Origin of the sequence: Serratia bockelmannii (genome assembly GCF_008011855.1) — a bacterium.
Classification (GTDB): domain Bacteria; phylum Pseudomonadota; class Gammaproteobacteria; order Enterobacterales; family Enterobacteriaceae; genus Serratia; species Serratia bockelmannii.
This window is the reverse complement of sequence record NZ_VOUX01000033.1, coordinates 737,062-792,462: the sequence shown is the minus strand read 5'-3', so window position 1 is coordinate 792,462 and position 55,401 is coordinate 737,062. Positions and strand designations below refer to the sequence as shown.

At 59.9% G+C, this 55,401-nt stretch carries 61 protein-coding genes (2 of these 61 cut by a window edge); 29 read left to right on the top strand and 32 right to left on the bottom strand.

Annotated elements, in window-relative coordinates:
- The 13 genes from tssM to FOT55_RS20260 form a co-directional block, all read right to left on the bottom strand.
- Window positions 1-981: the 5' portion of a type VI secretion system membrane subunit TssM gene (gene tssM, locus FOT55_RS20320; RefSeq protein WP_025303289.1), read on the bottom strand. 2,655 nt of this gene lie to the left of the window's left edge; only the first 981 of its 3,636 coding nucleotides appear in the window; its start codon is at window positions 979-981; its stop codon lies off the left edge, out of view.
- Entirely contained in the window at window positions 981-2,183 is a 1,203-nt protein-coding gene (locus FOT55_RS20315; protein WP_049272050.1) for a DotU family type VI secretion system protein, read from the bottom strand. The genes tssM and FOT55_RS20315 overlap by 1 nt, the downstream gene beginning before the upstream one ends.
- 21 nt (window positions 2,184-2,204) lie before the next feature.
- Window positions 2,205-3,551, bottom strand: coding sequence for a type VI secretion system baseplate subunit TssK (tssK, locus tag FOT55_RS20310; RefSeq protein WP_025303287.1), 1,347 nt, complete (start codon window positions 3,549-3,551; stop codon window positions 2,205-2,207).
- Window positions 3,552-3,591: 40 nt separating this feature from the next.
- Complete coding sequence (gene tssJ, locus FOT55_RS20305; protein ID WP_049206024.1) at window positions 3,592-4,122, bottom strand: type VI secretion system lipoprotein TssJ; 531 nt, start codon at window positions 4,120-4,122, stop codon at window positions 3,592-3,594.
- A gap of 29 nt (window positions 4,123-4,151) precedes the next feature.
- Window positions 4,152-4,652 carry a type VI secretion system accessory protein TagV gene (gene tagV, locus FOT55_RS20300; protein WP_025303285.1) on the bottom strand — a complete coding sequence of 167 codons (501 nt, stop codon included), beginning with the start codon at window positions 4,650-4,652 and terminating at the stop codon, window positions 4,152-4,154.
- A gap of 48 nt (window positions 4,653-4,700) precedes the next feature.
- Window positions 4,701-5,093, bottom strand: a complete 393-nt coding sequence (locus tag FOT55_RS20295; protein WP_004934933.1) for a DUF4150 domain-containing protein — start codon at window positions 5,091-5,093, stop codon at window positions 4,701-4,703.
- 16 nt (window positions 5,094-5,109) lie between these two features.
- Window positions 5,110-5,745 carry a DUF3540 domain-containing protein gene (locus tag FOT55_RS20290; protein ID WP_025303284.1) on the bottom strand — a complete coding sequence of 212 codons (636 nt, stop codon included), beginning with the start codon at window positions 5,743-5,745 and terminating at the stop codon, window positions 5,110-5,112.
- Window positions 5,746-5,775: 30 nt separating this feature from the next.
- Entirely contained in the window at window positions 5,776-6,843 is a 1,068-nt protein-coding gene (locus FOT55_RS20285; RefSeq protein ID WP_043138675.1) for a pentapeptide repeat-containing protein, read from the bottom strand.
- Entirely contained in the window at window positions 6,840-9,392 is a 2,553-nt protein-coding gene (locus FOT55_RS20280; protein WP_060433391.1) for a DUF2169 family type VI secretion system accessory protein, read from the bottom strand. Before FOT55_RS20280 ends, FOT55_RS20285 begins: the two co-directional genes overlap by 4 nt.
- Window positions 9,393-9,563: 171 nt before the next feature.
- Window positions 9,564-10,064, bottom strand: coding sequence for a hypothetical protein (locus tag FOT55_RS20275; RefSeq protein WP_147823932.1), 501 nt, complete (start codon window positions 10,062-10,064; stop codon window positions 9,564-9,566).
- A gap of 101 nt (window positions 10,065-10,165) precedes the next feature.
- On the bottom strand, window positions 10,166-10,555 hold the full coding sequence (locus FOT55_RS20270; protein ID WP_025303280.1) for a DUF3592 domain-containing protein: 390 nt from the start codon (window positions 10,553-10,555) through the stop codon (window positions 10,166-10,168).
- A 10-nt stretch (window positions 10,556-10,565) separates the two neighbouring features.
- The gene (locus FOT55_RS20265) at window positions 10,566-12,905 is read right to left on the bottom strand and encodes a type VI secretion system Vgr family protein (protein ID WP_147823931.1); all 2,340 of its coding nucleotides are present in this window, start codon (window positions 12,903-12,905) and stop codon (window positions 10,566-10,568) included.
- Between the two features lie 512 nt (window positions 12,906-13,417).
- Window positions 13,418-14,350: a LysR family transcriptional regulator gene (locus FOT55_RS20260; protein ID WP_025303278.1), complete on the bottom strand. Its 933-nt coding sequence runs from the start codon at window positions 14,348-14,350 to the stop codon at window positions 13,418-13,420.
- A 97-nt stretch (window positions 14,351-14,447) separates the two neighbouring features.
- On the opposite strand from FOT55_RS20260, the gene pcp reads away from it, so the two are divergent.
- Complete coding sequence (pcp, locus tag FOT55_RS20255; RefSeq protein WP_025303277.1) at window positions 14,448-15,095, top strand: pyroglutamyl-peptidase I; 648 nt, start codon at window positions 14,448-14,450, stop codon at window positions 15,093-15,095.
- Window positions 15,096-15,129: 34 nt separating this feature from the next.
- Here pcp and FOT55_RS20250 read toward each other — a convergent pair whose 3' ends face one another.
- From FOT55_RS20250 to ydgT, 3 genes are all read right to left on the bottom strand, one after another.
- A complete protein-coding gene (locus tag FOT55_RS20250) occupies window positions 15,130-16,161 on the bottom strand; it encodes an NADP-dependent oxidoreductase (protein WP_025303276.1) in 1,032 nt (343 codons plus the stop codon).
- Between the two features lie 85 nt (window positions 16,162-16,246).
- Window positions 16,247-16,666 carry a universal stress protein UspC gene (uspC, locus tag FOT55_RS20245; protein ID WP_147823930.1) on the bottom strand — a complete coding sequence of 140 codons (420 nt, stop codon included), beginning with the start codon at window positions 16,664-16,666 and terminating at the stop codon, window positions 16,247-16,249.
- Between the two features lie 197 nt (window positions 16,667-16,863).
- Window positions 16,864-17,079: a transcription modulator YdgT gene (ydgT, locus tag FOT55_RS20240; protein WP_025303274.1), complete on the bottom strand. Its 216-nt coding sequence runs from the start codon at window positions 17,077-17,079 to the stop codon at window positions 16,864-16,866.
- 1,337 nt (window positions 17,080-18,416) lie between these two features.
- Here ydgT and flhD point away from each other — a divergent pair.
- The 17 genes from flhD to FOT55_RS20155 all read left to right on the top strand — a co-directional run bounded on the left by flhD (window position 18,417) and on the right by FOT55_RS20155 (window position 35,186).
- Window positions 18,417-18,767, top strand: coding sequence for a flagellar transcriptional regulator FlhD (flhD, locus tag FOT55_RS20235; RefSeq protein ID WP_004934891.1), 351 nt, complete (start codon window positions 18,417-18,419; stop codon window positions 18,765-18,767).
- Window positions 18,767-19,351, top strand: coding sequence for a flagellar transcriptional regulator FlhC (gene flhC / locus FOT55_RS20230; protein ID WP_016927281.1), 585 nt, complete (start codon window positions 18,767-18,769; stop codon window positions 19,349-19,351). The genes flhD and flhC overlap by 1 nt, the downstream gene beginning before the upstream one ends.
- Window positions 19,352-19,496: 145 nt before the next feature.
- A complete protein-coding gene (gene motA / locus FOT55_RS20225) occupies window positions 19,497-20,387 on the top strand; it encodes a flagellar motor stator protein MotA (protein WP_015378266.1) in 891 nt (296 codons plus the stop codon).
- The gene (motB, locus tag FOT55_RS20220) at window positions 20,384-21,460 is read left to right on the top strand and encodes a flagellar motor protein MotB (RefSeq protein WP_043138656.1); all 1,077 of its coding nucleotides are present in this window, start codon (window positions 20,384-20,386) and stop codon (window positions 21,458-21,460) included. The genes motA and motB overlap by 4 nt, the downstream gene beginning before the upstream one ends.
- The gene (gene cheA / locus FOT55_RS20215) at window positions 21,457-23,478 is read left to right on the top strand and encodes a chemotaxis protein CheA (protein ID WP_049206033.1); all 2,022 of its coding nucleotides are present in this window, start codon (window positions 21,457-21,459) and stop codon (window positions 23,476-23,478) included. The genes motB and cheA overlap by 4 nt, the downstream gene beginning before the upstream one ends.
- A 32-nt stretch (window positions 23,479-23,510) precedes the next feature.
- Window positions 23,511-24,011: a chemotaxis protein CheW gene (gene cheW, locus FOT55_RS20210; RefSeq protein ID WP_025303271.1), complete on the top strand. Its 501-nt coding sequence runs from the start codon at window positions 23,511-23,513 to the stop codon at window positions 24,009-24,011.
- Window positions 24,012-24,206: 195 nt separating this feature from the next.
- Complete coding sequence (gene tsr, locus FOT55_RS20205) at window positions 24,207-25,877, top strand: methyl-accepting chemotaxis protein (protein WP_025303270.1); 1,671 nt, start codon at window positions 24,207-24,209, stop codon at window positions 25,875-25,877.
- 76 nt (window positions 25,878-25,953) lie between these two features.
- Window positions 25,954-27,570 (top strand): methyl-accepting chemotaxis protein, encoded by a 1,617-nt coding sequence (locus FOT55_RS20200; protein ID WP_038629515.1) that lies wholly within the window; start codon window positions 25,954-25,956, stop codon window positions 27,568-27,570.
- 37 nt (window positions 27,571-27,607) lie between these two features.
- On the top strand, window positions 27,608-28,480 hold the full coding sequence (cheR, locus tag FOT55_RS20195) for a protein-glutamate O-methyltransferase CheR (RefSeq protein ID WP_147823929.1): 873 nt from the start codon (window positions 27,608-27,610) through the stop codon (window positions 28,478-28,480).
- Window positions 28,480-29,529 carry a protein-glutamate methylesterase/protein-glutamine glutaminase gene (locus tag FOT55_RS20190; protein ID WP_025303269.1) on the top strand — a complete coding sequence of 350 codons (1,050 nt, stop codon included), beginning with the start codon at window positions 28,480-28,482 and terminating at the stop codon, window positions 29,527-29,529. The genes cheR and FOT55_RS20190 overlap by 1 nt, the downstream gene beginning before the upstream one ends.
- Window positions 29,530-29,631: 102 nt before the next feature.
- Window positions 29,632-30,021, top strand: coding sequence for a chemotaxis response regulator CheY (gene cheY / locus FOT55_RS20185; protein WP_004934862.1), 390 nt, complete (start codon window positions 29,632-29,634; stop codon window positions 30,019-30,021).
- 10 nt (window positions 30,022-30,031) lie between these two features.
- On the top strand, window positions 30,032-30,676 hold the full coding sequence (gene cheZ, locus FOT55_RS20180; RefSeq protein WP_004934858.1) for a protein phosphatase CheZ: 645 nt from the start codon (window positions 30,032-30,034) through the stop codon (window positions 30,674-30,676).
- A gap of 125 nt (window positions 30,677-30,801) precedes the next feature.
- Window positions 30,802-31,035: a type II toxin-antitoxin system VapB family antitoxin gene (gene vapB / locus FOT55_RS20175; RefSeq protein WP_060433377.1), complete on the top strand. Its 234-nt coding sequence runs from the start codon at window positions 30,802-30,804 to the stop codon at window positions 31,033-31,035.
- Entirely contained in the window at window positions 31,035-31,433 is a 399-nt protein-coding gene (gene vapC / locus FOT55_RS20170) for a type II toxin-antitoxin system tRNA(fMet)-specific endonuclease VapC (RefSeq protein WP_033640020.1), read from the top strand. Before vapB ends, vapC begins: the two co-directional genes overlap by 1 nt.
- Window positions 31,434-31,559: 126 nt before the next feature.
- Complete coding sequence (gene flhB, locus FOT55_RS20165) at window positions 31,560-32,711, top strand: flagellar biosynthesis protein FlhB (protein ID WP_043138644.1); 1,152 nt, start codon at window positions 31,560-31,562, stop codon at window positions 32,709-32,711.
- Window positions 32,704-34,782 carry a flagellar biosynthesis protein FlhA gene (gene flhA / locus FOT55_RS20160; RefSeq protein WP_147823928.1) on the top strand — a complete coding sequence of 693 codons (2,079 nt, stop codon included), beginning with the start codon at window positions 32,704-32,706 and terminating at the stop codon, window positions 34,780-34,782. The genes flhB and flhA overlap by 8 nt, the downstream gene beginning before the upstream one ends.
- Entirely contained in the window at window positions 34,782-35,186 is a 405-nt protein-coding gene (locus FOT55_RS20155) for a flagellar protein FlhE (protein WP_038629510.1), read from the top strand. Before flhA ends, FOT55_RS20155 begins: the two co-directional genes overlap by 1 nt.
- Window positions 35,187-35,188: 2 nt before the next feature.
- Here the strand turns inward: FOT55_RS20155 and FOT55_RS20150 are convergent, their stop codons facing one another.
- The 5 genes from FOT55_RS20150 to flgA all read right to left on the bottom strand — a co-directional run bounded on the left by FOT55_RS20150 (window position 35,189) and on the right by flgA (window position 37,659).
- Complete coding sequence (locus FOT55_RS20150; protein ID WP_033632742.1) at window positions 35,189-35,491, bottom strand: helix-turn-helix domain-containing protein; 303 nt, start codon at window positions 35,489-35,491, stop codon at window positions 35,189-35,191.
- Window positions 35,488-35,859, bottom strand: coding sequence for a type II toxin-antitoxin system RelE/ParE family toxin (locus FOT55_RS20145; RefSeq protein ID WP_147823927.1), 372 nt, complete (start codon window positions 35,857-35,859; stop codon window positions 35,488-35,490). Before FOT55_RS20145 ends, FOT55_RS20150 begins: the two co-directional genes overlap by 4 nt.
- Before the next feature lie 230 nt (window positions 35,860-36,089).
- Window positions 36,090-36,524, bottom strand: a complete 435-nt coding sequence (locus FOT55_RS20140) for a flagella synthesis protein FlgN (RefSeq protein ID WP_025303265.1) — start codon at window positions 36,522-36,524, stop codon at window positions 36,090-36,092.
- Window positions 36,525-36,564: 40 nt separating this feature from the next.
- Entirely contained in the window at window positions 36,565-36,876 is a 312-nt protein-coding gene (flgM, locus tag FOT55_RS20135; RefSeq protein WP_147823926.1) for a flagellar biosynthesis anti-sigma factor FlgM, read from the bottom strand.
- A 129-nt stretch (window positions 36,877-37,005) separates the two neighbouring features.
- Complete coding sequence (gene flgA, locus FOT55_RS20130; RefSeq protein ID WP_025303264.1) at window positions 37,006-37,659, bottom strand: flagellar basal body P-ring formation chaperone FlgA; 654 nt, start codon at window positions 37,657-37,659, stop codon at window positions 37,006-37,008.
- 160 nt (window positions 37,660-37,819) lie between these two features.
- On the opposite strand from flgA, the gene flgB reads away from it, so the two are divergent.
- The 11 genes from flgB to flgL all read left to right on the top strand — a co-directional run bounded on the left by flgB (window position 37,820) and on the right by flgL (window position 47,974).
- A complete protein-coding gene (gene flgB, locus FOT55_RS20125; RefSeq protein WP_025303263.1) occupies window positions 37,820-38,233 on the top strand; it encodes a flagellar basal body rod protein FlgB in 414 nt (137 codons plus the stop codon).
- Between the two features lie 5 nt (window positions 38,234-38,238).
- Window positions 38,239-38,643, top strand: a complete 405-nt coding sequence (gene flgC, locus FOT55_RS20120) for a flagellar basal body rod protein FlgC (RefSeq protein ID WP_004934826.1) — start codon at window positions 38,239-38,241, stop codon at window positions 38,641-38,643.
- Window positions 38,644-38,655: 12 nt separating this feature from the next.
- Window positions 38,656-39,333 carry a flagellar hook assembly protein FlgD gene (gene flgD, locus FOT55_RS20115; RefSeq protein ID WP_016927297.1) on the top strand — a complete coding sequence of 226 codons (678 nt, stop codon included), beginning with the start codon at window positions 38,656-38,658 and terminating at the stop codon, window positions 39,331-39,333.
- 54 nt (window positions 39,334-39,387) lie between these two features.
- Entirely contained in the window at window positions 39,388-40,611 is a 1,224-nt protein-coding gene (gene flgE, locus FOT55_RS20110; RefSeq protein ID WP_147823925.1) for a flagellar hook protein FlgE, read from the top strand.
- 12 nt (window positions 40,612-40,623) lie between these two features.
- Window positions 40,624-41,379 carry a flagellar basal body rod protein FlgF gene (locus FOT55_RS20105; protein ID WP_147823924.1) on the top strand — a complete coding sequence of 252 codons (756 nt, stop codon included), beginning with the start codon at window positions 40,624-40,626 and terminating at the stop codon, window positions 41,377-41,379.
- Between the two features lie 18 nt (window positions 41,380-41,397).
- Entirely contained in the window at window positions 41,398-42,180 is a 783-nt protein-coding gene (gene flgG / locus FOT55_RS20100; protein ID WP_004934819.1) for a flagellar basal-body rod protein FlgG, read from the top strand.
- A gap of 83 nt (window positions 42,181-42,263) precedes the next feature.
- Entirely contained in the window at window positions 42,264-42,965 is a 702-nt protein-coding gene (gene flgH, locus FOT55_RS20095; RefSeq protein ID WP_004934817.1) for a flagellar basal body L-ring protein FlgH, read from the top strand.
- 10 nt (window positions 42,966-42,975) lie between these two features.
- The gene (locus FOT55_RS20090; protein WP_004934816.1) at window positions 42,976-44,076 is read left to right on the top strand and encodes a flagellar basal body P-ring protein FlgI; all 1,101 of its coding nucleotides are present in this window, start codon (window positions 42,976-42,978) and stop codon (window positions 44,074-44,076) included.
- Window positions 44,076-45,020, top strand: a complete 945-nt coding sequence (flgJ, locus tag FOT55_RS20085; RefSeq protein WP_004934815.1) for a flagellar assembly peptidoglycan hydrolase FlgJ — start codon at window positions 44,076-44,078, stop codon at window positions 45,018-45,020. The genes FOT55_RS20090 and flgJ overlap by 1 nt, the downstream gene beginning before the upstream one ends.
- A 285-nt stretch (window positions 45,021-45,305) precedes the next feature.
- Window positions 45,306-46,955 carry a flagellar hook-associated protein FlgK gene (gene flgK, locus FOT55_RS20080; RefSeq protein ID WP_033643519.1) on the top strand — a complete coding sequence of 550 codons (1,650 nt, stop codon included), beginning with the start codon at window positions 45,306-45,308 and terminating at the stop codon, window positions 46,953-46,955.
- Window positions 46,956-47,014: 59 nt separating this feature from the next.
- The gene (flgL, locus tag FOT55_RS20075) at window positions 47,015-47,974 is read left to right on the top strand and encodes a flagellar hook-associated protein FlgL (protein ID WP_016927302.1); all 960 of its coding nucleotides are present in this window, start codon (window positions 47,015-47,017) and stop codon (window positions 47,972-47,974) included.
- A gap of 272 nt (window positions 47,975-48,246) precedes the next feature.
- Here the strand turns inward: flgL and sra are convergent, their stop codons facing one another.
- From sra to fliI, 11 genes are all read right to left on the bottom strand, one after another.
- Complete coding sequence (gene sra / locus FOT55_RS25485; protein ID WP_087763075.1) at window positions 48,247-48,381, bottom strand: stationary-phase-induced ribosome-associated protein; 135 nt, start codon at window positions 48,379-48,381, stop codon at window positions 48,247-48,249.
- Between the two features lie 356 nt (window positions 48,382-48,737).
- Window positions 48,738-49,520, bottom strand: coding sequence for a flagellar biosynthetic protein FliR (fliR, locus tag FOT55_RS20070; RefSeq protein WP_043138626.1), 783 nt, complete (start codon window positions 49,518-49,520; stop codon window positions 48,738-48,740).
- A 2-nt stretch (window positions 49,521-49,522) separates the two neighbouring features.
- Window positions 49,523-49,792, bottom strand: coding sequence for a flagellar biosynthesis protein FliQ (fliQ, locus tag FOT55_RS20065; RefSeq protein WP_004934803.1), 270 nt, complete (start codon window positions 49,790-49,792; stop codon window positions 49,523-49,525).
- A gap of 21 nt (window positions 49,793-49,813) precedes the next feature.
- Window positions 49,814-50,575, bottom strand: a complete 762-nt coding sequence (gene fliP / locus FOT55_RS20060; RefSeq protein WP_025303257.1) for a flagellar type III secretion system pore protein FliP — start codon at window positions 50,573-50,575, stop codon at window positions 49,814-49,816.
- On the bottom strand, window positions 50,572-50,976 hold the full coding sequence (fliO, locus tag FOT55_RS20055; protein ID WP_025303256.1) for a flagellar biosynthetic protein FliO: 405 nt from the start codon (window positions 50,974-50,976) through the stop codon (window positions 50,572-50,574). The genes fliP and fliO overlap by 4 nt, the downstream gene beginning before the upstream one ends.
- Complete coding sequence (gene fliN, locus FOT55_RS20050; protein WP_038876868.1) at window positions 50,976-51,392, bottom strand: flagellar motor switch protein FliN; 417 nt, start codon at window positions 51,390-51,392, stop codon at window positions 50,976-50,978. Before fliN ends, fliO begins: the two co-directional genes overlap by 1 nt.
- Window positions 51,385-52,389 carry a flagellar motor switch protein FliM gene (fliM, locus tag FOT55_RS20045; protein WP_025303254.1) on the bottom strand — a complete coding sequence of 335 codons (1,005 nt, stop codon included), beginning with the start codon at window positions 52,387-52,389 and terminating at the stop codon, window positions 51,385-51,387. The genes fliN and fliM overlap by 8 nt, the downstream gene beginning before the upstream one ends.
- 5 nt (window positions 52,390-52,394) lie before the next feature.
- Window positions 52,395-52,880: a flagellar basal body-associated protein FliL gene (gene fliL, locus FOT55_RS20040; RefSeq protein WP_025303253.1), complete on the bottom strand. Its 486-nt coding sequence runs from the start codon at window positions 52,878-52,880 to the stop codon at window positions 52,395-52,397.
- Between the two features lie 165 nt (window positions 52,881-53,045).
- Window positions 53,046-54,275: a flagellar hook-length control protein FliK gene (locus FOT55_RS20035; RefSeq protein ID WP_147823923.1), complete on the bottom strand. Its 1,230-nt coding sequence runs from the start codon at window positions 54,273-54,275 to the stop codon at window positions 53,046-53,048.
- Window positions 54,272-54,718, bottom strand: a complete 447-nt coding sequence (gene fliJ, locus FOT55_RS20030; protein ID WP_043138615.1) for a flagellar export protein FliJ — start codon at window positions 54,716-54,718, stop codon at window positions 54,272-54,274. The genes FOT55_RS20035 and fliJ overlap by 4 nt, the downstream gene beginning before the upstream one ends.
- Window positions 54,719-54,739: 21 nt before the next feature.
- Window positions 54,740-55,401: the end of a flagellar protein export ATPase FliI gene (gene fliI, locus FOT55_RS20025; protein WP_004934781.1), read on the bottom strand. The gene runs 700 nt beyond the window's last position; only the last 662 of its 1,362 coding nucleotides appear in the window; its start codon lies off the right edge, out of view — the gene reads right to left on this strand; the stop codon is at window positions 54,740-54,742.

Genomic DNA, 55,401 nt, shown 5'->3' with positions numbered 1-55,401 from the left:
TTGTTCGAAGGCGGCGTTCAGGTTGAAGTCCGGCTGCCGTGAGCGCTCGTAAGGGAAGGTGAATCCCCAGATCTGGTCGCGCTGCGCTTTATCGAAGCTGCCGAAGTAGGCCATAAAGCCGTTGAGCAGGTCGGTTTTGGTCACCAGCACATAGACCGGGAAGTGAATGCCCAACTGTTCGTGCAGTTCAATCAGGCGTTTGCGCAGTGCGCTGGCCTGGGCGGCGCGTGCTTCGGCGCTGTCGCTCAGCAGATCGGCGACGCTGATGGTCACCATCACGCCGTTGATCGGCTGGCGGGTGCGGTATTTTTTCAGCAGCGCGACGAAGCTTTGCCATTCACCGGCGTCTTCTTCGCGCTGGCTTTCCTGGGTGGTGTAGCGGCCGGCGGTGTCGAGCAGCACGGCGTCGTTGGTAAACCACCAGTCGCAGTTGCGGGTGCCGCCCACGCCGCGCAGCGCGGCTTTGCCGAAGCGATCCGCCAGTGGGAAGTGCAGGCCGGAGTTGACCAGCGCGGTGGTTTTGCCGGCGCCGGGTGCGCCGATGATCACATACCACGGCAACTGGTACAGATATTGACGGCTGAAGCGGGTCATCCAGCGATGTTTACCGTCGCCCTGGCCCGGTGCGAAGCGCGCCTTTTTCAGCAGCTGCGCCGCTTCGTCGAAACGCTGCGCCAACTGATCGTCTTGTTTGACCTCGGGCTTGCCGTCTTCCGCCGGCACCGCTTCGGCGGCGCGCAGATTGCTCAGCAGGCGGCTGTTGAACCAGGCACTGTAGAGGCGCGGGATCAGGCGGCACAGGAACCAGATCAGGTAAATCACGCCGATGGCGATCTGGCGGTTGAGTTCCGGCTCCAGCGGGCGATAGTCGCCGATGGCCACCAGCGGGCCGATCGTCCAGATGATGAACGCCAGCGCGGTGATGCCGACAAAGCCCCACAGCAGGCGGCTGGTGATGATGGAGAATAACGTACTGAGCATTACTTTCCGGTTCCTTGCGGCAAGCCGTTGATTTCCGCCTGGGTATTTTCAGGGGCGACCAACAGCGTAATTTCTACCCGGCGGTTCAACGCGCGGTTCACTTTGTTATCGTTCGGCGCGACGGGGTTGCTCTCGCCGCGGCCCTCGGCCTTGACCCGCTGCGGGTTGGCGAGGTGTTTTTGCAAGCGGGCGCTGACCGCTTCGGCGCGCGCCAGCGACAGCTCCCAGTTGGAGGCGAAACGGGCGCTGCGGATCGGCACGTTGTCGCTGTAACCGGTGACCAGGATCTTGCCGCTGACGCCGTTCATGGCGGCGGCGATGCGGTCGATGACCGGAATATAGTTGGCGCGTACCGTGGTGGCGGCAGAGTCGAACAGCCCGTCGCCTTTGAGGATCACCACGCTTTGCTGCGCTTCGTCGCGCACCACCACCAACCCCTCGGCGATCTCTTTGCGCAGGAAACTTTTCAGGCTCAGCGTCGGCGGCGCAGCCGGCGCCGGGTTACCGATCGCCACCTGCGGCAGATTGGTTTGGTAAATCGCCGCCAGCACCGGGCTGGTGTTGTCGCCCAGTCGCCAGTTGAGGGCGATGAACAGCAGCGAAGCCAGGAAGCCGGTCAGCGCCACGCAGGCCCACAGCGGCACCAGCGGCCGCCACAGCTTCTGCTGTACCGGCAGATCCAGCGCATGAGGCGACAGCGGCGGGGCATAGCCGCCACGAACCGACCGGATCAGTTGCAGCAGGCGCTGCTTCATGGTTTCCAGCTGTGAGCGGCCGTTTTCCATCACCCGGTAGCGGCCTTCAAAGCCCAACAGCAGGCAATAATTGATCAGCTCCAGCAGGTTGATGTGCTCGCGCGGGCTTTGCGACAGCTTGGCCAGCAGTTGGAAAAACTTCTCGCCGCCCCAGGTTTCGTTATGGAAAGTCACCAGCAGCCCGCTGCCGGACCACACGCTGTTGCTGCCCCACGGGGTCAGCGCCGCCGCTTCATCCAGCGCGGTGCACAGACAATAACGCGCGCCGATGATCACCTCGTAAGGCAGGTTGGCGCGTTGGCCGCGGATCTCGAAGCGGCGCATTTCGTCAATCAGCTGTTGGCGCAGCTGCGCCGGGTTGGCGTGCGTGGCCGATTGGCGGATCTGCGAAATGGCGTTCAGCAGCGGGTTGGCGGCGTCTACCAGCGGGTTGGCCGCCGGCGCCATGCTATTTTCCTGAGTCATAGGTTACCGGTCCGTATGGCTGCGAATCGCCCAAAATTCCATGTCCAGCCCCGGGAATTCGCCGGCCAGGTGCAGGGCGAAGGCGCTGGATTTTTCCATCTGTTTCCACAGGTCGCCGCCTTTTTCCAGCTCGAAGTAGGTGTAGCCGGCGTGATAGGGGATCTGGCGCGGCGCAGCGGGCATGGTGCGCAGACCGATGCCCGGCAGCTGCAGCTGCACCAGATCGCGGATGCGCGTGACCGGGGCGATCTTCATCTGCGCCGGGAAATGGGTCAGCAACACCTCGGCGGCCACGTCGGCGCGCACTGCCAGCACGAAGCCAAAATCGCGCATCATTTTGGCGTCCTGCACGGTGGCGACGTTCAGCCCGTGGGAGCGTTCGACCAGCGTCAGCTGAATGGCGTTGTCTTCCAGCACCACCGACAGCCCCTGACGCAGCAGCAGCATCAGCTTGCCGAAGCACAGCGCCAGGTTGTCGTGGTCATACACCGGCAGGCGGCCTTCCGGGGTGCGCTGCGCCGAGAAGCTGGCGAGCTCGGTGGCGAACTGCAGCCAATCGGCGAACAGGCGCTCCGGGTGCAGATGATCGAGGTGGTAGGCGTGGCTCACCTGGCCGAGATGGCGGTTGATCAGCTGCAGCAGCATGAAATCGACCATTTCGGAACTGCCGCCGCGGCCCGGCTGCAGCAGGCGCTGGCTCATCTGCTGGCTGCGCTGTTGCAGCAGGCCCTGCAGATCGTTGATGAAGGTTTTCAGTACCGGGTTGCCCTGGCAGTTCAGCATCGGCGGGATCTGCGTGGTATCGAGACGCAGGCTGTTGTCGCCGCGCTTTTCCAGCACGCGGGTCACGCCGAGCGCCGTCCATTCGGCGTTGAGCTCACTCTCCAGCATCAGCCGCAGGCGCAGGCGACCGAACTGCAAGGCCGCGCTGCCCACCGAGACGGCGTTGAGATCGTCGACTTCGTTCTCATAAGCCAGATAGCGCGCCAGCGCCTCCGGGCTTTCCTGAAAGATCACGTCTTCACGCCCTGCGCGGTAGGTCGGCAGAGCCAGCACCACGTTTTCACCGGTCTTGTTTTCAGCGATGGTCAGCGGCGCGGGCGCCTGCTGGGCGCCGGAGAAGCGAAACGGCGTGCCGTCCGGCATGATGCCGCTGGCGGCGTTGAGCGCAATCTTGCCCTGGCGCAGCAGCGTTTGGTCCAGATCCAGGGTGAGGAACCCCCAGAAACAGCCGCTGTGGGCCTGGCCCCAGTTGCGCATATAGCCTTCGAGATAGTTTTCCGCCTGCTGGAAATGGTGAGGGCGCAAAAACATCCCCTCAGTCCAGACAACCTTATGAGCATCTTTCATCATCACACCTATAGTTACTTCGCTTCAGCGCAGCGGTAGGTCAGTCGACCTTTTTTACGGGGCGCAGGCCACTCACGCCCGCGACGATATGCGCTTCCAGCTCATCCGGCGAGAATTGCCATACCTTGTAGAAATTGGTTTCGGTAGGTTCCGGCAGCGGCAGTGAAATGCGCCAGGTCTTGCCGTCCAGATTTTGATATTCGGCGATCACGCCGATGTAACGTGCGTCCAATGCGCTTTGCCCACCGAGCTTCTTGCCGGTCTGGCCCGGCGTCAGGAAGAACTGATCGCTGTCCAGCAGGCTGTTGCCGAGCACGCTTTTGGCGTCGTTTTGCAGACTGAAGAAGTCGGCATCCATGAATTCCGCATCCGAGCGCAGCAGCAGCACGCGAATTTTGATCGGCGCCGGTTGCGCGCCGGCGGCGGCGTTGACCTGGCGGTCAGCGTCAAACACCAGACTGTAACGCGACGGCACGCTTTTGGCGGAAGACATGCAGCCGCCGAGCGCCAGCGCGCCCAGCAGCAGAAACAGCATCCCGCACCAGCGGGAAGCGATAGGGGTCGTCATCATAGGAATCTCGTCGCCCGCAGGCGTGCTGACTACTGGAGGATCCAGGTGGCTGAGCCGGCGTTTTTACACGCCTTGCTGTCGCCGCCGACTTTGACGCAGTCCTGTTTGGCGGCGCGCGCGCGACGCGGCAGATCTTTGCGCAGCGTTGATTTGTAGCGCGCTTCCGGCACGCCGGCGTTGGCCTGGATATACCCCATCAGATCGCCCCCGCGGATGGCGGAGATCGCCAGCCAGTTGTTTTCCACTTCGCCCAGCGCGTAGAACGCGGCGGCGTTGTCCAGGCTGCCGACGGCGGTGCCGGTATAATTCGGGCTACTCATGATGCTGGCGGCATACAGGCTGCGGTACTCCTCACCGATCGGCTTGAACTGTTTCGGCGCGCTTACCGCGGCGCGGTGCTGCAGGGTGACGCCGTTGACTTCACTGCTGATGAGGGCGTCGTTATTGAGCGCCGGCGGCGGTGGCGGCGGGGTGGAACAACCGGCAAGCGTCAGGGCGGTCAGCAGCGTCAGGGTAATCCGTGTTTTCACAATGTCCTCTTTTTCTTGATTGAATGGCTGTGTAATAAGGCGCCGTCATCAGGGCGCAAGCAGCAACACTTTTAATTGGCTCGGCACGATGCGCATGCCGAGCGCGTTGGTGGAATTCTGCAGGCTGAGGCTGGTCAGCCGGGTGGCCGGAGTGCCTTTGAGCAACACGGTAAAGGCGCCGGTCAGGTGGCGGGATGGCCCCATCACCGTCCCGGAAGCGACACCGGTGGCTACGCCGGGGTTGTCGCCGTTGGTCAGGGGCGTTACCGTCGCCATGTTGTGCGCCGGGGTACCGACGAACAGAATGTTGAACGCGTTCGGGATGGCGGTCGGCGCGAGGGCGATATCCGGGTAGGGCACGGGCACCGGCGCCGGGCTTGGCGTCAGACAGACGTCGGGAAACGCCAGGTCCACGCCGATCATTTGGCTGTTGGCAAACATAAAAGGCCTCCGCAGGTTATCCGACGTGGATTTGTTCCGAATCCAGCTTGGTGATGTCTTTTGAGGTAATGAGCGTGTTGCGGGCATGAATGCGGGCGTAATCTTCCGCCTGATAATCCAGCTGCCCGGCGCGTACGTGCTCGGTTTGGCGCACTTTGCGGAACAGCGAATGGCTGATCTGGCTGACCGAATGCCACAGCGACTCGCAGCGTTTACCGACCAAACGGCTGATGCTGACGAAGGCCGACAGCTCTTCGCCGCTGTATTTCATCTTGTCGACGTGGCAGTCGCCGCTGTTCGCCTGCAGCGTCATGGCGTCGCCGCTCAGTTTCAGCGCCTGCGCGCTGTGCAACGACAGCGAGCCGTTCGGCGTTTCAATCTGCAGATCGCCTGCGACGCAGAGCCGCGCCGTGCTTTGCGGCTCTGCCCGCTCGAGGACGGCGATCGCCCACAGCTGGTGGCCGCAGCCGGCGACCAGCACGTTATCGCCGAGGGCCGGCGTCAGCAGGCAGCTCGCCGCCCGGCGACAATGCCAGCCACGACCTTCACATTCCACCACCAGACTGCCGTCCGGCAACAGGTTGACGACCTGGCCAGCGGCCTGCTGGGGCGGTGCGATGTTGACGGCGCGAGTTGTGTTGGCAACGCTCATGGTGATCCCCTCGTGAAGTGGTCAATGCATTCAGATTCGGCTCTGGCGCTGTGCGCTCCAGGTTTCGGCGGCGTACAGCTCTTCGTCGCTCTCGAGGATCCCGCTGCGATCGCTCCAGCGCGTTTGCTGCTGGTGGGCGCGATGCATACGGGTGCGCATAAAGCGCGCGCGCCGGAAATCGGCGGCGCCGATGTCGGCATAACAGAAGTCGGCGTAGGTCAGGTCGCTGTCGCTGAAATCACAACGCGCCGATCGGCTGTGCTGAAATACGCATTGATACAGGCGCGCCTGGCTGAAGTTGGCGGCATCCAACGTCGCTTCGCTGAAGATCGCCTGATCGAACTGCCCGCCGCGACACTGCGCCTGAGTCAGATTGGCCTCCAGCCACAGCGACTGCTGCGCCTGTACGCTGGTCAGGTTGGCGCGCCGCAGCGAAGCGCCCTTGAAATTGCTCTGGCGCAGCGTCGCCTGGCTGAAGTCGACGTCGTCCAATTGGTTATCGGTAAACTGGCAGGCGATCAGGCTCTGCCCGGCGTAACTTTTGCCGCGGTGGTCACATTCGAAAAACGTGACGCGGTCGAAGTTCACGCCTTCAAACTGCGTTTTACAGAGATTTAATCGAAAGAACGTGACAAGGCATAAGCGCGCCTGATTCAACATGGCGCCGTCGAGCGGGCTTTCGTAAAAGGTAGTGCGATCGTGCTGAGTGGCGGAAAAATTCGCGCCGGCCAATTGGCACGACATCCAGTGACTTTGGTTGAGCGACAGCCGGCTGAAGTCGCTCTGTTCAAGCCGGCAATCGTTGAACATCGTCAGTTCGATATGGCTCTCGCTGAAGCGGCTGGCCGACATGGCGCACTGATTGAAGGCCGTTTGCTTCAGATCCGCCCGCGTAAATTGTGCGTGTTCGAGCTGGCAATCGCTGAAAACGCTGTCGCGCAGATCGCAGTCAGAGAAGTTCACGCCGTTCAGGTTCAGTTCGTTGAACATGCCGCCGGCCAAATCCAGACCGGCGAATGACAGGCCGTGCAAGTCCTCTCCGGCGATCGGCTCGCCGCGTTTTACGCGCTGGCGTATCTGCTCTGGTTTTGAGGTCATACTTCCTTCCCGTTGTGGCGAGGCAATGTTTTCACCCTGGCGGTATAGGCTCTCTCTAGCCGGGTTGCCTGATCCACTTGCGACTGCGACAGGTCAGCCCGGAACAGATTGGCGCCCTGCAGGTCGGCGCCTGACAGCACGCATTTTTGCAGGATAGCTGCAATGAAATTGGCATCGCGCAGGCTGGCGCGAGACAAATCGCTGCGGATGAACAGGCTGCCACTGCCGTTGGCCTGGCGGAAATCGGCCTCGTTCAATCGGGTTTCCGACAGATCGCAATTATTGAGGCGCGCACGGCTAAAATTGGCCCGCTGCAACGGCATCTGGCGTAAATTGCACTGGTTTAGCGTCGCGTCGCTGAAATCCGCCTGCGGCAACAGTGTCTTCGCTGCAAAGGCGCAGGCTGTGAGACGTGCGGCGTGGAAGCTGAGACTTTGCGTCTCGGTGTCAACCCAGGCGCAACTTTCCAGCCGCGCCTGACTGAAGTTCACCGCCAGCAACCGGCATTTGACGAAGCTGACTTTGTCGAGCCGGGCGTGGCTGAATGTCAGCTGCTCCAGCTGCAGTTCCATCAGGGTAATGTTGGCCAGCGTGGCGCGGCTGAAATCACATTGTCCGAGCAAGGTTTCGTATCCCAGCAAATCGCGTAATGACGCCATCGTGAAATCGCAGCGTTGAAACAACGTTTGCTGAATATTGGTCTCATGCAGCTGCGCGCCGCCGAAATCTGTCGCTTCGCATTTCGCCAGGGCCAAAGAGGCGTGGCTCAGATCGGCCTGCTGCAAGACGGCGCCGCTGAGATCGGCGCGCGCCAACATCGCCTCGCGAAGATCGCAACCCACCAGTCGGGTTTGGCGTAGATTGGCGTTTTCCAATAAAGCGCCGCGTAAGTTAGCCTGGCAGAGATCCATGCCGGACAGATCGGCGCCGGTGAGATCAAGGCCGCTGAGATCTTTATCGCGCAGCATGGCGGCGGCGACGCGTTGGCGAATGATTTGCGCCAGATCGCCACTTAAGCGCAGTGCAGGGCTTTGCGCCTGCGCTGACATTAAATACATTTGGTGCAGCGCGCGCTCGCTTTCCCCCAGCTGCTTCTCGCTGAACGCGTCGGGATGCTGGCGCGCCTCCTGGAACAGCAGATCGCGCTGCTGCTGGTAGCTTTCTGCACCGGAGGGCGACACGTGATCCCCTCCGGGGTTAAGCGGGTCGATACCCTCGGCGTGCGCCAGCTTGAGCATGTCCTGATACTGCACCTCGGCCTGGCTTTCCAGACGCTCGACGAATTCGGCAAGTTGGTCCAGCTTCGGCGGCGCTTCTTGCGACGGTAGCGGGAACAGTTCATCGATGTCCTGGCCTTCACGCAGCAGGCGCTGGCGATGCTCTTCGCGCTGCTGGTGCTCGTAGGCGGCGATATTTTCCGCCATTGGGCTTTGCTGCGTCGGCGTTTCCGTATCCAGCCAGGCACCGATGCACGCCTCCGGCAGCAATTCTTGTTCGCGAAAAGCGTGCAAAGCACCCTGTTCTTTATCCAGCCGCTGGGCCAACACCTGCCGATAATGCGCGGTGGAACGGGGCTCCCCTTCGGTTTCCAGGGCCGGCATCAGTTGCATCACGTCGGCGGCATCGTCCTCATTGATGCGCGCGCTACCCTGATAGATCAACAGCATCTGTTCCCGATGCGGGAAGAACCAGACGGTGGTATGGCGCATCGCGATCTCTTCGAAATGCGTTTCACCGCCGCGCAGTCGGTTGATGAAGCAGCGCGCGCGCCACGGCGGTAAATGCCCTTGCTGCACCGGTTCTGAAGGGTGCATATTCCAAATCCGATAGGCAGCCCGCGGCGGCAAGCTATCACGTTGAGGAAACTGCTGATCGCTTTCTGCCATGTTGAACAGGCGCCAGTCGATATCGTTGGCGAAGCCGGGAAAGCCGTGCTTCAACCAGTCGGCGTCGTAGTTTTTACCGATGCGGGAGAAGCGACGCGGCCAGGTGATATCCAGCGCGTCAAAGCTTGCCGGCTGGGCGCTTTGCCGAGGAGACGCAAGGCGTCCCTGCAGCGGTTCAACATTGGGTAGGCGATGGATGCGGCCCTGCGGAAATGTTTCGGGAGTGGCGCCGATGCCGTGCGGATTATCGGCGAACTGAGTACCGCCGTAAGCCCGGCGCCAGTCCAGACGCATTTCTGCAAAGGGAAGAGGCGTGGAGGGACGATCGTTGATCCAATGGCGATCGCCGAAAACCACCAGCGTTTTCTCCAGCGAATCAAACTGGATCTTCACGGCGCAGGCGGTTTTGTCTTGTTGATGGTGGGTGTAGGCGTTGCCAGTGGCGAGAAACTCCGCACAGGCTTTTGGGATAGCCAGATCGAGCACGCCGCCACTTAACGTAAGTTCGTCGGCGGCCAACTGCCACAGTTCCGGTTCGGGGCGCAGACGCGGGGAGGCCCCCATGTCGGCCAAGGCCAAAACGGAAACGCCCAGATGATTTTGCCCTTGCCAAGAGAAGGGGCGATGAAGCGCGCTGAGGCGCAGAGGTTTTACGACTTTCATTGTGTGTGTAAAGCTTCCTGTGGATATCAGCTGGCAGCCAGGCTGCTTGCTCAAAAACAATCCGTTTTTCGGTTTAATAGATATCAGGCTATGTCACAACAGATGAAGAAAACGATGCGGCGTTCAGCGCCGATCGCTAATGCGGGGAGAGTCCCACTTCGAAATGGATGATCAAGAGGACAGTGCGTTGTCCTTCCCGTTTATTCCGCGAGCCAGCAGCACGGCGGCGACGGACAATGACGCGGCGATCGCCTTGGCGGTAAATTGGCCGGTGCTCTCCAGGTGATAGGGCGCAAAAAATCCGACGCCGGCGGTGCTCAGAACCAGCAGCGCGACGAGCGCCGCAAAACAGGGCAGCTCTATCGCCAGCGTCAGTCTGCCGGGTGTCGCCGCACCGAGGTAACGCATCAAAAAACCGGGCAAAATCAGGAACCCGATCAGCTCTGCGGGAGCATTCACCGCAGACATCACCTGCTGATTGTATTTCAGGAGCGCTAGCATCAGCGCGACAAAGATCAGCAACCGCATGGGTAAGGCGGCCGCTCGGCTTGCCGACAAAAAGGTTTTGCCGATCGCAGCGAGCAATACGCAGCCGATCAGGATGCCAAAGACGGTAAACAGGATCTGTCCCCAGAGGCTGTCCTGCGTCGAAAAGGCAATGAACGCGCCCATCGTGACACTTCCTTATGCAAGGTGATTTAGCGAACTGATGAACGATAAGCCGTTTGCAGAACGTTGAAATCGGATCGCGTAATTGAAGGGATCCTTTTCGCTCAAAGCCGGGAAAGCTCTTCGATCACCGCTTTTTTGGGGTTCTTCGGATCGTACTTTATCGCGGTGAAATGGCCCGGCTGATAACGCGGCAGATCCACGACGCTGATCGGGCCTTTCGCCACGGCCGTATGGTTTTTTCCGTCTTGGGCGATGTACTTGACTTCGACTTCGCAGACCGGCCGATTTCCGTCCCACAGGTTGGTCTGGCGAATGCTGACGATTTGCCCGGAAGCGGAAATACCGTTCTCCATCACGCTGAGGGAAGAACCGATATGTTTGAAATAACCCCAGATATCGACCGTGATGAATTTGAAAAAACCCACCAGACTGAGGATGGGAGCCAATAAAATCAACCCGATAACGGTGAAAACATTTTTGGCCTTCGACATGGGAGTCCCTTTACAAGAAGATCGCCAGCGCCTTGGTGCTCAATCGTAAGGCACCGTTGGTGACCAGCGCGCCAAGCTGAGTGAACGTCATGGGATCATTACTGAGCTTGAAATTGGTTTTGCTGATCGACAGCGGGTTATGCGAGATATCCAGCATCGTGTGTTTAAGGCTGGTCGCCGTCAACGAAAGATTGGAGCCGTAGAAGGCAAAATTGGCCCCGGTCGCCACCCATTTCCAGCCGTGGCAGTTATCTTTCCAGTTCGGCGTTTGTACCGAGACGCCGTCCGCACTGGTGATATCAATGGTTTTCGCCTTGATGGTCAGCGTGCCGGTGATCGTCGTGTTCTGGTTATTATTATAGGTTTCGGTGACATCCCCGGTCACGGTAGCGGTCTGGCCGCCCGCTTCAATCGTCAGGACTTGCCCGCCGGCAGTAATGGTGGTGTGCTGACCGCCGGCGGTGATGTTGACGGTCTGCCCCTGCTTGATGGTGCTGGTCTGTTGCCCTTCGGTAATGTCGAGGGTCTGGTTGCCTTTCACCGTGACATGCTGGGTTTGCGTAATGTTTTGCGTCTGCGCGCCGTCAAGCTTGAAAGACTGATTGCCGGTGATGTCGATTTTATCGCCGCCGTCGATAATCGTCAGGTCGCGGCCGCCTTTGATGTTCACCGTCTGGTGAGCGTTCAGGTTGGCGGTGTCCAGCCCATTGACGGTCGTCGTGCGTTTCGCTTTGTACAGGAACGTGGCGTCGCCGGTGACGGTGTCGTCCTGCTGGCGCCCGATGGTGGTGGTGCGACTGCCGTCAATATTGACGTTCTTGTCGTTTTCCACCGTCATGTTCATGTTGCGTTCGGCATGCATGTCGAACGATTCGTTGCCGGGCGAGTCTTCCAGGAACAGGAAGCTGGCGTTGTCGGCGCCGCCGCCTTTACTGCGGCTCATAAAGCCCATTTTAGTGGCGTCGCCGGGCAGATCCCACGGCGGCATGCTGTCTTCGTTGTAAACGCGGCCGGTGATGATAGGGCGATCCGGATCGCCGTTGATAAAGTCGACCACCACTTCCTCACCCACGCGCGGGATCTGGATCCCACCGTATTTCCAGCCGGCCCAGGCGCTCGAGACGCGCACCCAACAGGAACTGGTTTCATTGCCGCTGCCGTGGCGATCCCAACGGAATTTGAGTTTCACCCGGCCATATTTATCGGTCCAGATGCTTTCGCCTTCCGGGCCCACTACTTCGGCAGTTTGCGGGCCGTGGGTTTTCGGCCAAGGCGTGGTGCGCGCCGGGCGCCAATTGATGTCCGCCGGAACGACCTGAAATTCGGTTCGCTGCTCGCCAACATCATTATCGTTGCTGGCGTAGCTGTTTTCCTGCATGAAGTACTGCGCGCTGACCACCAGGTAGGCGCGGTTGTCTTCCATACGCGGCGCCTGGGTCAGTTGAAAACGGTAGCCGGGCGCAATGCCCTGCGAATTGCCTTCGCCGCTCATCTGCTCGTGCTGCGCTTCGAACTCCTGTTGGCGAACCTTGACGTAAAACTGGCCGTGGGCGTGATCGGTATAGCGACCGGGCCAGTCGAACACCTCGGCTTTGTCCTGCGCGAACGAGGCGGGATTCTGCCGGGCCTCCAGCAACCGCGCGCGCGGCTTACGAAAATCGTAGTCATCCAGGCTATAGAGGCTGGGCGTGATGGCGTCAGAAACGCTCCAGCTATTGATGCTGTCCTTGTTTTCCACCAGGCCACCTTCCGCGAGCTGGTAGGGAATGCTGGCGTAGCCGGCGAGTTCCTGATGGGCCGCCGGCGCGTCAGCCAGCACCAGCGTATGGCCGTCTTGCTGGTGCGTGAAATAATAATAGATGCCTTCGTGTTCCATCAGACGGCTGATGAAATCGAAATCGCTCTCCTGATACTGCACGCAGTATCCCCAGATGCGGTAGTCGTAACTCAGGCGGTTATCGATTTTCACCTGATACTGCCCCAGCACCTGAGTCAGGATGTCGGGAACGGTTTTTTCCTGGTGGATGCGAAAATCGCGGTTTTGCGTCAGATACCACAGCGTGGGGCGCAGCACGGCGCGGTAGATATAGTAACGGTTGCCGCCAGCTTCTCGGCCGGAGAGGGTCATGCGCGTGATATTGCCGTTGAGATAACGCGGTGCCAACGGATTGCCCCGCAGCTCCAGCGTGATTTTTTGTCCCAGCAGCGCTTTCAGATCGAGCCGATTGTCGGGGCTGAGCAACTCGACGTCGAACTCGAACAATCCGGCCAGTTTTTCCTCGCCGAAAAGGCTTCTGAACAACAGCTGATGGGAGGGCAAGGGCGTGTGCGCAATGATAAGACGATCCATACTATTCCCCGCTTTAGGCATAGCTACCGCACGAGAATTGACGCGCGATCCCGATGGCGTATCTGTCACGAATAGAGACAGGAACTGACGAAAGATTTAACAAAGTTTACACAAAGGCACGATTTGTGCAGTCTACAATAGAGCTCTGCATTTGCAAAATAGCCTTGTGGATCAATGCTCAATTCGTTAACTTGCTCACGATCTTGTTTTTTACTATCTAAAACATATAGATGCGAGCAGATCATTTTTTATCTCAAATTATTGGGAAATTGGTAATACCAAAGAATAAATGTGTAACACATAAGCCAACGTGCTTATAAAACAACTCTTTTTTTACGTAAAAAAAGTCGCTGACTGTTTTTTATCCTTACCATTTGCCAGTTAAAGATGATCAAATATATAAATTTGGCGAATGTTAATTCGGATGATTCCTATTTGGTGGGCGTCCCAGGGCCCACCGACGGGCCTGGGAACATGCGTTTGAACGGTTGAAAATGCAGCGAATACCGTCGTTAACGTGGAGAGGAGTCGAAGGAGAGTTGACCTACCAGCTCGCAGAGCCAGATTAACGCCGGGTCGCGTTGCGCCTGCCGGCCGGCGATCAGCTCAATGGGGAAAGGCGCGATGGCCAACTCGTCAGGCAGCGGGAGAATGCGTACGCGTTGCGGATCGGAAAAATGCCGGGCCGCGCTGGCGGCCAGCGTGGCGATCAGATCGCTGTCGGCGACCACGGCCGGCAGAGCGGCAATATGTGAAAAGGTCACGGCGACGCGCCGCTGACCGCCGATTTCCGCCAGACGCCGGTCGACCAGCCCTCTGGCAGAGCCATCGTCTGCCGGTGCGTACAGCCCATGCGGCAGGCTGAGGTAGCGTGCCAGATCCCAGCGGCCATCCGCCAGCTGTGGGTGTGAACGGCTGGCGATACACACCAGATGCTCTTCAAACAACGTGCGCACATAGTGGCTCTCCGCACCGGAAAGGTGCCCTCCCAGCGCGATATCCACCTCGCCGCGATCCAGTTGCCGATAAATATTGTGGCGATCCAGACGCGAAACGCGAATATCGATGCCGGGGGCGGTCTGACGCAACCGGCTGATGAGGGTGGGCAGCAGCAAGATATCGGCATAGTCGCCGGCCGCCAGCGTAAAACGCCGCTGCCCGGCGGTAGCCGGATCGAAACGGGCAGGGGGGGCCAACGCCAGATGGATCTGTTCAAGCACCTGCTGTATTTGCGGCATCAATTGGTGGGCGCGCGGCGTGGGTGACATGCCGCCGCCGCTGCGCACAAACAGGGGATCGTTGAGAAGAATGCGCAGCCGCGCCAATGCATTGCTGACGGAGGGCTGAGCGCGGTTAAGACGCCGGCCTGCGGCGGTGACGTTGCGCGTCTGATACAACGCCTCAAACACCACCAGCAAGTTGAGATCGACGCTGGCTAAATTCATTTTATGAATACTCTATATACAGATAATCCATTTCCAGAATCATACTGTGTTCTTTAGGCTGAAAGCACACAAATTTAGCCTTCAATCAGGGGAAATGATGAACAAAGTCTTGGTCACCGGCATTGAGCCGTTCGATGGTGATGCGGTGAATCCTTCCTGGCAAATTGCGCAGGCGCTGGCCGGTGAACATATTGCCGGCGCGGAGATCGCGGTGCTCGAGCTGCCCTGCGTATTGGGCGTGGCCAATCAGCAATTGATCGCGGCGATTGAGGCGCTGCAGCCGCTGGCGGTGATTTGTCTGGGCCTGGCCGGCGGCCGGGCCGAGATTTCGCTGGAACGGGTGGCCATCAATCTGATCGATGCCCGCATTCCCGACAATGCCGGTAAACAGCCGATCGACGTACCGGTGGTGGCCGGCGGGCCGGTAGGGTATTTTAGCACGTTGCCGGTGAAGGCCGCAGTGCAGCAGCTGCGCCGACAGGGGATCCCGGCGGCGGTTTCTTATACGGCAGGTACCTATAACTGCAACCATATTTTTTACGGTCTGCGGCACTATCTGGAGACGCAGCACGTGAGTGTCAGGGGTGGATTCGTACATATTCCGTACAGTCATGAACTGGCGGCGTCCCATCCGGGCAAGCCGAGCATGGCGCTGGCGACGATGGTGGAAGCGGTGCGCACGGTCGTACAGGTGACGCTGACGGTAGAGGAAGATGTGCGATTCGGCGACGGCGCCGTACATTAAAAGCAGGGCGTGGTGTACCACGCCCTGCTACGGGTTATTCGTCGGCGACGCGGATCACCAGTTTGCCGAAGTTTTTGCCCTGCAGCAGGCCGATAAACGCCTGCGGCGCCTGCTCCAGCCCATCAACGATGTCCTCGCGGAACTTGATTTTCCCCTGTTCGACCCAACTGCTCATTTGTTGCAAGAATTCGTCAAAGCGTGAGCCGTAGTCGTCGAAGATGATAAAGCCCTGCATGCGGATGCGTTTGCGCAGGATCAGCCCTTCCAGCAGGGGCAAGCGGTCCGGCCCCGCAGGTAATCCGGTGGCATTGTAATGGGCGATGATGCCGCACACCGGAATGCGTGCTTTGGTGTTCAACAGCGGCAGCACGGCGTCGAACACCGCCCCACCGACGTTTTCGTAATAGATGTCGATGCCTTTTGGGCAGGCGGCCGCCAGCTGTTCGGCAAAGTCAGGGGCGCGGTGATCGAGACAGGCGTCGAAACCCAACTCTTCCACCACATAGCGGCATTTTTCCGCACCGCCGGCGACGCCGACGACGCGGCAGCCTTTCAGCTTCCCGATTTGGCCGACCACCGAACCGACCGCACCGCTGGCGGCGGCGACCACCAGCGTTTCACCTGCCTGCGGTTGGCCGATGTCGAGCAACCCCATGTAAGCGGTAAATCCCGGCATGCCCAGCACGCCCAGCAGGCGGGAAGGATGCGGCAGGTGCGGGCCTAGGTTGCGCAGGCCGCTGCCGTCAGACAGGGCGTAATCCTGCCAGCCGTCATAACCCAACACCCAATCGCCGACGTTGAAATCGGGATGCTGTGAAGCCGCCACGCGCGATACCGTACCGCCCACCATGACCTGACCGATCTCCACCGGCGGCGCGTAGGAGGGGGCATCGCTCATGCGCCCGCGCATATAAGGATCCAGCGACAGATAAACAGTGCGCAGCACCAGCTGCCCGGCGGCGGGCTGCGGTGCGGGGACGGTATCGAGACGGAAGTTGGCCGCCGTCGGTTCGCCGTGCGGACGCGAAGCCAGCAGGAAGCGGCGGTTCTGTTGAGAAGGGGACATCGAAAGCTCCTTTGCGTTGCGACAAACAAGATTCGTTAAGCCTAGTCCAGGGGCGGCAAGGCAACGTTACCGAATGTGCTTAGCCTTAGAGCGGAACGATCAGCACGTCGATATGGCTGATATTGATAAAGCGGGCGGCGGAACAGGAGACCTTATTCATCATGCCGTCGCGATGGTTGCCGCAGAGCAGCAGGTCGAACGGCTGACGGCGGCTGGCGTATTCCAGGCTATCACCCAGCTCGCCGTGCACGATCAACGTCTCGGCGATCGGGTAACCGGCGCGTTGACGCAGTTCCTCCATAAACAGCCGGGTTTCCTCCTCCATCAACGTGCGTAAATCGCCCAGCATTGGCCCGGCGAAATTATTGTACATTTCCGGGTTGGCGAGCGTGCTCAGCAAGGTGATGCTGCCGCTGTAAGGGCGGACGATGGAGACGGCCTTTTCCACCAGACGGTGGCTGTCAGGGGCAACGGCAACGGTGACCAGAACGTTTTGATACCCCATATCCTACTCCTTGTTGTATCCATCGTGTTTCAGGCTGCCGCATCGGTGGCCTTGGTGGAAGTCTTGCGTCGGATAAAGGGTAGAACCTGGCGGGTGGAATAAATGTGTTTCGCATCACGCGCGGCAATAAAAGCTGAATTTGCACCGGTTATATAGCAATAAAAGATAAAACCGTTGCCGCACGTAATTTCACTGAATTAAAGCACCTGCGTCCACAGCGTTTTCGGCACCTTGCCCAGATCGAACAGTTTACCGGCAACCAGCTCAGCGCGACGGTGGTCGGCAGCGCGGTACATATTGCTCATTTCTGTATCATTTTCAATGGAGTAGTTCAGTTTGTCGTACACCTTCTCCAGGCTGTCCAAAGAGGAGCATTTACGGAATGTCAGCAGATATTCGAGCGTATCGGTCATGATTAAAATATAGCCTGTTAATAGTTAAAGCCGGGTGAATAACACATCGGCGGCTCACGGCGACGCCGTCGAGGTAGTGATGTACGACCTGACAAAAATCATTTCAAGTAGATAAATTGCACTGGGTAATGATGTCACGCCGCCCGTAGCGGCGCTTTGATAAATCATAATATGCCCGTGCGCCGTCAGCAATCTCATCCTGCTGATAAATGGAGAAATAGGGAAAGTCTCAGGGCGGCTGACGGCAGACGCGTCGTCGTCGCTGCTGTGCACAAGCACGCGCTGCCGTGCCAGGCCTCATTCTGCAGTGATTTTTTCACCCGGCCGCGGCATTGGGTGGTGTTTTTCGCCGCCGCTGACGTTAAAACGCCGTTTTTCTCGATGGAGAAATATGAAGAGTAAAACAAAACTGCGTTTTATTTTATGACCATAAGGGGATGAAATCGTAAGCCATGTAAATAATCATCTGGGGATGAGGGGAAATTATCACGACGACAAAAAAGAAATAAAAAGCATTAAAGTTTTATGGCGAGCTGCCGATATATCGTTTTGGCGGAATTTAACGCAAAAAAAGTATTCTTGCATCGTGCTAATACGGAAACATATCGTTACGTCTGTGAGCTTGTTCACTACGCCCGCGAATCATTGATAAGCCATAATCACCTGATGTTGAAAATTAAAACAGCCTCAGGCTGGGGGCTTAAGTCAAATCCGATAGCTAATAACCTTATAGTTTACACCGGTTATTTTTCAGCTTGGATATTTTTTAGTAACTCAAATGGTTATTTATACTGAGTTTGTTGCCTATATGCAGATTTTTGTTCTGTTATTTTGGTTTGGTGATGCTTTTGTTCGAATTGATCTAAAAAAGATAATTTTTTGGCGGATAAACATTGTTTTTAAGACGTTTTTTTACCCATGGTTGTTTTGTGTACAAAATGGCGGTCAATAAGTGAGCGTATTTGGGGGTATTTGGCTTAATTATTTTTTATTTTTGTGATCTATGTCACATTGTATTTAAAATTGCCTCTCACTTACATTGTGTGTGCTAATGGTTCGGGGGTAGAGTTGCGCTGCTTTAGGAATAATCTTATTAAATTTGTAAAAATAGTTTCATGGTGACTAAACACTATCGAAGCAGAATGCTGTACATCCATACACGTAGGTTTACGCTCGTAGCAAATACTGAACAGTGGTCGAATTTAGCGATTGTAGAAAATTATAGCAGTCGTTTTTGAGAGATTAATTTGCCAACTTTGGGAAACAACCCAAGTCACGGGCGATAAAATTTATCACCCAGCGTATGTTTTTAAACATAGTCTGTCGGGATGGGGAATATGGGTACGTCTGAATTACTTAAGCATATTTATGACATCAATTTGTCATATTTACTTTTAGCACAGCGTTTGATCAACGATGAAAAAGCGTCCGCGATGTTCCGCCTGGGTATTGATGAAACCATGGCCGATGCGCTGGCGCAGCTGACTTTGCCGCAAATGGTCAAACTGGCCGAGACCAACCAGCTGGTTTGCCACTTCCGCTTTAACGAAAGCCAGACCATCGAACGCCTGACCAAAGAGTCGCGCGTCGACGATCTGCAACAAATCCATACCGGCATTTTGCTATCAAGCCATTTACTGCAAGAGCTATCGAGTAAAGACGCTAGCCCGACGAAGAAAAGAGCCTGATGATGGTTGAGAAAAGTATCGTTCAAGAAGCCAAGGACATTCAGCTCGCTATGGAGCTGATTTCGCTGGGAGCCCGACTGCAGATGCTGGAGAGTGAAACTCAGCTCAGCCGCGGGCGCTTGATTAAACTTTACAAGGAGTTACGCGGCAGCCCGCCGCCAAAAGGAATGTTACCGTTCTCAACCGACTGGTTTATGACCTGGGAACAAAATATTCACTCGTCGATGTTTTACAACGCCTACCTGTTTCTGATGAAAAGCGGGCAGTGCAGCGGAGTGGAGGCGGTGATCAAAGCCTATCGCCTCTATCTCGAGCAGTGTCCGCAGCAGGCCGGCGAGGCGCCGTTGCTGGCGCTGACCCGCGCCTGGACGCTGGTGCGCTTCGTCGATAGCGGCATGTTGCAGCTCTCCGCCTGCAGCTGCTGCGGCGGCGCATTTATCACTCATGCGCATCAGCCGCTGAATGGTTTCATCTGCAGTTTATGCCAACCTCCATCCCGCGCCGTAAAAAGACGTAAACTTTCGCCGCAACTGGCCGATATTATTCCTCAACTGCTGGACGAGCAGGTCAAACGCGCCATTTGAGCCGCCACGTTGCCGGCTCTCGGCAATGAATACCGACGTGTGATACGCAGGGGCGGCATGCCGCCCCCAGACACGCAGCCTGGTCTGTCGCGCCAGGGCGCGTTTGCCCCACCTTCCATCCACATTGTTAATTTAAGGAATGCGTGTGCTAGTTATTTTGGGTTATCTCGTGGTATTGGGTGCGGTGTTTGGCGGCTACCTGATCGTGGGCGGTCATCTCGGTGCGTTATACCAACCGGCGGAGTTTCTGATTATCGGCGGGGCGGGTGTCGGCGCTTTCATCGTCGGCAACAACGGCAAGGCGATCAAGGCCACGCTGCGCGCGCTGCCGCGGCTGATGCGCCGTTCCAAATACAACAAAGATCTGTACATGGATCTGATGGCGCTGTTGTTCCGCCTGCTGGCCAAATCGCGTCAGCAAGGCATGCTGTCGCTCGAGTTCGACATCGATAATCCGCAAGAAAGTGAAATTTTCTCTAATTATCCGCGCATCCTTGCCGATAACACCCTGGTGGAGTTCATTACCGACTATTTACGGCTGATGGTGAGCGGCAATATGAATGCGTTCGAGATCGAAGCGCTGATGGACGAAGAGATCGAAACCTACGAGCAGGAAAGCGAAGTGCCCGCCGGCAGTTTGGCGATGGTGGGTGACTCCTTGCCTGCGTTCGGTATCGTCGCGGCGGTGATGGGGGTGGTACACGCCCTGGCTTCGGCCGATCGGCCGGCCGCGGAACTGGGCGCGCTGATCGCTAACGCCATGGTCGGTACTTTCCTCGGTATTCTGTTGGCCTACGGCTTCATCTCGCCGCTGGCCACGTTGCTGCGCCAGAAGAGCGCCGAAAACGTCAAGATGATGCAGTGCATCAAGGTCACGCTGCTGTCGAGCCTGAACGGATACGCACCGCAGATCGCGGTCGAGTTTGGCCGCAAAACGCTGTATACCACCGAACGTCCTTCTTTCGTTGAGCTGGAAGAACACGTGCGCCGCGTGAAAGCGCCGGCGCAGCAGGCGACGGAAGAAGAAGAAGCATGAAACAGAATCATCCGGTCGTTCTGGTCAGAAAGCGCAAGTCGCATCATGCCGCCCATCACGGCGGCTCCTGGAAGATCGCTTATGCCGACTTTATGACGGCGATGATGGCGTTCTTCCTGGTGATGTGGCTGCTGGCGATCGCCAGCCCGCAGGAGCTGACGCAAATCGCCGAATATTTCCGCACGCCGCTCAAGGTTGCCCTCACCAGCGGCGACAAGAGCAGTTCCGAAAGCAGCCCAATCCCGGGCGGCGGCGACGATCCGACGCAACAGCATGGCCTGGTGAGAAAGCAGGTCGACTCGCCGGACTCGCGCGCCGAAGAGCTGCGCCTAAACAAGCTGCGCGAAAAGCTGGATGAGTTGATTGAGTCCGATCCGCGCCTGAAGGCGCTGCGTCCGCATCTGTTGATCAACATGATGGATGAGGGGCTGCGCATTCAGATTATCGATAGCCAGAACCGGCCGATGTTCAAAACCGGCAGCGCGCAGGTCGAGAGTTATATGCGCGATATTCTGCGGGCGATAGCGCCGATCCTCAACGACCTGCCGAACAAGATCAGCCTGTCCGGCCACACCGATGATATCCCTTACGCCACCGGCGAGCGCGGCTACAGCAACTGGGAACTGTCGGCCGATCGCGCCAACGCCTCCCGACGCGAGCTGATTGCCGGCGGCCTGGCGGAAGGCAAGGTGCTGCGGGTAGTGGGCATGGCGGCCACCATGAGCCTGAAACAGCACGGCGCCGATGATGCGATCAACCGTCGTATCACCGTGCTGGTGCTGAACAAGCAAACGCAAGAGGGCATCGAACACGAAAATGCCGAAAGCAACGCGATGGATATCGCCCAGCCGGATAGCCTGAAGCAGCTGGCGCCGTCGGCGACTGCGCCGGCCAGCCAAACGCCGGAACCCCAGGCGGTAACGCCGACCGATCAAGCGACGCCGCCGGCGATGGACCCTGCCGCCCAATCGCAGACATCCCCGGCGATAGCCCCGGCCGGCCAAACGCCGGAACAATCGGCGGCTGCGCCCGCACCGACTAACCGCGACTCACAGCCAGAGGTGACCCCGTGAGCATGGACATTAGCGATTTTTATCAGACCTTCTTTGATGAGGCGGACGAGTTGCTGGCCGACATGGAGCAACACCTGCTTGAGCTGGATCCGCTGGCCCCCGATATCGAGCCGTTGAACGCCATCTTCCGCGCGGCACACTCGATCAAGGGCGGTGCGGCGACCTTTGGCTTTTCGGTGCTGCAGGAAACTACCCACCTGCTGGAGAACCTGCTGGACGGTGCAAGACGCCAGGAAATGAGCCTGAGCACCGAGATTATCAACCTGTTTCTGGAAACCAAAGACATTATGCAGGAGCAACTGGACGCCTATAAAACCTCGCAACAGCCTGACGCCGAAAGCTTTGAATACATTTGCCAGGCGCTGCGCCAGCTGGCGTTGGAAGCGCAACAGCAGCAGGAGGCGCCCGCGGTTCAACCGGCCGTTCAGCAGCCCGTTGTTCAGCACGCAGCCGCGCCGGCGGCGATCGAAGGCGGCATGCGCATCAGCCTGAACGGGCTAAAAGCCAGTGAAATCCCCTTGATGTTGGAAGAGCTGGGCAACCTCGGCGAGGTTAAAGATCCGCATCAGACGGAACACAGTCTGGACGTGACGTTGCTCACCTCCGCCAGCGAAGACGACATCAGCGCCGTGCTGTGCTTCGTGTTGGAACCGGAACAAATCAGCTTCTCGACGCCGACGCAAAGCGAACCGGCCGCCGTGGAAGCGAGCTTACCGGAAGCGGTCGCCGTGCCGGAACCTGCGCCAGCGCCGGTCGCCAGCGCCGTGCCGCCCGCCACTAAACCGGCCGCCGCAGCGGCGGAAGCGCCAAAAGCGCGCGCCAAGGCGAGCGAATCCACCAGCATTCGCGTGGCGGTGGAAAAAGTGGATCAGCTGATCAACCTGGTGGGCGAACTGGTGATCACCCAGTCGATGCTGGCGCAACGCTCCGGCACGCTGGATCCGGTGAACCACGGCGATCTGCTGAACAGCATGAGCCAGCTGGAGCGTAACGCGCGCGATCTTCAAGAGTCGGTCATGTCGATCCGCATGATGCCGATGGAATATGTCTTCAGCCGCTACCCGCGCCTGGTGCGCGATTTGGCCGGCAAGCTGAACAAACAGGTGGAACTGACGCTGCAGGGCAGCTCCACCGAACTGGACAAGAGCCTGATCGAACGGATTATCGATCCGTTGACGCACCTGGTGCGCAACAGCCTCGATCACGGTATCGAAGAACCGGCCACCCGCATCGCCGCCGGTAAATCGGCGGTGGGCAATCTGGTGCTGTCGGCCGAACATCAGGGTGGCAACATCTGTATTGAGGTCATCGACGATGGCGCCGGCCTGAACCGCGAAAAAATTCTCGCCAAGGCCGCGTCGCAAGGGCTGGCGGTCAGCGACAGCATGAGCGACGAAGAGGTCGGCATGCTGATCTTTGCTCCGGGCTTCTCTACCGCCGAGCAGGTGACCGACGTTTCCGGCCGTGGCGTCGGCATGGACGTGGTGAAACGGAATATTCAGGAGATGGGCGGCCACGTCGAGATCCGTTCACAGGCCGGTAAAGGCACCACCATCCGCATCCTGCTGCCGTTGACGCTGGCGATCCTTGACGGCATGTCGGTCAAGGTGAACGACGAAGTCTTCATTCTGCCGCTGAACGCGGTGATGGAATCGCTGCAGCCGCAGGCGGAAGATCTTCATCCGTTGGCCGGCGGCGAACGCGTGCTGCAGGTGCGCGGCGAATACCTGCCGCTGGTAGAACTGTATCGGGTATTTGAAGTGGAAGGCGCCAAAACCGACGCCACGCAGGGCATCGTCGTCATCCTGCAAAGTGCCGGCCGCCGCTATGCGTTGCTGGTGGATCAGCTGATCGGCCAGCATCAGGTGGTGGTGAAGAATCTGGAAAGCAACTACCGCAAAGTGCCGGGCATCTCCGCCGCGACCATTTTGGGCGACGGCAGCGTAGCCTTGATCGTCGATGTCTCGGCGTTGCAAACCTTGAACCGTGAAAAGCGTCTGACGGACGCCGCCGCATAATAATGAGTTTATTGATTTAAAAGGTGAATGATATGGCAGGATTGGCAGCCGTCAGCAAGTTGGCTGGCGAAACGGTAGGGCAAGAGTTTCTGATTTTCACCCTGGGCAACGAGGAGTACGGCATCGATATCCTCAAGGTGCAGGAAATTCGCGGCTACGATCAGGTGACCCGCATCGCCAACACCCCGGCGTTCATCAAGGGGGTCACTAACCTGCGCGGCGTGATCGTCCCGATCATCGATCTGCGGGTGAAATTCTCGCAGCAAAGCGTGTCTTACGATGAGAACACCGTGGTGATCGTACTGAACTTTGGCCAGCGCGTGGTGGGCATCGTGGTTGACGGCGTCTCCGACGTGCTGTCATTGACCGCCGAGCAGATCCGTCCGGCGCCGGAGTTCGCGGTGACGCTGGCGACTGAATACCTGACCGGCCTCGGTTCGCTGGGCGAGCGCATGTTGATCCTGGTGGATATCGAAAAGCTGCTGAGCAGCGAAGAGATGTCGCTGGTCGACAGCGTGGCGAAAAGCGTCTGATTCATGATCCCAGGGGGCAGGGCGCTGCCCCCTTCATCCATCACTCTTCCTGACCTGTCGCGATGCCGCAGACCGTACCTGTAACCCCCACTAAAAATAGTTACTTTCCCGCATAAAGTTTTGCCGCGCGGCGCCGATAACTCTCACATTCAACGTCATCAGAGCCTGTCTGCGCGGGCTTCAACAAGGGAAATCATGTTAAATCGTATGAAGGTGGTCACCAGCCTGTTGCTGGTGTTGGTGCTGTTTGGCGCCTTGCAGTTGATTTCGGGCGGACTCTTTTTCTCCTCGCTGAAAAGCGATAAGGAAAACTTTACCGTCCTGCAAACTATCCGCCAGCAGCAGCTGCAGCTGAGTGAAAGCCGCGTTGACCTGCTGCAGGCGCGCAACTCCCTGAACCGTGCCGGTATTCGCTACATGATGGATACCAACAAGATCGGCAGCGGCGCCACCATTGATGAACTGCTGGCCAAGGCGAAAGAAGAGCTGGGCGAAGCGGAAAGACACTATGCCGCGTACGAAAAAATCCCGCAGGATCCGCGTCAGGACCCCCAGTCGGCGGAACGCGTTAAACAGCAATACGACATTCTGTACGGTGCGCTCTCCGAGCTGATCCAACTGCTGGGCGAAGGCAAGATCAACGCGTTCTTCGATCAGCCTACGCAGAGCTACCAGGACAACTTTGAGCAGAGCTACAACGTTTACCTGGAGCAAAACGGCAAGCTCTATCAAATCGCAGTCGACGGCAGCAACAGCTCCTATAACTCGGCCATCTGGACGCTGATCGTGATCCTGGTGGTGGTGCTGGCGGTGATCGTGCTGGTCTGGACCGGTATCCATCACATCCTGGTGCGCCCGCTGAACCGCATGATCGATCACATCAAACAGATCGCCGCCGGCGACCTGACTCAGCAGATCGTCGTCAACAGCCGCAACGAAATGGGCGTGCTGGCGGCCAGCCTGAAACACATGCAAGGCGAACTGATTGAAACCGTCAGCGGCGTACGTCAGGGCGCGGATGCCATCTACAGCGGCGCGTCAGAAATCGCTGCGGGCAACAACGATCTCTCCTCCCGCACCGAGCAGCAGGCCGCGTCGCTGGAAGAGACCGCCGCCAGCATGGAACAGCTGACCGCGACGGTGAAACAGAACGCCGAAAACGCCCGTCAGGCTTCACAGCTGGCGTTGAGCGCCTCCGAAACCGCACAGAAAGGCGGCAAGGTTGTGGCCAACGTGGTGCAGACCATGCATGACATCGCCGGCAGCTCGCAGAAAATTGCCGATATCACCGGCGTGATCGACGGTATCGCCTTCCAGACCAACATCCTGGCGTTGAACGCCGCGGTGGAAGCGGCGCGTGCCGGCGAGCAGGGCCGCGGCTTCGCGGTGGTGGCCGGCGAAGTGCGTAACCTGGCGCAGCGCAGCGCGCAGGCGGCGAAAGAGATCAAAGGCCTGATCGAAGATTCGGTCAGCCGCGTCGATATGGGCTCTGTGCTGGTCGAAAGCGCCGGTGAAACCATGGGCGACATCGTCAATGCCGTCACCCGCGTGACCGACATCATGGGCGAAATCGCCTCGGCGTCGGACGAGCAGAGCCGCGGTATCGATCAGGTTGGCCAGGCGGTAGCGGAAATGGACCGCGTCACCCAGCAGAACGCCTCGTTGGTGGAAGAATCCGCCTCGGCGGCGGCGGCGCTGGAAGAACAGGCCAGCATGCTGACCCAGTCGGTGGCGGTATTCCGCCTGAGGCAGGAAGGCCAGGAAGAGTTTAAAGCGCCTGTCACCAGCAAGGCGACGGTAACACCGGTAATCAATCATAAGAAAATGAACGCCAGCGATCTGCAGGATAACTGGGAAACGTTCTGACCGGTATCGGGCCTCTCTCGCAGGGGCCCTTTTCCCTACGTAGGCCGGTCGCCGGCCGGCTGCAAGGAGGTTCACAGTGTTTAACCGAATCCGTATCTCTACCAGCTTATTCCTGTTGTTGATGACCTTCTGCGTTCTGCAGTTGGCCAGCAGCGGCCTGTCGTATTCCGCGTTTCGCTCCGATAACCACAACCTCGACATCATCACCCTCGGCAGCCAGCAGCGCGATTCGCTCAGCCTGAGTTGGGTGTCGCTGTTGCAGGCGCGCAATACGCTGAACCGCGCCGGCACCCGCGCGGCGCTGAAGCTGCCGCAGGAGCAGGTGAACGAACTGATGAGCAGCGCCCGCAGTTCGCTGCAGAAGGCCGATCTCTATTTCAATCAGTTCATGGCGGTTGAACGCAGCAGTGAACAGCAAAGCCAGCAGACGGCCACCACCAAGGCCAGCTACGAGCGGCTGCGCGGCGCGCTGCGTGAACTGATCGGTTTCCTGGAAAAGGGCGAGCTGCAGGCGTTTATGGATCAGCCGACGCAGAAAACCCAGGACCTGTTCGAGGCCGACTTCGTGCAGTACCTGCAGTTGGTCAACGGCGACATCAGCGAAGCCAGGGACGCCAACCAGTTCTCCTTCACGCTGGCGGGCCTGATGCTGGCGGGGGCGGTCTTGATGCTGATCGTGGTGACCGGCAGCGCCATGTGGTGGTTGCGCACCATGTTGGTACAGCCGTTGAACCAAATCCGCAGCCACTTTGAACGCATCGCCGCCGGCGATTTGGCGACGCCGATTCAGGTGTACGGCCGCAATGAAATCAGCATGCTGTTCGCCAGCCTGCAACGCACGCAGCAGTCGCTGATCGGCACCGTCGGCGCGGTGCGCGACGGGGCGGAGTCGATTCTGATCGGCCTGCAGGAAATCTCCGAAGGCAATAACGATCTGTCTTCCCGCACCGAGCAGCAGGCCGCTTCGCTGGAAGAGACCGCCGCCAGCATGGAACAGCTGACCGCGACGGTGAAACAGAACGCCGACAATGCGCGGCAGGCCTCTCAGCTGGCACGTGACGCCTCGGCCACCGCGGCCAAGGGCGGCGAGCTGGCCGGCGATGTGGTCACCACCATGCACGATATCGCCAACAGTTCGCAGAAAATCGGCGCCATCACCAGCGTGATTGACGGCATCGCCTTCCAGACCAACATTCTGGCGCTCAATGCGGCGGTGGAAGCGGCGCGCGCCGGTGAACAAGGGCGCGGTTTCGCCGTGGTCGCCGGCGAAGTGCGCAACCTGGCGAGCCGCAGCGCGCAGGCGGCGAAAGAGATCAAGGGGCTGATCGACGAATCGGTCAGCCGCGTCAAGCACGGCTCGGTGCTGGTGGAAAACTCCGGCGCCACCATGCAGGACATTGTGCGTTCGGTGACCCGCGTGACCGACATCATGGGCGAGATCGCGTCGGCGTCGGATGAACAGAGCCGCGGCATCGAGCAGGTGACGCAGGCGGTGACCCAGATGGATCAGGTCACCCAGCAGAACGCCGCGTTGGTGGAAGAGTCCGCTTCTGCCGCCACCGCGCTGGAAGAGCAGGCCATTACCCTGGCCGACGCGGTCGCGGTATTCCGTCTGGCGGACGATAACTTCGTCGCGCCAGGTAACAGCAGCAACGCAGTTTCACCCGTGGTAAAGGAAGCCCAAGATTGTTAAACCGCATAAGCAGCACGTTTTTCTCCGGTGAGGCGGCATGAAACAGGCGCCGTCAACTTCTAACCGGGATACAGCGTCGATGTTGACGCAAATGGTGCAGCGTCTGCCGCTGTCGGACGTGCATTTTCGCCGTATCAGCCAGTTGATTTATCAACGCGCCGGCATCGTGCTGGCGGAGCATAAGCGCGAGATGGTTTACAACCGCCTGGTGCGCCGGCTGCGGCTGTTGGGATTGCACGATTTCGGCGACTACTTGGCGCTGCTGGAAAGCGATCCGAACAGCGCGGAGTGGCAGGCGTTCATCAACGCGTTGACCACCAACCTGACGGCCTTTTTCCGCGAGGCGCATCACTTCCCGATCCTGGCGGAGCATGCGCGCTCGCGGCCGAACGGCTACAGCGTCTGGAGCACCGCGGCCTCGACCGGTGAAGAGCCGTATTCGATCGCCATCACGCTGAGCGATGCATTGGGCCTGCGGGCCGGCAGTTGCCAGGTCTGGGCCAGCGACATCGACACGCAGGTGCTGGAAAAAGCGGAAGCGGGCGTTTACCGCCAGGAAGATCTGCGCACCCTGACGCCGACCCAAATGCAGCGCTATTTCCTGCGTGGCACCGGGCCGCATCAGGGGCTGGTGCGCGTGCGGCCGGAGCTGGCGGCGCGGGTGAACTTCCAGCCGCTGAACCTGCTGGCGCCGGAGTGGGCGCTGCCGGGGCAATTCGACGCCATTTTTTGCCGCAACGTCATGATCTATTTCGATAAGGCGACGCAGGAGCGCATCCTGCGCCGCTTCGTTCCCTTGCTTAAGCCGGGGGGGCTGATGTTCGCTGGCCACTCCGAGAACTTCAGCCAGATCAGCCGGGATTTCTACTTGCGTGGGCAGACCGTGTATGGGCTGACCAAGGAGAGGTAATGAGTAAAATCAGAGTGTTATGCGTAGACGATTCGGCACTGATGCGTCAGCTGATGACGGAAATCGTGAACGGCCATCCCGACATGGAAATGGTGGCGACTGCGCCGGATCCGCTGGTGGCGCGCGATCTGATCAAAAAATTTAATCCTCAGGTGCTGACGCTGGACGTCGAGATGCCGCGCATGGACGGGCTGGATTTCCTCGAGAAGCTGATGCGCCTGCGGCCGATGCCGGTGGTGATGGTCTCTTCGCTGACCGGTAAAGGGTCTGAGATCACGCTGCGCGCGCTGGAGCTGGGCGCGGTGGACTTCGTCACCAAACCGCAGCTCGGTATCCGTGAGGGCATGTTGGCCTACAGCGAACTGATTGCCGAGAAGATCCGCACCGCCGCCAGAGCGCGCCTGCCGCAGCGTTCCAACAGCCCGGCGCCGGCGATCCTCAGCCACGCGCCGCTGCTGAGCAGTGAAAAATTGATCGCCATCGGCGCCTCCACCGGCGGCACCGAAGCGATCCGCCAGGTACTGCAGCCGCTGCCGGCCACCAGTCCGGCGCTGCTGATCACCCAGCACATGCCGCCCGGTTTCACCCGTTCGTTCGCCGAGCGGCTGAACAAACTGTGCCAGATCACGGTGAAAGAAGCGGAGGACGGCGAGCGCGTGTTGCCGGGCCACGCCTACATCGCACCGGGGGACCGCCACCTGGAGCTGGCGCGCAGCGGCGCCAACTATCAGGTGAAGCTGCATGACGGCCCGGCGGTCAACCGCCATCGTCCGTCTGTCGACGTGCTGTTCCGTTCGGTGGCGCAATATGCCGGCCGCAATGCGGTGGGGGTGATCCTCACCGGCATGGGGAACGACGGTGCGGCGGGGATGCTGGAGATGCACCGCGCCGGGGCCTATACCCTGGCGCAGAACGAGGCGAGCTGCGTGGTGTTCGGCATGCCGCGCGAGGCGATCGCCAGCGGCGGCGTCAGCGAAGTGGTTGAGTTGGACAGGATGAGCCAGCGCATGTTGGCGCAGATTTCCGGCGGCCAGGCATTGCGCATTTAATTTTAGTCCGCAGGGTTTACCCGGCGGCGATATGACCCTGGTTCGCCGCGCGGCGGCCTGCGGTTTTGCATCATTAAACGGTTAACTATTTCAGGAGTAACAATGGCAGACAAGAACCTCAGATTTCTGGTTGTGGACGACTTTTCCACCATGCGCCGCATCGTCAGAAATCTGCTGAAAGAGCTGGGCTTCAACAACGTCGAAGAAGCTGAAGATGGCGCGGATGCGCTGAACAAGCTGCGCGCCGGCGGTTTCGACTTCGTGGTGTCCGATTGGAACATGCCGAACATGGACGGACTCGAACTGTTACAGACCATTCGCGCCGATAGCGCGCTGGCCGCGATGCCGGTACTGATGGTGACGGCGGAAGCCAAGAAAGAAAATATCATCGCGGCGGCGCAGGCCGGCGCCAGCGGTTATGTAGTGAAACCATTTACGGCGGCGACGCTGGAAGAAAAGCTCAACAAGATTTTTGAAAAATTGGGCATGTAAGGAGAGGGCGATGAGAGACATTCCAATGCCTGCCAGCGATGCAGCGACCGCGGGAGAGATCATCTCCCGCATCGGCCAACTGACCCGAATGCTGCGCGACAGCATGCGCGAACTGGGGCTCGATCAGGCGATCGCCCAGGCGGCAGAGGCGATCCCGGATGCGCGCGACCGTCTTGACTATGTCGTAACCATGACGGCGCAGGCGGCGGAACGGGCGTTGAACTGCGTGGAGGCGGCGCAACCGCGCCAGGCGGAGCTGGAATCCGGCGCCAACGCGTTGAAAGGGCGCTGGGACGAGTGGTTCGCCAATCCCATCGAACTGGACGATGCGCGTTCTCTGGTCAACGACACGCGCCAGTATCTGGATCAGGTGCCGGGCCATACGGCCTTCACCAACGCACAGCTGCTGGAAATCATGATGGCGCAGGACTTCCAGGATCTGACCGGTCAGGTGATCAAGCGCATGATGGATGTGGTGCAGGAGATCGAAAAGCAGCTGCTGATGGTGCTGATGGAAAACATGCCGGAGCAGCCGGTGAAGGAAAAACGGCCGAACGACAGCCTGCTGAACGGCCCGCAGCTCGACCAGAACGGCGTCGGCGTCATCGCCAACCAGGCGCAGGTCGACGATCTGCTCGACAGCCTCGGTTTCTGAGGCTTTTCGGGGCGCGCGACGGCGCGCCCCGAAAGTTGCGCGGTGTCCCGCAAAGATTAATGTATATAGCATTGCTATATACAGCATGGCGGTTATAATTTGTACTCCAATTTAAGGAGGTCGCCATGACGTTAGGTTCTGTCTTTACCAATAATCGGACACAGGCTGTACGCTTGCCCGCAGAGGTGCGTTTCCCTGATACCGTTTCTAAAGTGACCGTTCGCGTAGTGGGCAAAGAGCGCATTCTTGCCCCCCTGGAGAATACCTGGGACAGTTTCTTCTGTGCGGAAAATGAGGTGAGCGATGATTTCCTCAATGAACGTGCAGGACAGCACCAGGGCGAGCGGGAAGATTTTTGATGTTCAGTCATATGCTGGACACCAACATTGTTATCTATGTCATCAAGCGCCGGCCGCTGGAAGTGCTGGAGGCATTCAATCGCTATGCAGGTAAAATGGTCATTTCGTCGATCACCTATGGCGAGTTGGTTCACGGGGTGGAGAAAAGCGCTCGTCCAGCGGTGAACGCCAGAGTCGTTGAAGATTTTGTCTCCCGATTGGACATTCTCGATTACAGCGCCAAAGCGGCATCGCACTATGGCAATATCCGGGCTGCGCTGGAACGCCAGGGAACGCCTATTGGCGTAAACGATCTACATATCGCCGGGCATGCGCGCAGCGAAGGATTGATCCTGGTGACCAATAATCGACGCGAATTTGAGCGCGTTGAGGGTTTGCGGCTGGAAAATTGGTTGTAACGTCTCCCTGATGGTCTCATCCCCTAAATAACCCGCCTTTTTCCCCGTTGTTCCGCCAATGACATCGCCAATTTTTTGGCATGCTGACCGCCATTCTTTACCCTCCCGACACAGGAACGGCGTTTCGTGGCTGAAGACAGCGATCTGGAAAAAAGCGAGGCCCCCACGCCCCACCGGCTGGAGAAGGCGCGTGAAGACGGCCAGATCCCGCGCTCCCGCGAGCTGACCTCGGTACTGATGCTGCTCTCGGGCCTCGCGATCATCCTGATGTCCGGCAGCAATATGGCGCAACAGCTGGCGGCGATGCTCACGCAGGGGTTGAACTTCGACCATGGCATGGTCAGCAACGATAAACAGATGGTACGCCAACTCGGCATGTTGCTGCGTCAGGCGGTGCTGGCGCTGTTGCCGATCATGGCGGGGCTGGTACTGGTGGCGCTCGCCGCGCCGATGCTGCTGGGGGGCATTCTGTTCAGCGGCAAGTCGATTAAATTCGACTTGAAGCGGTTGAACCCGCTGTCCGGGTTGAAGCGCATCTTTTCCACCCAGGTGCTGGCCGAGCTGCTGAAAGGGATCCTCAAAGCGACGCTGGTCGGTTGGGTGACCGGTCTTTATCTGTGGCACAACTGGGCGGCGATGCTGCATCTGATGACTCAGCAGCCGCTCGACGCGTTGGGCAATGCGCTGCAGATGATCCTGTTCTGCGGTTTTCTGGTGGTGCTGGGATTGACGCCGATGGTGGCGTTTGACGTGTTCTACCAGCTGTGGAGCCACTTCAAAAAGCTGAAGATGACCAAGCAGGATATTCGCGACGAATTCAAAGACCAGGAGGGCGATCCGCACGTCAAGGGACGCATTCGCCAGCAGCAGCGGGCGATCGCCCGGCGCCGCATGATGGCCGACGTGCCTAAGGCGGACGTGATCGTCACCAACCCGACGCACTACGCCGTCGCGTTGCAGTACAACGACAAAAAAATGAGTGCGCCGAAAGTGCTGGCCAAAGGGGCCGGCGAAATCGCCTTGCGCATTCGTGAGCTCGGTGCGGAGCACCGCATTCCGATGCTGGAGGCGCCGCCGCTGGCGCGTGCGCTGTATCGGCACAGCGAGATTGGACAACATATTCCGGCCACCCTGTATGCCGCCGTCGCCGAAGTGCTGGCCTGGGTGTACCAGCTGCGCCGCTGGCGGCGCGAGGGCGGCCTGATCCCGAAAAAACCTGAACGTTTACCGGTGCCGGAAGCACTGGATTTTGCAAGAGAGAGTGACTCTGATGGCTAATTTGGCCTCCCTGCTTCGTTTGCCGGGCAATTTTAAAGATACGCAGTGGCAGGTGTTGGCCGGCCCGGTGCTGATCCTGTTGATCCTGTCGATGATGGTGCTGCCGCTGCCGGCGTTTATCCTCGATCTGCTGTTTACCTTCAACATCGCGCTGTCAATCATGGTGCTGCTGGTGGCGATGTTCACCCAGCGCACGCTCGAATTCGCCGCCTTCCCGACCATTCTGCTGTTCTCCACATTGCTGCGTTTGTCGCTCAACGTCGCGTCGACGCGCATCATCTTGCTGGAGGGCCACACCGGTTCCGCCGCCGCCGGGCGCGTGGTGGAAGCCTTTGGCCACTTCCTGGTGGGGGGCAACTTCGCCATCGGCATCGTGGTGTTCATCATCCTGGTGCTGATCAACTTTATGGTAATTACCAAAGGTGCAGGGCGTATCGCCGAAGTGGGCGCGCGCTTCGTGCTGGACGGCATGCCGGGTAAACAGATGGCGATCGACGCTGACCTGAACGCCGGGCTGATCGGTGAAGACGAAGCGAAGAAACGCCGCGCTGAAGTGACCCAGGAGGCCGATTTCTACGGCTCGATGGACGGTGCCAGTAAATTCGTACGTGGCGATGCCATTGCCGGCCTGATGATCATGGTGCTGAACGTCGTCGGCGGCCTGTTGGTCGGTGTCGTGCAGCATGGCATGGAGCTGGGGGCGGCGGCGGAAAGCTATACGCTGCTGACCATCGGTGACGGCCTGGTGGCGCAGATCCCAGCGCTGGTGATCTCCACCGCCGCCGGCGTCATCGTCACCCGCGTCGCGACCGATCAGGACGTCGGCGAGCAGATGGTGGGCCAGCTGTTCAACAATCCGCGCGTGATGTTGCTGAGCGCCGGGGTACTGGGGCTGTTGGGCCTGGTGCCGGGCATGCCGAACCTGGTGTTCCTGCTGTTTACCGCCGCTTTGCTGGGCCTGGCCTGGTGGCTGCGTGGCCGTGAACAACAGGCACCGCAAACGGTGGAAGAACCGGCGATGCCGGAGAATCCGCAGGCCGCCGAGGCCAGCTGGGCCGACGTTCAGTTGGAAGATCCGCTGGGGATGGAAGTGGGCTACCGGCTGATTCCGATGGTCGATTTTCAACAGAACGGCGAGCTGCTGGGGCGTATCCGCGGGATCCGCAAGAAATTCGCGCAGGACATGGGCTATCTGCCGCCGGTGGTGCACATCCGCGACAATCTGGAACTGCCGCCAGCCAGCTACCGCATCCTGATGAAAGGCGTTGAGATCGGCAGCGGTGAAGCGCAGCCGGGCCGTTGGCTGGCGATCAACCCCGGCAATGCCGTGGGCGAGCTGGCGGGAGACAAAACCGTCGATCCCGCCTTTGGGCTCGAGGCGGTATGGATCGACAGCGCCTTGCGAGAGCAGGCGCAGATCCAGGGTTTTACCGTGGTGGAAGCCAGTACCGTAGTGGCGACGCACCTTAATCACCTGATCGGCCAGTTCGCCAGCGAGCTGTTTGGCCGCCAGGAAACTCAGCAGCTGCTGGACCGTGTTTCACAAGAGATGCCGAAGCTGACCGAAGACTTCGTGCCGGGCGTGGTGTCGCTGACGACGCTGCACAAAGTGCTGCAAAACCTGTTGGCCGAACGCGTTTCTATCCGCGATATGCGCACCATCGTCGAAACGCTGGCGGAACATGCCCCGGCGCAAAGCGATCCTTATGAGCTGACGACCGTGGTGCGGGTGGCGCTGGGCCGGGCGATCACGCAGCAGTGGTTCCCGGGCAACGGCGAGATTCAGGTTATCGGCTTGGATACCCAGCTGGAGCGCCTGTTGCTGCAGGCGTTGCAGGGCGGCGGCGGTCTGGAGCCGGGGCTGGCCGATCGCCTGCTGGAACAGGCGCGTCAGGCGCTGCAACGGCAAGAGATGCTCAGCGCGCCGCCGGTGCTGTTGGTTAACCATGCGCTGCGTCCTTTACTGGCGCGCTTCCTGCGCCGCAGCCTGCCGCAGCTCGTGGTGCTGTCCAACCTGGAGATTAACGACGATCGCCAGATTCGCATGACGTCGACCATTGGAGCCGCCTGATGAAACGCTGTCTGTTCGTGTTGTGTTTGCTGGCGCCGTTAACCGCCGGCGCGGTGTCCGGCTCCTGGGTGGCCGAAGGGGCGGGCGTGACGTTGGAACAGGGCGGCATGCGCGATGAGTCCGCCGGTTTGCGGCCGCCGAACGCGTTGCCGGATGCCAATGCGCGCATCACCCGCGTCAGCTGGCGCTACCGTTTGCTGGGGCCTGAACCAGTGGGGCTGCAGGCGCAGCTTTGCACGGTCAACCGCTGCATTCCGCTGGGCGGCGGCAGCGGCAGCAGCAACGGTCTGCAGGGCGAGCCGGCCAATGCGGAATTGCGTTTCGTCTATTACGTGCAGTCGCAAGGCGGGTTGAACCCGCCGCTGCGGGTGATTGGCAATCAGGTGATCGTCAATTATCAGTAAGATCAGGCCAGAATTTGCAGGCCGTTGCGTTCCACCAGCGTCAGCAGCTTCATCGCGGCGGAGTTCGGTTGCGCTTCGCCGCGCTCCCATTTCTGTACCGCCTTTTTGCTGACGTTGAGATACAGCGCAAACACCGGCTGACTGACGTTTTCCCGTTCGCGCAGCGCGCGGATCTCGGCCGGCCCGAACTGCTTCACCGGCCGCAGGCACAGCATGTCGAAAGTGCGCATGGTCACGTCGTCGACGAAACCGGCGCGGTGCAGGCCCTGAACTTCCTGGTGGATCGATTTCAGCATCTTGCTCATAGTTGTAACCTTATTAATTCCCCGCAGTTGACCAACTGATACAGTCTGAATGGTGAATAATCCAGATACAGCGCCGCCAAATGCCGCCAGGAAATTAACTCATCCTGATTGATGTTGTCTCTTTCGTTTTTGGCAAAGCCATACATGAAAAAGATCCTGCCTTCATCTGCCGTCGCGATTAATACCCGATACCCGCGCTGTTTTCCACTCCCCATCCGGGCGATGCGTTTTTTGTAAACGCAACCACCGAGATTGGCGTCGTACAACTGATTTTGCATCTCTCGCGCCGCTTTCACTATCGTGGCGTCACTGATGCGTTCGTCGCCGGCAAATGTCTGGAAGGCTTTTGTGAGATAAATGTCGGTCATTCACTCTCCGTGTGAAAATATACCCTTAAAGGGTACAGATCAAGATGTTTAACGACCGAGCTAAGATGACGAAATAGAGAGTGATGGGGAACAGGCAAATATCCGTTCTGCGCAGCCTGACGCATAACGTTAAGGGAACTCAGGAGGTGATGAGGTGAAAATGCGAGGGGATGCGCAAAAGTCGGCTAACGCGTGCCCGGTGATAGGCTCACCGGGCGAAATGAGTCAGGTCAGACGCCGATTTTTCTGCCGAGCAGGCTGCCGGCGTGCGACTGGCCGTCCGGGCCATACAGCGATTTGTTGTTCTTACTGAGGATAGCCAGCGCCTGAGCGTTGTGGTCGATCTGCTGATTGAGCAGCAGGCCGTTGTGCTGGTTCTTCTCACGCAGCGTTTGGCTCAGCAACTGAACGCGTTGCCAGCGATCGGCCAGAGGCGCATGGCTGGCATAGGGCGCGCGTTGCCCGCAGGTTTTTTCCTGCCCCAGGCGCTGTTGCTCGAGGTAAGCGACCGTCGCCAGCAGTTGGCTTTTGGCATCGGTGACGCGCTGCAAGGCCACGCCGGGCAACTGGCCGGAACACAGCAAGTCGTGCTCTTCCTCCAGCACGCCATTGAGCGCCTGCAGTGTTTCCAACAGTTTGTCCAGCAGTTGTACCAGCTTTTCCATAGTGATGACTTATCCTTTATCGCTACCCGCCGCCGCGTTGTCAGTCGCGTCCGGCGATCCATTGAACATCGCTCTGCGCGTCTTGCAGCAGTGCGTCGGCGATTTTGCCGGCGTCCATCTTCAGTTCACCGTTGCGGATCGCCTGTTTGATGGCCTCGACCCGGCCCATATCGATATCCTGGGTGCCCGGTTGCGTCAGGCGCGCCTGCGCCTCGCTCAGTTTGACCTGCGTGCCGCTGACGGCGGTTTCGGCCACGGCGGCCTTGCGCGGTTGGAGCGGGTTGTCGGCCGGGGTTTCACGCGGTTGCACAGTGGAAACCGGCTGTAACCGCTGGGTGCGATCGATACTCATGGTCCATCTCCGTTTACGCCGTGGCCGCTCGGGGGCGACGACGCTGCAATGAAAGTTTTGCGGCCCTGGTGGCCAATAAAATGCTGCTTGATTTGTCTTATCGGCAAGGTTTGCGGAACCTTTACTTTTTTATAACGTAATGCGGATCGCGCCGTCGTCCCCGACCACGCCGCTGACGATCTGCCCGGACGCCATGCGCACCCGCACGCTGTCTTCGGCGGCGGCGTTGTTCATCGCCTTACCCGCACCGCTGATGCTGAATCCTTCGCCCTGTGCATTGACCTGTACCGATTGCCCGGCCTTGATAATCCAGGCGCGGCGCAGCATGGCGAGGGTCAGCGGCTGACCGGGGCTAATGTTGCGCAGGCTGACGGCACCTAACGCTTTGCTCGCTTCGGTCAGCGCACGCGGCGGCAGGGTATCGAGCCGACCTGCTTTCAACGTCAGATCCGCCGCCGTCAACCGGCTGCCGGCGCTGATGCCGCGCGCCGAAACGAGATAGCGGCCAAACACCTGCACCTGCGTCTGGATAAAACGCCGCTCCTGGCCACAGCGCGCCGAAATGCTGACGTTGCCGCCGATCCGCGCGTTGGGCGGCAGCGACAGCTGCGGCAGTTCGCAAGCGGGCCATTGGTTCGGCGGCGTGCGCACCCGCACTTTCACCTGTACCGGTTCGCCGCTGAACTTGCCTTGGATGAAGCTTTCGATTTGCGTCGCCAGATCGTCGGCGCGCGCGTTCAGACTGCACAGCAGGCCGATAAGCAGCAGCATTTTACCTTTCATCGTCATCTTCTCAAGCTTCATCGGGATACGCGTAAGTGTACCCGCAGCGCGCGCAGGCTAAGCAGATAAATAGCGCCCCATTTTGCGTTTATTCCCGCGATAGGGTAGCGCGGGGGGCGTTTATGCTGTCGACTCCAAATTCTAACCTCGCGGAGGGAGCATGCTCGACAAACTGGACGCGGCTCTGCGCTTTGGCCAAGAGGCGCTGAACTTGCGCGCCCAGCGGCAGGAAATTCTGGCCGCCAACATCGCCAACGCAGACACACCGGGTTATCAGGCGCGGGATATCGATTTCGCCAGCCAATTGAACAAAGTGATGGAGCAGGGGCGCGTCAGCGGCAACGGCATGTCGCTGAACCTGACGGCGGCGCGCCACATCCCGGCGCAGACCCTGCAGCCGCCGCAGCTCGATCTGCTGTTCCGGGTGCCTGATCAGCCGTCGATGGACGGCAACACGGTGGACATGGATCGCGAACGCACCAACTTTGCCGATAACAGCCTGAAATATCAGACCGACCTGACGCTGCTCAACGGTCAGATCAAAGGGATGATGTCCGTGCTGCAACAAGGATAAGGCGCATGTCTTTACTGAATATTTTTGATATCTCCGGCTCGGCGTTATCGGCGCAATCCCAGCGCATGAACGTCAGCGCCAGCAACATGGCCAACGCCGACAGCGTGACCGGTCCGGACGGCGAGCCTTACCGCGCCAAGCAGGTGGTGTTCCAGGTCGCGGCGGCCCCCGGGCAGCCGACCGGCGGCGTACGCGTCGCTCAGGTGGTGGACGATCCGGCGCCCGAGCGTCTGGTCTATCAACCGGGCAACCCGCTGGCGGACGCCAAGGGCTACGTGCGCATGCCGAACGTCGACGTGGTGGGTGAAATGGTCAACACCATCTCCGCTTCCCGCAGCTACCAGGCCAATGTCGAGGTGCTCAACACCACCAAGTCGATGATGATGAAAACCCTGACGTTGGGTCAGTAACCGGAGGTTCCCATGGCTATCGCCGCAACCACGAACGAGTCGTTGGACAACACCGTCATCGGTAACAACAGCAAAAATACCAACAGCCAGGATCTGCACAACAGTTTCCTGACGCTGCTGGTGGCGCAGTTGAAAAACCAGGATCCGACCAATCCGATGCAGAACAACGAACTGACCTCGCAGCTAGCGCAGATCAACACCGTGCAGGGTATCGAAAAACTCAACACCACGCTGGGGTCGATCTCCGGCCAGATCAACAGCAACCAGTCGCTGCAAGCCACTGCGCTGATCGGCCACGGCGTGATGGTGCCGGGCAATAACATTCTGGTCGGCAGCAAGGACGGCAAGGTCAGCACGACGCCGTTCGGCGTGGAACTGGAGCGCGCTGCCGATCAGGTGACCGCTACCATCACCAACGCCAGTGGGCAGGTGGTGCGCACCATCGAAATCGGCGGCCTGACCGCCGGTGTGCATGCCTTCACCTGGGACGGTTCGTTGGATGACGGCTCTACCGCACCCGACGGCGCCTACAAAGTGGCGATTAACGCCAAAGGCAATGGCGAGCAACTGGTGGCGCGCAGCCTGCACTTCGGCCTGGTGAACGGCGTGATCCGCGACGGCAACGGCGCCAAGCTGGATCTCGGTCTGGCGGGCAACGCCACCCTGGAAGACGTGCGACAGATCTTATAACCCTAAGCATCAGGCTCAATCGGACGATAGCCTGACCACTATTCGGAGAATAACATGGCTTTTTCTCAGGCAGTCAGCGGCTTGAACGCGGCAGCAACCAACCTGGACGTGATCGGTAACAACATCGCCAACTCCGCGACTGCGGGCTTCAAATCCGGCAGCGTCTCCTTTGCCGACATGTTCGCTGGCTCGCAAGTCGGTCTGGGCGTCAAAGTGTCCGGCATCACCCAGAACTTCAAGGGTGGCACCACCACCGGTACCAGCCGTGCGCTGGATGTGGCCATCAACGGCAACGGTTTTTTCCGCATGCAGGATAAAGACGGCGGCATCTTCTATACCCGCAACGGTCAGTTCAAGCTGGATGAGAACCGCAACCTGACCAACATGCAGGGGCTGCAGCTGACCGGCTACCCGGCGGCCGGTTCTCCGCCGACCATCCAACAGGGTGCCAACCCGGTGCCGTTGAGCATTCCTGAAGGTATGATGAACGCCAAGGCATCCGCCTCCGGCGAGATGGTGGCCAACCTGAAGTCCACCCATAAAGTGCCGGAGAACAAGACCTTCGATCCGACCAAACAGGACAGCTACAACTACGTCAACACCATCACCGCTTACGACTCGCTGGGTAACGCGCACAACATCAACGCCTACTTCGTGAAGACGGAAGACAATAAATGGCAGGTCTACACCCAGGACGGCAGCGCCGCGCCAGTGAACGCCGGCACCATGGAGTTCAGCACCAGCGGCAACCTGGTGAAAACCACCAGCACCAACGGCGCGCCGGGCGAGTTCAGCATGGTGATCCCGATGACCGCCAAAGACGGCGCACCGGCGCAAAACTTCACCCTGAGCTTCGCCGGCAGCATGCAGCAGAACGTGGGCAGCGACTCGGTGAGCAAGGTATCGCAAGACGGCTATGCCGCCGGTGAATACACCAACTTCCAGATCAACAACGACGGCACAGTGGTGGGCATCTACTCCAACCAGCAGACTCAGGTGCTGGGCCAGATCGTCATGGCCAACTTCTCCAACCCGGAAGGGCTGGCGTCGCAGGGCGATAACGTGTGGCAGGAAACCGGTGCGTCCGGTCAGCCGCGCGTTGGTCTGTCGGGCGGCGGCGGCTTCGGTAAGCTGACCAGCGGCGCGCTGGAGTCTTCCAACGTCGATCTGAGCCAGGAGCTGGTGAACATGATCGTCGCACAGCGTAACTACCAGTCCAACGCCCAGACCATCAAGACGCAGGACTCCATCCTGCAGACGTTGGTTAGCCTGCGCTAATAGGGTCGAGTTATGGATCACGCGATTTATACCGCGATGGGTGCGGCTCGCCAAACGCTGGAGCAGCAGTCCATTACCGCCAACAACCTGGCCAATGCGTCGACGCCGGGCTTTCGCGCCCAGCTCGCCGCATTGCGCGCGGTGCCGGTCGACGGGCCGAGCCTGGCGACGCGCACCTTGGTGACCGCGTCGACGCCGGGTGCCGACATGAGCCAGGGGGCGCTGAACTATACGGCGCGCCCGCTGGACGTGGCGCTGCAGCAGGACGGTTTCCTGGCGGTGAGCCTGCCGGGCGGCGGTGAAGCCTATACCCGCAACGGCAACATTCAGATCTCCTCCACCGGGCAGTTGACGGTGCAGGGGCTGCCGGTGATGGGCGACGGGGGGCCGATCGAGGTGCCACCGTCGGCGGAGATCACCATCGCCGCCGACGGTACCATTTCGGCGCTGAACGCCGGCGATCCGCCGAACACCATCGCGCAGATCGGCCGCCTGAAGCTGGTGAAAGCCGACGCGCGCGAAGTGATGCGCGGTGACGACGGGCTGTTCCGCCTGACGCCGGAAACCCAACAGCTGCGCGGCAATCAGTTGCAAAACGATCCGCAGGTGCGGGTGATGCCGGGCGTGCTGGAGGGCAGCAACGTCAAGCCGATGGAGACCATGGTCGACATGATCGCCAACGCCCGCCGTTTTGAAATGCAAATGAAAGTCATCCACAGCGTGGATGAAAACGAACAGCGTGCCAACTCACTGCTCTCAATGAGTTAAGCAGCAAGGAAATAACCGATGATTCCATCCTTATGGATTGCCAAAACCGGTCTGGACGCGCAGCAGACCAACATGGACGTGATCGCCAACAACCTGGCGAACGTCAGCACCAACGGCTTCAAACGCCAGCGTGCGGTATTTGAAGATCTGCTGTACCAGACCATGCGTCAGCCGGGGGCACAGTCCTCCGAGCAGACCACGCTGCCTTCCGGTCTGCAGATCGGCACCGGCGTGCGTCCGGTGGCGACCGAGCGTCTGCACAGCCAGGGCAACCTGTCGCAGACCAACAACAGTAAAGACGTCGCCATCAAGGGGCAGGGTTTCTTCCAGGTGATGCTGCCGGACGGCACCCAGGCCTACACGCGCGACGGCTCGTTCCAGATCGATCAGAACGGCCAGCTGGTCACCTCCAGCGGTTTCCAGGTGCAGCCGGCGATCACCATTCCGGCGAACGCGCTGTCCATCACCGTCGGCCGCGACGGCATCGTCAGCGTCACCCAGCAGGGGCAAACCGCCGCCCAGCAGGTGGGTCAACTGACGCTGACGACCTTTGTCAACGACAGCGGTCTGGAGAGCGTGGGCGAGAACCTGTATCAGGAAACCGAAAGCTCGGGCGCGCCGAACGAGAGCACGCCGGGGCTGAACGGCGCCGGTCTGCTGTATCAGGGCTACGTGGAGACCTCCAACGTTAACGTGGCGGAAGAGCTGGTCAACATGATCCAGACTCAGCGCGCTTACGAGATCAACAGCAAAGCGGTTTCGACTTCCGATCAGATGCTGCAAAAGCTGACGCAACTGTAATCTGTCATTGACGGGCCCGGCTTGCCGCGCCCGTCATTCTCTTTCGTGAAACAAAGGCGATACCCGTGGTAACCACATATTCGATGGCAATCCTGCCGCGGCAGGGACAACGCTGGCTGGCGGGAATGGTGATGCTGACGCTGAGCGGCTGCGCTTATATTCCGCATAAACCGCTGGTGGACGGTGCGACCACGGCGCAGCCCGCGCCGGCCAGCGCGCCGATGCCGAACGGCTCGATCTTCCAGACGGTGCAGCCGATGAACTACGGCTATCAGCCGCTGTTCGAAGACCGCCGTCCGCGCAACGTCGGTGACACCCTGACCATCGTGCTGCAGGAAAACGTCAGCGCCAGCAAGAGCTCTTCCGCCAACGCCAGCCGCAACGGCGCCAGCAAGTTCGGCGTCGCCACCTCGCCGCGTTACCTTGACGGCCTGTTGGGCAATGCGCGCGCCGATATGGACATTTCCGGCGACAGCACCTTCGGCGGCAAGGGCGGCGCCAACGCCAACAACACCTTCAACGGCACCATTACGGTGACGGTCAACCAGGTGCTGGCCAACGGCAACCTGCACGTGGTGGGGGAAAAGCAGATCGCCATCAACCAGGGCACCGAATTCATTCGTTTCTCCGGCGTCGTCAACCCGCGCACCATCAGCGGCAACAACTCGGTCACCTCGACGCAGGTGGCGGACGCGCGGATCGAATACGTCGGCAATGGCTATATCAACGAAGCGCAGACCATGGGCTGGCTGCAGCGCTTCTTCTTAAATGTTTCACCGTTCTAAGGATTGACTGATGCTGAAAAAATGGTTTATCGCGCTGTGCGTCGGGCTGGTGTGCTTGCCGGCGGCGGCGGAGCGCATCCGCGATCTGGTGACGGTGCAGGGCGTGCGAGACAACGCCCTGATCGGCTACGGCCTGGTGGTGGGGCTGGACGGTTCCGGCGACCAGACCATGCAGACGCCGTTCACCACCCAAAGCCTGAGCAACATGCTGTCGCAGCTGGGCATCACCGTGCCGCCGGGCACTAACATGCAGCTGAAAAACGTGGCGGCGGTGATGGTGACCGCCAAACTGCCGCCGTTCTCGCGCGCCGGGCAGAACATCGACGTGGTGGTTTCATCGATGGGCAACGCCAAGAGCCTGCGCGGCGGCACCTTGCTGATGACGCCGCTCAAAGGCGTGGATAACCAGGTCTATGCGCTGGCGCAGGGCAACGTGCTGGTCGGCGGCGCGGGCGCGGCGGCCGGCGGCAGCAGCGTGCAGGTCAACCAGCTGGCGGGCGGGCGCATCAGCAACGGCGCCACCATTGAGCGCGAGCTGCCGACCACCTTCGGCAGCGGCGGCGTACTCAACCTGCAGCTGAACGACGAAGACTTCACGCTGGCGCAGCAGATCAGCGACGCCATCAACCGCCAACGCGGCGGCGGCACCGCGACGCCGCTCGACGCCCGCACGATCCAGGTGCTGGTGCCGCAGGGCAACAGCTCTCAGGTGCGCTTCCTGGCGGAGATTCAAAACATCACCGTTAACGTCGGGGCGATGGACGCCAAAGTGATCATCAACTCGCGCACCGGGTCGGTGGTGATGAACCGCGATGTGATCCTCGATTCTTGCGCCGTCGCCCAGGGCAACCTGTCGGTGGTGGTCGATCGGCAGAACACCGTCAGCCAACCGACGACGCCGTTCGGCGGCGGCCAGACGGTGGTGACGCCAAACACCCAGATCTCGGTGCAACAGCAGGGCGGATCGCTGCAGAAGGTGAACGCCAGCGCCAACCTGAACAACGTCATTCGCGCGCTGAACGCGCTGGGCGCCACGCCGATCGATCTGATGTCGATCCTGCAGGCGATGCAGAGCGCCGGCTGCCTGCGCGCCAAGCTGGAAATCATCTGATGGCCGGCGATCTGATGGCAATGTCGGGTGCGGCCTATGACGCCCAGGCGCTGAACGGTCTGAAGCGCGATGCGGCGGCCGACCCGCAGGGCAACCTCAAGCAGGTGGCCCAGCAGGTAGAAGGCATGTTCGTGCAGATGATGCTGAAAAGCATGCGATCCGCCTTGCCGCAGGACGGGGTATTGAGCAGCGATCAAACGCGGCTCTATACCTCGATGTACGACCAGCAAATCGCTCAGCAGATGTCGCAAAAAGGGCTGGGGCTGGCCGACATGATGGTCAAGCAGATGAGCAACGCCAACGCGGTGCCGAGTGAAACGGCGGGCCTGTCGCCGATGGCGCTGGACAACGAGGTGCTGCAAACGCTGCCGAACCAGGCGCTGGAGCAGATGGTGCGCCGCGCGATGCCGAAAGCCCCGCCGGCCGCCGCGCCACTGTCGCTCAACAACGGCAACTTCGTCGCTCGCCTGTCGATCCCGGCGAAGGTCGCCAGCCAGCAGAGCGGCATTCCGCATCAGCTGATCGTCGCGCAGGCGGCGCTGGAGTCCGGCTGGGGGCAGCGCGAGATCCCGACCTCAGACGGCACGCCGAGCTACAACCTGTTCGGCATCAAGGCCGGCGGCAGCTGGAACGGGCCGGTGACGGAGATCACCACCACCGAGTTCGAACAGGGCGCGGCGAAGAAGGTGAAGGCGAAGTTCCGCGTCTACGGTTCGTATGTCGAAGCGATTGCCGACTACGTCAAACTGCTGACCAACAACCCGCGCTATGCCGACGTGGCCGCCGCGCGCAGCCCGGAGCAGGCGGCGCATGCGCTGCAACGCGCCGGGTACGCCACCGATCCGCAGTACGCTAGCAAACTGGTCAGCGTGATTCAGCAGATGAAGAGCGCGGGGGAACAGGCGGTGAAAGCTTACACCCACGATCTGAAAGATTTGTTCTAAATCCCCGTCATTCTTGACGCCGCAGCGGCGTTGACTGCACAAGCTCGCCCCGGTCACTTGGCTTAACCAAGCGCCCGGGGACGCCCTTGCTTGTCGCCTTGCTGCGACGCCAATTATTTAGGGGATAGGCGGTAACGAAGGCTAGCTGGATGCTGACCGCGTTGCCGCTTTTTTTCCTCAAGTTCTTCTCATTTTGGCCGATAACCGAAACAGGCTGAGCGAACAGGCTCAGCAGCTCAATTAAGAACCCTGTGGGCCACCGGCGCCGCAGCATAAGGAATTCCGATGTCCAATAGCTTAATCAATACCGCGATGAGCGGGCTGAATGCGGCTCAGGTGGCGCTCAGTACCGTCAGCAACAACATCTCCAACTACAACGTGGCGGGCTACAACCGCCAGACCGCGATCCTGGCGCAGAACGGCGGCATGGCCACCATGAGCGGCTTTATCGGCAACGGCGTGACCGTCACCAGCGTTAACCGCGAGTACAACCAGTTCATCACCAACCAGCTGCGCGGCGCACAAAGCGCGTTCGGGGCGCAGAACGCCTATTACGAGAAGATTTCGCAGATCGACAATCTGTTGGCGAGCAAGACCAACCCGCTGTCGACCAACATGCAGGATTTCTTTACCAACCTGCAGAACCTGGTGAGCAACGCCGGTGACGACGCCGCGCGCCAGACGGTGCTGGGCAAGGCCAACGGCCTGGTGAACCAGTTCAACAACACCGATAAATTCCTGCGCGACATGGACAACGGCGTTAATCAGCAGATCAGCGATACGGCGCAGCAGATCAACAGCTACGGCCAGCAGATCGCGAAGCTGAACGATGAGATCACCCGTTTGCGCGGCAGCGCCGGCGGCGAACCGAATGCGTTGCTGGATCAGCGCGATCAGTTGGTCACCGAATTGAACCAACTGGTGGGCGTACAGGTCACGCAACAGGACGGCGACGCCTATACCGTCTCCTTCGCCAACGGCTTGACGCTGGTGCAGGGCAGCAATACGTATCAGGTGGAAGCCGTGCCTTCCAGCAGCGATCCTTCCCGTCTGACTATCGGCTATAACCGCGGCAACGGCGCCAGCGAAGTGCCGGAAGGCCAGATCACCAGCGGCACGCTGAGCGGCGTGCTGAAATTCCGCAGCGAAACGCTGGACGGCGTGCGCAATCAGCTGGGCCAGTTGGCGCTGGCGATGGCGGACAGCTTTAACCAACAGCATCGCGCCGGCTTCGATCTGAACGGTGACGCAGGCGGCGACTTCTTCAGCTTCAGCGGTGGCCGGGTGGTGGATAACACCCGCAACACCGGCGACGCGTCGCTGTCGGTTTCTTACACCGATACCGGCAAGGTGAAGGCTAACGATTATCGCGTTGAGTTCGACGGCAGCAACTGGCAGGTCAGCCGCCTGCCGGACAATGTGAAAGTCAACGCCACGCCGGGCACCAGCGCCGACGGCAAACCGACGCTGAACTTCGACGGGTTGGAAGTGAGCATCGACGGCAATGCGCAGGCCAAAGACAGCTTCACCGTGAAGCCGGTCAGCGACGTGGCGGGCAACCTGAAAGTGGCCATCACCGATTCGTCCAAGATCGCCGCCGCCGGTAAAGACGACAGCGGCCGCGGCGATAACGAGAACGCCAAGAAGCTGCTGGATCTGCAAACCAAAAACCTGGTGGACGGCAAGGCGACCCTGAGCGGCGCTTACGCCGGCATCGTCAGCGGCGTCGGCAACCAGACCGCCGCCGCCAAGGCCATCGCTACCTCGCAGGCCAAAATCGTCACGCAGCTGGGCGCGCAACAGCAGTCGATGTCCGGCGTCAACCTTGACGAAGAGTACGGTGAACTGCTGCGTTTTCAGCAGTACTACATGGCCAACGCGCAGGTGATTCAGACCGCCAGCTCGCTGTTCGACGCGCTGCTGAATATTCGTTGATTTCATTGTTAATCGGCGCCGATAACGGCGCCGGTCGCTCAGAGTAAGGAACCCACAGCATGCGCATGAGCACCAGCATGATGTACCAACAGAACATGAACGGCATCACGGGCAACCAGTCGCTGTTCATGAAGGCGGCCGAGCAGCTTTCCTCGGGCAAGCGGGTGATCAACCCGTCCGACGATCCGCTGGCGGCGTCGCGCGCGGTGATGTTGTCGCAGTCGCAGGCGGAAAACAGCCAGTACACCCTGGCGCGCACCTTCGCCCGTCAGAACGTGTCGATGGAAGAAACGGTATTGGCCGGCGCGACCTCCACCATCGCGGATATGAAGGCGTTGATCGTCAACGCCGGCGGCACCGAAAGCGATAACGATCGCCAGTCGCTGGCCACCCAACTGCAGGGGCTGAAAGATCAGCTGCTGAACCAGGCCAACAGCACCGACGGCAACGGCCGCTATATGTTCGGCGGATACGTGAACGACAAGGCGCCGTTCGTCGATAACGGCGGCACCGTCAGTTATCAGGGCGGGGACAAGACGGTTCAGCAGAAAGTGGACGCCAACCGCACCATGACCATCGGCCATACCGGCAACGCGGTGTTCATGTCGTTGACCAGCAATCCGAAGCCCGAGCCGGACGGCAGCGCGCCGGTCAGCAACGTATTCGAGAGCATCGATATTGCGCTGAACGCGTTGAAAACCCCGCTGCAGGGCGCCGATGAGGCCACCAAGCAGCAGGTGAACGATGCCTTGGCGAAAGCCAACCGCGGTCTGGACAACTCCTACAACAACGTGTTGAGCGTGCGCGCCGAGCTGGGCAGTCAGCTGCAGGAAATGGATCAGCTGGACAGCATCGGTAAAGAGCGTGACATGACCAACCAGATCCAGATGAGCGCGTTGACGGATGCCGATCTGGCCGAGTCTATCTCGTCTTATTTCATGCAGCAGGCAGCGCTGCAGGCGTCGTATAAAACCTTCAGCGATATGCAGGGCATGTCGCTGTTCCAGATGAATCGTTAAGAGCAATACCCCGTTGCCTGACCGCGACGGGTTTCCCTTTAGTGCGCTTAGAAAATGCCTTCTCCGTCTCGCGGGGAGGGAGGCTTCTTGAAACCGGGTGCACTCGTTTGGCGCGTCGCTCGTTCTCCCACTACTGACTGAGTGACGCGCCTTTTTTTCATCAGGAAAGAAATAATACGATTGTCACCCCTGTTTAATGCGCAATGGCATTATTGAAATCAGTGGCGGAATAATCGCGATGGATATTATTTTCCTGACGATAAATAGCGCTGCTATTTCTTTTTCTTCTCCACTTTCCATTTTCCGCCGTCGGCCGTCTCGGTAAACGAAACTCTAAATTTGTTGCTTTTCCAGTGGGTCAAACCGAATAACCGGCGTGCTTTGCGGTTGCTTTTCGCTTTAATCATGAACTCGCTCCTGTGGTTAGCAAAGGTCGATGCTGCGCCCTGCAGCCGGTAGGCGCCGGACGCATTTATTCAGGGTGTAAGTTATCTGTCGCGCATTTTACCCTGCGTGACTGCGTTATTTTTTATTTCCAATTGGGAGTCAGCGTTTTTATCGCCGCTGATGGCTAGCGTGGTACAAGCGATATTTCTGTTGCCGGGTCTATTCTAGGTCGGGGTTTTATTTATTCAAGCCGCCGGAGACATTTGAACCTTAATCCGGATAAAAGGCGTTTCTCAGGCTTTTGTCCCAAGAAAGCGTTTTTATTGCCATTTTGTCTCAGGCAGATAAGGGGGAAAGGGAGGGGCGTTGCAGGGGCTTAGAAGGTCATGCCGCCGATTACCGCCGCCAGTCGATCGAAGATTTCACCGAACAGATGTTCACAGAACGGCGCCAGCATCGGCATCATCATACCCAGCGTCATGATGCCGAAGGTCATGGTGACCGGGAAACCGATCACGAAGACCGACAGCTGCGGTGTCATGCGATTGAGCAGGCCGAGCGCCATGTTCAGCGTCAACAGCAGGCAGATCAGCGGCAGCGCCAGCATCATGCCGTTGATGAAAATCAGCGAGCCAACCTGGGTCAACACCAGGAAGCCATTGCCGTTCAGCGGCTGCGTTTGGATAGGCAGGGTATGGAAGCTGTCCGCCAGCAGTGAAATCAGCCACAGATGGCCGTCGAAGCTGAGGAACAGCAGCATCGCCAGCAGGTTAAGCAGGCGCGCCAGCACCGGCATGTTCGGGCCGCCGCTGGGATCGAAGAAGGTGGCGAACGACAGGCCCATCTGCATGCCGATCACTTCGCCCGCCAGGCGCACCGCCGCGAAGGCGAACTGCATGGTCAATCCCAGCGCCACGCCGATCAGAATCTGTTGAACCGCCAGCCACAGGCCGGCGGCGGAGAAGATCGGGATATTGCTGGCGGGCAGCGTCGGCGCGATCAGGATGACGATCAGCCCGCCAAGGCCGATTTTGACCTTTTTGCTGATTTGTTTTTCGCTGAATATCGGCGCGGTGCTGATCAGCGCCAGAATGCGCAGCAGCGGCCAAAAATAGTGGCTGAGCCAGACGGTGAGCTGGGCGCTGTCGAAGGTGAGCACGGTCAGCCGATCAGGGTGGGCAGGTTGCTGAACAGAGTGCGCATGTAGTCCAGCAACAGATTCAACATCCAGGGACCGGCGATGATGATGGTGGCCACCACCGCCAGAATTTTAGGGATGAACGACAGCGTCATTTCGTTGATCTGGGTGGCGGCCTGCAGCAGGCTGACGACCAGGCCGCTGATCAGCGCCGCCAGCAGCAGCGGGGCGGCCAGCGCCAGCGCGACTTTCATCGCTTCGGTGCCGAGCGCCATAACCGATTCAGGTGTCATCTCGCGTTCTCCGGTCAGGGGTTACGAATAGAAGCTCTGCGCCAGCGAGCCGAGCAGCAGCTGCCAGCCATCGACCAGCACGAACAGCATCAGCTTGAACGGCAGCGAGATGGTGGCGGGCGGCACCATCATCATCCCCAGCGCCATCAGCACGCTGGCGACCACCAGGTCGATAATCAGGAACGGAATGAACACCGTAAAGCCGATCTGGAAGGCGGTTTTCAGTTCGCTGGTGACGTAGGCGGGCAGCAGGATGCGCATCGGCACCGCCTCAGGGCCGGCCAGCGGCGGCTGATTGGCCAGTCTGGCGTACAGCGCGAGATCGGTTTCGCGCGTTTGGCGCAGCATGAATTCGCGCAGCGGCTGCGCGCCTTTATCCAGCGCGACTTCCAGCCCGATTTTGTCCTGGCTGAACGGCAGGTAGGCGTCCTGATAAACCTTGTCGAACACCGGCGACATGATGAAGAAGGTCAGGAACAACGCCAGCCCCAGCATCACCTGGTTCGGCGGCGCCGAAGGCGTGCCCAGCGCGTTGCGCAGCAGGCCGAGCACGATGATGATGCGGGTGAAGCTGGTCATCATCAGCAGCATGGCCGGCAGGAAGGTCAGCGAGGTCAACAGAACCAGCGTCTGCACCGGCAGCGACCAGCTTTGGCCGCCATTGGCCAGCGGCTGACTGATCAGCCCCGGCAGTTGTGCCAAAGCCGCCGGGCTGATGAACAGCAGGGCGGCAGGGAGCCAAACCGCCGGACGGCGGACGAGGGTATGAAGAGTCGAGGTCATGCCGATTTTTCCGGGCGTTTCAGAACTTTTTGCATCAGTTGGCGGAAGTCCGCCGGCGTCGCCACGTCGGCCGCGCCCTCGTCTTTCGGCGGGGCGGGCAGGGTGTGCAGCGGGGTGATCTGCTGGGCGGTGACGCCCAGTACCAGCAAGGTGTCATCGACTTCCACCACCACCACGCGCTCGCGCTGCCCGACCTGGCAACTGGCGCGCAGGTTGAGCAGTTTGTTGTTGCGCGCCTGCGGGGCGAAACCCAGCCGACGGAACAGCCAACCGGCCAGCAGGATCAGCAGCAGAATGCCGCCGAGCGCGCTGCTGACCTGCATCAACACCGAACCGGCCGGCAGGGCCGGCGCGGCGGGGGATTGGCTGCTTTGAACGGTTACGGGCGCCGCAACGGTCATCAGCGGCTCAGTCGACGCATGCGTTCGGACGGGGTGATAATGTCGGTGATGCGCACACCGAACTTGTCGGCCACCACCACCACTTCACCTTGTGCGATCAGGTAACCGTTGATCAGGATGTCCAGCGGCTCGCCGGCCAGGCCGTCCAGCGCCACCACCGAGCCTTGCGACAGGCGCAGCAGCTCTTTGATGGTCATCTTGGTGCGCCCCAGTTCCACGGTCAGCTTGACCGGAATATCCAGGATCAGGTCGATATCCTGCAGGCTGCCGAGCGCATCCTGAGCTTCCAGCGACTTGAACACCCCTTCGGTGCTCGCGCCGGATTTCTCTGTCGACTGCTGCTCGTTAAACGCATCAGCCCACAGATCGTCTACGGATTCCTTTCCTTCGCCAGACGGTTGCTTAGGATCACTCATTGGGCTGTTCCTCACTCAGAGCATTCAAAATAGGGTTAATCAAATGTTCAACACGCAGGGCATATTGCCCGTTTAACGTGCCGTATTGGCTGGTCAGAACCGGTACGCCGTCCACATGGGCGATCAGGCGTTCCGGCTTGTCTATCGGTAATACATCGCCCGGTTGCAGCTTCAGGACTTTCGACAGCCGCATCGGGATATCGACGAAGTTGGCGATCAGCTCCAGTTCGGAGTGCTGCACCTGCTTCACCAGCGTTTCGCGCCAGTGGCTGTCTTCCTGCCGCGAATTTTCCAGCGGCGGGTTGGTCAACAGCTCGCGCAGCGGTTCGATCATCGCGAACGGAATGCAGATGTTGAACTCGCCGGTCAGCGCGCCGATCTCTACCTGGAACGGCGTGGTGACCACGATGTCGTTCGGCGAGGTGGTGATGTTGGTGAACTTCACCTGCATTTCGGCACGCACGTACTCCACGTCGATCTTGTAGATGGCGCTCCAGGCGTCGCCATAGGCGTCCAGCGCCAGGCGCAGCATGCGTTTGATCACCCGCTGTTCGGTCGGGGTGAATTCGCGGCCTTCGACTTTGGTCGGGAAGCGGCCGTCGCCGCCGAACAGGTTGTCGACGGCGATGAACACCAGACTCGGCGCGAACACGAACAGGGCAGTGCCGCGCAGCGGATTCAAATGCACCAGGTTCAGGTTGGTCGGCACCGGCAGGTTGCGGGCGAACTCGTGATACGGCTGGATTTTGATCGGGCCGACGGTAATGTCCGGGCTGCGGCGCAGCAGGTTGAACAACCCCATGCGGAACTGCCGGGCAAAACGTTCGTTGATGATTTCCAGCGCGTGCAGGCGCTCGCGCACCACGCGGCGCTGGGTGTTCGGATCGTAAGGCTTAACCTCGCTCTCTTTGCCGACTATCGCTTCGGGTTCATCACCCGCGCTGTCGCCGTTGAGCAAGGCGTCGATCTCTGCCTGTGAAAGAATGCTATCGCCCATAGTGATTACCGCAGTATGAAGGCGGTGAACAGCACGTCGCTGACCACCTGCTTCGGTTGTCCCTTAACCAGCGGCGGGCTGAGCACGTCCTTAATCTGCGCCACCAGCTGTTGCTTCCCTTGTTCATTGGCCAGCTGGCCCGCTTCCTGACGGGAGAGCAGCATCAGCAAGCGGCTGCGCACTTCCGGCAGAAAATCGTTCAGCTGACGGCGGGTACTTTCGTCCGGCAGACGCAGCGTGAGGCCGATATACAGCACGCGATCCGGGTTGTTGTCCGGCGTCACCAGGTTGACGGTAAAGGTGTCGAGCGGCATGAACACCGGCGCGGCCGGCGGTTGCTGTTTGACGGCGGCCGGTTCGGCGCCGTTTTTATGCTGTTGCAGCAGCCACCAGCTGTAGCCCGCGGCGCCACAGGCGACGACGCTGATCAATACCAGCAGGATGACCAGAAGGGAGCGTTTCGGTGCTGCCGGAAGGGTGTTCTGAGACATAGCCAAATCTAATTCCTGTTGTTCCACCCGCAGCCTGCGAGGCGGCGGGCATGGCGCGCGGCAAAGCCGCACGCATGACATGTAAAGGTATTATCGCGTCTATCACGGCGTGCAATAGCCTGAATAGACGCGCAAATGGGTGCCAGCTTGGGCGTTTGCGGCGGCTCAGGCGAAAATATCGACGCCGTTGACCGCACTGGCCATGCGCTGCAGCGCCACCGGCGCGCTGACGCCGTCGGCGGCCGCAGCCTCACCGCCAGCATGTTCAGCATAGCTGGAACGCCCCTGGCCGTTGGACGCCTGCTGCTGCCCCTGTTGCCATTGCGGGGTGGACTCGCCGCCCACGCTGCTTTGCCCCAGGTTGATGCCGCTCTCCGCCAGCGCGTGACGCAGCTGCGGCATCGCTGCTTCCACCGCCGCGCGCACCTGACCGTGGGCGGAGGCAATGTGCAATTGCGCCTGCTGATCGTCCAGTTTCAGCGTGATCTGCAAGGCGCCCAGCTCCTGCGGGTGCAGGCGCAGCTCGGCACTTTGCTGGCCGTTGCGGTGGAACATCAGCACCTGTTGGTTCAACGCCTGCTGCCATTCCGGGCTGCCCAGCTGCGCGTTGAGCTGCGGCGTAGGCGGTGCGGTCACCAGTGCGCTGGCCGGTGCGGCCGTTTGCGTTGGGCTGGCGGTGGCCAGGGCGACGGCATGGTTGAGCGTCGGTTGCTGCTGCGCATCGCTCGCCGGCAGCGGCTGTGCGGTACTTGCGCGCTCACCGCTGGTCGGTTGCGGGAGCGCCGCCTTGGCATTATCGTCGCCGGTGGCCGGCGTTTTCGCCCCTGTCAGCGACGGAGCAGGGGATGCCGATGAACGCGCGGCGGTTTTATCACCGGCCGCCGCAATGTTCAGCAGGCCATTGCCGGGCAGCAGTGCAGTCGCCTCGTCAGCGTTTTCCACCGGCAGCGAACGTTGGCCTTCGGTCGGTTGCGCCTGGGCGACGAGCGCGGCCGGCAGCATGGCGTACAGCGCCTGCAGCGTTGCGGCATCCAGCTCTTTGGCGGCGGCGATCGGTGGTTGCGCCGGTTTGTCGCCGGCGGTGGGTGCCTCGGCTTCGGCGCCTTCAGGTGAAAGCGCATCGGCTGGGGTGGCCGGGTTCTGCAGCAGGCCGCCGCGCTCGCCGAAGGTGGCTAGCAGTTGATTGAGCTGGTTGCGGCTCAGGGCCGGGGCGCATTCCTCGTCCGCGCTCAGCGCGACCGGCGGCTGTTTGCCATCGGCGGCGGGCGCGAAACGTGCGCCGAGCAGCTGGGCGAAGGCCGACGACAACTGGCTCTCATCCAGCGCCGACGTCAGTTCGGCCAGGCCGCCGGCGTCGCCGGGTAAGGCCAGGCCGGGCAGGGCGTTCAGATTCATGGGTTGATATTCCTTTGTGCACTGCGTTGAGCGAACTCATCCATCAGTTTTTGATCCCGTTTGTTCTCCTGCTGCTGCTCCGCATTTAAGGCGCGGGTATGCAGGGTCTCGAAAGCGTTCAGCCGCTGTTGTTTGTCTTGCCATTGCTTCACCGCATGATCCACTTTCTGCCCCCACTGCAGCAGCTGCTGGCGGTGCTGGTCGATGGCCTGTTCCAGCGTGCCGATAAACTGCTGGTAGTTTTGCCAGCTAGAGCTGTCCATGCCGTCGCAAAGTGTATGATTCAGCTTCTGGCGGTATTCGTCCTGATAGTTGAGCAGCATCGACAGCTGTTGCTCTGCCGCCTGCTGCGCCTGCCGTACCTGGCCCAGCTGTTGCGCGGCCTGTTCCACCGCATCCTGCGCCAGATCTCGCAGGGTAATCAGGGGAGATTGTGATTTCATCGCTGTGCGCCTCTGGTGACGTTAAACAATCAACTGCTGCAGCTGTTGACAGGCTTCATCGTAGCCGCTGCGTTCAAAGATGCCCTGTTGCAGGTACGCTTCCATCTGCGGGTACAGCGTCATCGCTTTGTCCAGCAACGGATCGCTGCCGGCCGCGTAGGCGCCGACGCTGATCAGATCGCGGTTGCGCTGATAGCTGGCCAGCATCTGCTTGAAGGTGCGTACCCGGCGATAATGCTCTTCGTCGATCAGCGACGTCATGGCGCGGCTGATTGACGCTTCGATGTCGATAGCCGGGTAATGGCCGGCTTCCGCCAGGCGCCGGGACAGCACCACGTGGCCGTCGAGGATGGCGCGCGCCGAGTCGGCGATCGGGTCTTGCTGATCGTCCCCTTCGGTCAACACGGTGTAGAAGGCGGTAATGGAACCGCCGCCGCTGATGCCGTTGCCCGCGCGTTCCACCAGCGCAGGCAGTTTGGCGAAGACCGAAGGCGGATAGCCTTTGGTCGCCGGCGGTTCGCCGATGGCCAGGGCGATCTCACGCTGCGCCATGGCGTAGCGGGTAAGGGAGTCCATGATCAGCAACACGTGCTGCCCGCGATCGCGGAAATCTTCGGCGATGCGGGTGGCGTAGGCCGCCCCCTGCATGCGCAGCAACGGCGATACGTCCGCCGGCGCAGCGA

Excerpts from the sequence above, each read along its gene's own strand:
- fliL (WP_025303253.1), bottom strand. The coding sequence starts at position 52,880 with ATGTCTCAGAACACCCTTCCGGCAGCACCGAAACGCTCCCTTCTGGTC.
- FOT55_RS20150 (WP_033632742.1), bottom strand. The coding sequence starts at position 35,491 with ATGAGCAAGATGCTGAAATCGATCCACCAGGAAGTTCAGGGCCTGCAC.
- fliO (WP_025303256.1), bottom strand. The coding sequence starts at position 50,976 with ATGACCGTTGCGGCGCCCGTAACCGTTCAAAGCAGCCAATCCCCCGCC.
- pcp (WP_025303277.1), top strand. The coding sequence starts at position 14,448 with ATGAACAAAGTCTTGGTCACCGGCATTGAGCCGTTCGATGGTGATGCG.
- flhA (WP_147823928.1), top strand. The coding sequence starts at position 32,704 with ATGGCTAATTTGGCCTCCCTGCTTCGTTTGCCGGGCAATTTTAAAGAT.
- FOT55_RS20315 (WP_049272050.1), bottom strand. The coding sequence starts at position 2,183 with ATGGCGCCGGCGGCCAACCCGCTGGTAGACGCCGCCAACCCGCTGCTG.
- flgA (WP_025303264.1), bottom strand. The coding sequence starts at position 37,659 with ATGAAAGGTAAAATGCTGCTGCTTATCGGCCTGCTGTGCAGTCTGAAC.
- flgE (WP_147823925.1), top strand. The coding sequence starts at position 39,388 with ATGGCTTTTTCTCAGGCAGTCAGCGGCTTGAACGCGGCAGCAACCAAC.
- FOT55_RS20250 (WP_025303276.1), bottom strand. The coding sequence starts at position 16,161 with ATGTCCCCTTCTCAACAGAACCGCCGCTTCCTGCTGGCTTCGCGTCCG.
- tssK (WP_025303287.1), bottom strand. The coding sequence starts at position 3,551 with ATGAAAGATGCTCATAAGGTTGTCTGGACTGAGGGGATGTTTTTGCGC.
- FOT55_RS20035 (WP_147823923.1), bottom strand. The coding sequence starts at position 54,275 with ATGAATCTGAACGCCCTGCCCGGCCTGGCCTTACCCGGCGACGCCGGC.
- FOT55_RS20155 (WP_038629510.1), top strand. The coding sequence starts at position 34,782 with ATGAAACGCTGTCTGTTCGTGTTGTGTTTGCTGGCGCCGTTAACCGCC.
- FOT55_RS20265 (WP_147823931.1), bottom strand. The coding sequence starts at position 12,905 with ATGGATCGTCTTATCATTGCGCACACGCCCTTGCCCTCCCATCAGCTG.
- FOT55_RS20290 (WP_025303284.1), bottom strand. The coding sequence starts at position 5,745 with ATGAGCGTTGCCAACACAACTCGCGCCGTCAACATCGCACCGCCCCAG.
- FOT55_RS20295 (WP_004934933.1), bottom strand. The coding sequence starts at position 5,093 with ATGTTTGCCAACAGCCAAATGATCGGCGTGGACCTGGCGTTTCCCGAC.
- flhD (WP_004934891.1), top strand. The coding sequence starts at position 18,417 with ATGGGTACGTCTGAATTACTTAAGCATATTTATGACATCAATTTGTCA.
- fliM (WP_025303254.1), bottom strand. The coding sequence starts at position 52,389 with ATGGGCGATAGCATTCTTTCACAGGCAGAGATCGACGCCTTGCTCAAC.
- tssJ (WP_049206024.1), bottom strand. The coding sequence starts at position 4,122 with ATGATGACGACCCCTATCGCTTCCCGCTGGTGCGGGATGCTGTTTCTG.
- FOT55_RS20090 (WP_004934816.1), top strand. The coding sequence starts at position 42,976 with ATGCTGAAAAAATGGTTTATCGCGCTGTGCGTCGGGCTGGTGTGCTTG.
- FOT55_RS20275 (WP_147823932.1), bottom strand. The coding sequence starts at position 10,064 with ATGGGCGCGTTCATTGCCTTTTCGACGCAGGACAGCCTCTGGGGACAG.
- uspC (WP_147823930.1), bottom strand. The coding sequence starts at position 16,666 with ATGGGGTATCAAAACGTTCTGGTCACCGTTGCCGTTGCCCCTGACAGC.
- flgJ (WP_004934815.1), top strand. The coding sequence starts at position 44,076 with ATGGCCGGCGATCTGATGGCAATGTCGGGTGCGGCCTATGACGCCCAG.
- FOT55_RS20140 (WP_025303265.1), bottom strand. The coding sequence starts at position 36,524 with ATGGAAAAGCTGGTACAACTGCTGGACAAACTGTTGGAAACACTGCAG.
- flgG (WP_004934819.1), top strand. The coding sequence starts at position 41,398 with ATGATTCCATCCTTATGGATTGCCAAAACCGGTCTGGACGCGCAGCAG.
- flgD (WP_016927297.1), top strand. The coding sequence starts at position 38,656 with ATGGCTATCGCCGCAACCACGAACGAGTCGTTGGACAACACCGTCATC.
- flgL (WP_016927302.1), top strand. The coding sequence starts at position 47,015 with ATGCGCATGAGCACCAGCATGATGTACCAACAGAACATGAACGGCATC.
- fliP (WP_025303257.1), bottom strand. The coding sequence starts at position 50,575 with ATGACCTCGACTCTTCATACCCTCGTCCGCCGTCCGGCGGTTTGGCTC.
- cheR (WP_147823929.1), top strand. The coding sequence starts at position 27,608 with ATGAAACAGGCGCCGTCAACTTCTAACCGGGATACAGCGTCGATGTTG.
- flhC (WP_016927281.1), top strand. The coding sequence starts at position 18,767 with ATGATGGTTGAGAAAAGTATCGTTCAAGAAGCCAAGGACATTCAGCTC.
- vapB (WP_060433377.1), top strand. The coding sequence starts at position 30,802 with ATGACGTTAGGTTCTGTCTTTACCAATAATCGGACACAGGCTGTACGC.
- sra (WP_087763075.1), bottom strand. The coding sequence starts at position 48,381 with ATGATTAAAGCGAAAAGCAACCGCAAAGCACGCCGGTTATTCGGTTTG.
- FOT55_RS20105 (WP_147823924.1), top strand. The coding sequence starts at position 40,624 with ATGGATCACGCGATTTATACCGCGATGGGTGCGGCTCGCCAAACGCTG.
- cheW (WP_025303271.1), top strand. The coding sequence starts at position 23,511 with ATGGCAGGATTGGCAGCCGTCAGCAAGTTGGCTGGCGAAACGGTAGGG.
- cheY (WP_004934862.1), top strand. The coding sequence starts at position 29,632 with ATGGCAGACAAGAACCTCAGATTTCTGGTTGTGGACGACTTTTCCACC.
- FOT55_RS20190 (WP_025303269.1), top strand. The coding sequence starts at position 28,480 with ATGAGTAAAATCAGAGTGTTATGCGTAGACGATTCGGCACTGATGCGT.
- ydgT (WP_025303274.1), bottom strand. The coding sequence starts at position 17,079 with ATGACCGATACGCTCGAATATCTGCTGACATTCCGTAAATGCTCCTCT.
- cheZ (WP_004934858.1), top strand. The coding sequence starts at position 30,032 with ATGAGAGACATTCCAATGCCTGCCAGCGATGCAGCGACCGCGGGAGAG.
- flgM (WP_147823926.1), bottom strand. The coding sequence starts at position 36,876 with ATGAGTATCGATCGCACCCAGCGGTTACAGCCGGTTTCCACTGTGCAA.
- FOT55_RS20285 (WP_043138675.1), bottom strand. The coding sequence starts at position 6,843 with ATGACCTCAAAACCAGAGCAGATACGCCAGCGCGTAAAACGCGGCGAG.
- FOT55_RS20280 (WP_060433391.1), bottom strand. The coding sequence starts at position 9,392 with ATGAAAGTCGTAAAACCTCTGCGCCTCAGCGCGCTTCATCGCCCCTTC.
- tsr (WP_025303270.1), top strand. The coding sequence starts at position 24,207 with ATGTTAAATCGTATGAAGGTGGTCACCAGCCTGTTGCTGGTGTTGGTG.
- fliQ (WP_004934803.1), bottom strand. The coding sequence starts at position 49,792 with ATGACACCTGAATCGGTTATGGCGCTCGGCACCGAAGCGATGAAAGTC.
- flgH (WP_004934817.1), top strand. The coding sequence starts at position 42,264 with ATGGCAATCCTGCCGCGGCAGGGACAACGCTGGCTGGCGGGAATGGTG.
- flgK (WP_033643519.1), top strand. The coding sequence starts at position 45,306 with ATGTCCAATAGCTTAATCAATACCGCGATGAGCGGGCTGAATGCGGCT.
- motB (WP_043138656.1), top strand. The coding sequence starts at position 20,384 with ATGAAACAGAATCATCCGGTCGTTCTGGTCAGAAAGCGCAAGTCGCAT.
- fliN (WP_038876868.1), bottom strand. The coding sequence starts at position 51,392 with ATGAGTGATCCTAAGCAACCGTCTGGCGAAGGAAAGGAATCCGTAGAC.
- flgB (WP_025303263.1), top strand. The coding sequence starts at position 37,820 with ATGCTCGACAAACTGGACGCGGCTCTGCGCTTTGGCCAAGAGGCGCTG.
- vapC (WP_033640020.1), top strand. The coding sequence starts at position 31,035 with ATGTTCAGTCATATGCTGGACACCAACATTGTTATCTATGTCATCAAG.
- FOT55_RS20270 (WP_025303280.1), bottom strand. The coding sequence starts at position 10,555 with ATGTCGAAGGCCAAAAATGTTTTCACCGTTATCGGGTTGATTTTATTG.
- FOT55_RS20145 (WP_147823927.1), bottom strand. The coding sequence starts at position 35,859 with ATGACCGACATTTATCTCACAAAAGCCTTCCAGACATTTGCCGGCGAC.
- flgC (WP_004934826.1), top strand. The coding sequence starts at position 38,239 with ATGTCTTTACTGAATATTTTTGATATCTCCGGCTCGGCGTTATCGGCG.
- FOT55_RS20260 (WP_025303278.1), bottom strand. The coding sequence starts at position 14,350 with ATGAATTTAGCCAGCGTCGATCTCAACTTGCTGGTGGTGTTTGAGGCG.
- fliJ (WP_043138615.1), bottom strand. The coding sequence starts at position 54,718 with ATGAAATCACAATCTCCCCTGATTACCCTGCGAGATCTGGCGCAGGAT.